The organism is Plantactinospora alkalitolerans (assembly GCF_015690345.1).
Taxonomy (GTDB): Bacteria; Actinomycetota; Actinomycetes; order Mycobacteriales; family Micromonosporaceae; genus Plantactinospora; species Plantactinospora alkalitolerans.
This window is the reverse complement of the sequence record NZ_JADPUN010000115.1, coordinates 1-43,402: the sequence shown is the minus strand read 5'-3', so window position 1 is coordinate 43,402 and position 43,402 is coordinate 1. Positions and strand designations below refer to the sequence as shown.

43 protein-coding genes are annotated in these 43,402 nt (G+C 70.3%); 22 read left to right on the top strand and 21 right to left on the bottom strand.

What is annotated here, in order from left to right; all coding sequences use genetic code 11:
* Together accD and I0C86_RS10385 are read right to left on the bottom strand one after the other, a co-directional pair.
* A partial coding sequence (accD, locus tag I0C86_RS10390) for an acetyl-CoA carboxylase, carboxyltransferase subunit beta (protein ID WP_196201007.1) occupies positions 1-840 on the bottom strand: 840 nt, incomplete at its 3' end.
* On the bottom strand, positions 837-1,181 hold the full coding sequence (locus I0C86_RS10385) for a TcmI family type II polyketide cyclase (protein WP_196201006.1): 345 nt from the start codon (positions 1,179-1,181) through the stop codon (positions 837-839). The genes I0C86_RS10385 and accD, both read right to left, overlap by 4 nt.
* 509 nt (positions 1,182-1,690) lie before the next feature.
* Here I0C86_RS10385 and I0C86_RS10380 point away from each other — a divergent pair.
* Positions 1,691-2,551: an AfsR/SARP family transcriptional regulator gene (locus I0C86_RS10380; RefSeq protein WP_407676292.1), complete on the top strand. Its 861-nt coding sequence runs from the start codon at positions 1,691-1,693 to the stop codon at positions 2,549-2,551.
* 138 nt (positions 2,552-2,689) lie between these two features.
* Here I0C86_RS10380 and I0C86_RS10375 read toward each other — a convergent pair whose 3' ends face one another.
* Positions 2,690-3,325, bottom strand: a complete 636-nt coding sequence (locus I0C86_RS10375) for a hypothetical protein (protein WP_196201005.1) — start codon at positions 3,323-3,325, stop codon at positions 2,690-2,692.
* A gap of 863 nt (positions 3,326-4,188) precedes the next feature.
* Between I0C86_RS10375 and I0C86_RS10370 the strand changes: the two genes are divergently transcribed.
* Both I0C86_RS10370 and I0C86_RS10365 read left to right on the top strand, forming a co-directional pair.
* Entirely contained in the window at positions 4,189-4,533 is a 345-nt protein-coding gene (locus I0C86_RS10370; RefSeq protein ID WP_196201004.1) for a TcmI family type II polyketide cyclase, read from the top strand.
* 17 nt (positions 4,534-4,550) lie between these two features.
* On the top strand, positions 4,551-5,900 hold the full coding sequence (locus tag I0C86_RS10365; RefSeq protein WP_196201003.1) for an FAD-dependent oxidoreductase: 1,350 nt from the start codon (positions 4,551-4,553) through the stop codon (positions 5,898-5,900).
* Between the two features lie 16 nt (positions 5,901-5,916).
* On the opposite strand, the gene I0C86_RS10360 is transcribed toward I0C86_RS10365, so the two are convergent.
* The gene (locus tag I0C86_RS10360; protein WP_196201002.1) at positions 5,917-6,804 is read right to left on the bottom strand and encodes an NAD(P)-dependent oxidoreductase; all 888 of its coding nucleotides are present in this window, start codon (positions 6,802-6,804) and stop codon (positions 5,917-5,919) included.
* Positions 6,805-6,868: 64 nt separating this feature from the next.
* Between I0C86_RS10360 and I0C86_RS10355 the strand changes: the two genes are divergently transcribed.
* Entirely contained in the window at positions 6,869-7,528 is a 660-nt protein-coding gene (locus I0C86_RS10355) for a TetR/AcrR family transcriptional regulator (RefSeq protein ID WP_196201001.1), read from the top strand.
* Between the two features lie 13 nt (positions 7,529-7,541).
* Here I0C86_RS10355 and I0C86_RS10350 read toward each other — a convergent pair whose 3' ends face one another.
* A complete protein-coding gene (locus I0C86_RS10350) occupies positions 7,542-8,579 on the bottom strand; it encodes a LacI family DNA-binding transcriptional regulator (RefSeq protein WP_196201000.1) in 1,038 nt (345 codons plus the stop codon).
* A gap of 507 nt (positions 8,580-9,086) precedes the next feature.
* On the opposite strand from I0C86_RS10350, the gene I0C86_RS10345 reads away from it, so the two are divergent.
* Genes I0C86_RS10345 through I0C86_RS10310 form a run of 8 tightly spaced genes read left to right on the top strand, consistent with a single transcriptional unit; the run spans position 9,087 to position 17,209 of the window.
* A complete protein-coding gene (locus I0C86_RS10345) occupies positions 9,087-10,025 on the top strand; it encodes a DUF6807 domain-containing protein (RefSeq protein ID WP_196200999.1) in 939 nt (312 codons plus the stop codon).
* Positions 10,022-10,819, top strand: coding sequence for a cupin domain-containing protein (locus tag I0C86_RS10340; RefSeq protein ID WP_323373573.1), 798 nt, complete (start codon positions 10,022-10,024; stop codon positions 10,817-10,819). The genes I0C86_RS10345 and I0C86_RS10340 overlap by 4 nt, the downstream gene beginning before the upstream one ends.
* 30 nt (positions 10,820-10,849) lie before the next feature.
* Positions 10,850-11,929, top strand: a complete 1,080-nt coding sequence (locus I0C86_RS44975; protein WP_196200998.1) for a Gfo/Idh/MocA family protein — start codon at positions 10,850-10,852, stop codon at positions 11,927-11,929.
* Entirely contained in the window at positions 11,923-12,996 is a 1,074-nt protein-coding gene (locus I0C86_RS10330; protein WP_196200997.1) for a DUF6807 domain-containing protein, read from the top strand. The genes I0C86_RS44975 and I0C86_RS10330 overlap by 7 nt, the downstream gene beginning before the upstream one ends.
* Positions 12,983-13,915 carry a sugar phosphate isomerase/epimerase family protein gene (locus I0C86_RS10325; protein ID WP_196200996.1) on the top strand — a complete coding sequence of 311 codons (933 nt, stop codon included), beginning with the start codon at positions 12,983-12,985 and terminating at the stop codon, positions 13,913-13,915. The genes I0C86_RS10330 and I0C86_RS10325 overlap by 14 nt, the downstream gene beginning before the upstream one ends.
* The gene (locus I0C86_RS10320; protein ID WP_323373572.1) at positions 13,912-14,874 is read left to right on the top strand and encodes an NAD(P)-dependent oxidoreductase; all 963 of its coding nucleotides are present in this window, start codon (positions 13,912-13,914) and stop codon (positions 14,872-14,874) included. The genes I0C86_RS10325 and I0C86_RS10320 overlap by 4 nt, the downstream gene beginning before the upstream one ends.
* Entirely contained in the window at positions 14,871-16,712 is a 1,842-nt protein-coding gene (locus I0C86_RS10315; RefSeq protein WP_196200995.1) for a dihydroxyacetone kinase family protein, read from the top strand. The genes I0C86_RS10320 and I0C86_RS10315 overlap by 4 nt, the downstream gene beginning before the upstream one ends.
* Positions 16,709-17,209 carry a ribose-5-phosphate isomerase gene (locus I0C86_RS10310; protein WP_196200994.1) on the top strand — a complete coding sequence of 167 codons (501 nt, stop codon included), beginning with the start codon at positions 16,709-16,711 and terminating at the stop codon, positions 17,207-17,209. The genes I0C86_RS10315 and I0C86_RS10310 overlap by 4 nt, the downstream gene beginning before the upstream one ends.
* Before the next feature lie 30 nt (positions 17,210-17,239).
* Here I0C86_RS10310 and I0C86_RS44970 read toward each other — a convergent pair whose 3' ends face one another.
* Entirely contained in the window at positions 17,240-18,370 is a 1,131-nt protein-coding gene (locus tag I0C86_RS44970) for a cellulose-binding domain-containing protein (protein ID WP_323373571.1), read from the bottom strand.
* Positions 18,371-18,683: 313 nt separating this feature from the next.
* On the opposite strand from I0C86_RS44970, the gene I0C86_RS10300 reads away from it, so the two are divergent.
* Both I0C86_RS10300 and I0C86_RS10295 read left to right on the top strand, forming a co-directional pair.
* Positions 18,684-19,619 (top strand): PaaX family transcriptional regulator, encoded by a 936-nt coding sequence (locus I0C86_RS10300; protein ID WP_196200993.1) that lies wholly within the window; start codon positions 18,684-18,686, stop codon positions 19,617-19,619.
* 178 nt (positions 19,620-19,797) lie between these two features.
* A complete protein-coding gene (locus I0C86_RS10295) occupies positions 19,798-21,195 on the top strand; it encodes an MFS transporter (RefSeq protein WP_196200992.1) in 1,398 nt (465 codons plus the stop codon).
* Positions 21,196-21,404: 209 nt separating this feature from the next.
* Here I0C86_RS10295 and I0C86_RS10290 read toward each other — a convergent pair whose 3' ends face one another.
* From I0C86_RS10290 to I0C86_RS10245, 10 genes are all read right to left on the bottom strand, one after another.
* Positions 21,405-21,836, bottom strand: a complete 432-nt coding sequence (locus tag I0C86_RS10290) for a VOC family protein (RefSeq protein WP_196200991.1) — start codon at positions 21,834-21,836, stop codon at positions 21,405-21,407.
* 64 nt (positions 21,837-21,900) lie between these two features.
* A complete protein-coding gene (locus I0C86_RS10285) occupies positions 21,901-22,803 on the bottom strand; it encodes a 5-oxoprolinase subunit C family protein (protein ID WP_196200990.1) in 903 nt (300 codons plus the stop codon).
* Positions 22,800-23,447, bottom strand: coding sequence for a 5-oxoprolinase subunit B family protein (locus I0C86_RS10280; protein ID WP_196201011.1), 648 nt, complete (start codon positions 23,445-23,447; stop codon positions 22,800-22,802). Before I0C86_RS10280 ends, I0C86_RS10285 begins: the two co-directional genes overlap by 4 nt.
* Positions 23,448-23,473: 26 nt before the next feature.
* Positions 23,474-24,175: an ABC transporter ATP-binding protein gene (locus I0C86_RS10275; protein WP_196200989.1), complete on the bottom strand. Its 702-nt coding sequence runs from the start codon at positions 24,173-24,175 to the stop codon at positions 23,474-23,476.
* On the bottom strand, positions 24,176-24,898 hold the full coding sequence (locus I0C86_RS10270; protein ID WP_196200988.1) for an ABC transporter ATP-binding protein: 723 nt from the start codon (positions 24,896-24,898) through the stop codon (positions 24,176-24,178).
* A complete protein-coding gene (locus tag I0C86_RS10265) occupies positions 24,895-25,980 on the bottom strand; it encodes a branched-chain amino acid ABC transporter permease (protein ID WP_196200987.1) in 1,086 nt (361 codons plus the stop codon). Before I0C86_RS10265 ends, I0C86_RS10270 begins: the two co-directional genes overlap by 4 nt.
* Positions 25,981-26,002: 22 nt before the next feature.
* Positions 26,003-26,863, bottom strand: a complete 861-nt coding sequence (locus tag I0C86_RS10260; RefSeq protein ID WP_196200986.1) for a branched-chain amino acid ABC transporter permease — start codon at positions 26,861-26,863, stop codon at positions 26,003-26,005.
* Between the two features lie 34 nt (positions 26,864-26,897).
* The gene (locus tag I0C86_RS10255) at positions 26,898-28,163 is read right to left on the bottom strand and encodes an ABC transporter substrate-binding protein (RefSeq protein ID WP_196200985.1); all 1,266 of its coding nucleotides are present in this window, start codon (positions 28,161-28,163) and stop codon (positions 26,898-26,900) included.
* 204 nt (positions 28,164-28,367) lie between these two features.
* Complete coding sequence (locus I0C86_RS10250) at positions 28,368-29,708, bottom strand: C15 family peptidase (RefSeq protein WP_196200984.1); 1,341 nt, start codon at positions 29,706-29,708, stop codon at positions 28,368-28,370.
* Positions 29,709-29,921: 213 nt separating this feature from the next.
* Positions 29,922-30,683 carry a LamB/YcsF family protein gene (locus tag I0C86_RS10245; protein WP_196200983.1) on the bottom strand — a complete coding sequence of 254 codons (762 nt, stop codon included), beginning with the start codon at positions 30,681-30,683 and terminating at the stop codon, positions 29,922-29,924.
* A 155-nt stretch (positions 30,684-30,838) separates the two neighbouring features.
* Between I0C86_RS10245 and I0C86_RS10240 the strand changes: the two genes are divergently transcribed.
* Positions 30,839-31,546, top strand: coding sequence for a GntR family transcriptional regulator (locus tag I0C86_RS10240; protein ID WP_323373570.1), 708 nt, complete (start codon positions 30,839-30,841; stop codon positions 31,544-31,546).
* 72 nt (positions 31,547-31,618) lie between these two features.
* Here I0C86_RS10240 and I0C86_RS10235 read toward each other — a convergent pair whose 3' ends face one another.
* Positions 31,619-32,821: a hypothetical protein gene (locus I0C86_RS10235; RefSeq protein WP_323373574.1), complete on the bottom strand. Its 1,203-nt coding sequence runs from the start codon at positions 32,819-32,821 to the stop codon at positions 31,619-31,621.
* A 357-nt stretch (positions 32,822-33,178) separates the two neighbouring features.
* Between I0C86_RS10235 and I0C86_RS10230 the strand changes: the two genes are divergently transcribed.
* Positions 33,179-33,895: a DUF6766 family protein gene (locus tag I0C86_RS10230; RefSeq protein WP_230393914.1), complete on the top strand. Its 717-nt coding sequence runs from the start codon at positions 33,179-33,181 to the stop codon at positions 33,893-33,895.
* Between the two features lie 26 nt (positions 33,896-33,921).
* Here the strand turns inward: I0C86_RS10230 and I0C86_RS10225 are convergent, their stop codons facing one another.
* Positions 33,922-35,103 (bottom strand): metallophosphoesterase, encoded by a 1,182-nt coding sequence (locus tag I0C86_RS10225; protein WP_196200980.1) that lies wholly within the window; start codon positions 35,101-35,103, stop codon positions 33,922-33,924.
* Positions 35,104-35,433: 330 nt separating this feature from the next.
* Here I0C86_RS10225 and I0C86_RS10220 point away from each other — a divergent pair, with 330 nt between their 5' ends.
* The gene (locus tag I0C86_RS10220) at positions 35,434-35,823 is read left to right on the top strand and encodes a DnaJ family domain-containing protein (protein ID WP_196200979.1); all 390 of its coding nucleotides are present in this window, start codon (positions 35,434-35,436) and stop codon (positions 35,821-35,823) included.
* Between the two features lie 129 nt (positions 35,824-35,952).
* On the opposite strand, the gene I0C86_RS10215 is transcribed toward I0C86_RS10220, so the two are convergent.
* The 3 genes from I0C86_RS10215 to I0C86_RS10205 form a co-directional block, all read right to left on the bottom strand.
* Positions 35,953-36,414 (bottom strand): SAM-dependent methyltransferase, encoded by a 462-nt coding sequence (locus I0C86_RS10215; protein ID WP_323373569.1) that lies wholly within the window; start codon positions 36,412-36,414, stop codon positions 35,953-35,955.
* A gap of 124 nt (positions 36,415-36,538) precedes the next feature.
* Positions 36,539-37,384, bottom strand: a complete 846-nt coding sequence (locus I0C86_RS10210) for an ABC transporter permease (RefSeq protein WP_196200978.1) — start codon at positions 37,382-37,384, stop codon at positions 36,539-36,541.
* Positions 37,381-38,388: an ATP-binding cassette domain-containing protein gene (locus I0C86_RS10205; protein WP_196200977.1), complete on the bottom strand. Its 1,008-nt coding sequence runs from the start codon at positions 38,386-38,388 to the stop codon at positions 37,381-37,383. Before I0C86_RS10205 ends, I0C86_RS10210 begins: the two co-directional genes overlap by 4 nt.
* Before the next feature lie 68 nt (positions 38,389-38,456).
* On the opposite strand from I0C86_RS10205, the gene I0C86_RS10200 reads away from it, so the two are divergent.
* The 5 genes from I0C86_RS10200 (at position 38,457) to I0C86_RS10180 (ending at position 43,349) form a co-directional block, all read left to right on the top strand.
* Positions 38,457-39,086, top strand: a complete 630-nt coding sequence (locus I0C86_RS10200) for a TetR/AcrR family transcriptional regulator (protein ID WP_196200976.1) — start codon at positions 38,457-38,459, stop codon at positions 39,084-39,086.
* A 10-nt stretch (positions 39,087-39,096) separates the two neighbouring features.
* Positions 39,097-39,597 (top strand): GNAT family N-acetyltransferase, encoded by a 501-nt coding sequence (locus tag I0C86_RS10195; RefSeq protein ID WP_196200975.1) that lies wholly within the window; start codon positions 39,097-39,099, stop codon positions 39,595-39,597.
* Positions 39,598-40,089: 492 nt separating this feature from the next.
* Positions 40,090-41,376 (top strand): ABC transporter substrate-binding protein, encoded by a 1,287-nt coding sequence (locus I0C86_RS10190; protein WP_196200974.1) that lies wholly within the window; start codon positions 40,090-40,092, stop codon positions 41,374-41,376.
* Positions 41,377-41,490: 114 nt separating this feature from the next.
* Positions 41,491-42,456 (top strand): carbohydrate ABC transporter permease, encoded by a 966-nt coding sequence (locus tag I0C86_RS10185; protein ID WP_196200973.1) that lies wholly within the window; start codon positions 41,491-41,493, stop codon positions 42,454-42,456.
* Between the two features lie 2 nt (positions 42,457-42,458).
* The gene (locus tag I0C86_RS10180; protein ID WP_196201008.1) at positions 42,459-43,349 is read left to right on the top strand and encodes a carbohydrate ABC transporter permease; all 891 of its coding nucleotides are present in this window, start codon (positions 42,459-42,461) and stop codon (positions 43,347-43,349) included.
* Positions 43,350-43,402: the final 53 nt, after the last annotated feature.

Sequence of the window (43,402 nt, the reverse complement as noted above, 5' to 3'; positions counted from 1 at the left end):
CTGGCGCACTGCGGCTGCTAGCAGCCAGCCCAGCCGGGCTCGCAGCACACTCCGCTCCACCACCATGTCGACCTGGCCGTGCCGGAGCAGGAAGTCCGTGGTCTGGAAGTCTTCCGGCAGCGTCTGCCGGATGGTCTGGCGGATCACCCGGGGACCGGCGAAGCCGAGCCGGGACCCACTCTCGGCCAGCACGATGTCGGTGCAGGTCGCGAACGAGGCGGCCACTCCGCCGTAGGTGGGATCGGTGACCAGGCTGACGGTGAGCAGCCCCGCCTCGCGCAGCGCGGCAATCGCCTGGCTGATGGTGGCCATCTGCATCAGCGCCAGTACGCCCTCCTGCATCCGCGCGCCGCCGGACGCGGTGACCAGGATCAGCGGAAGCCGGCCGGCCAGGGCGCACTCGGCGGCCCGGGTGATCAGTTCACCGGTCGCCGATCCGAGGCTGCCGCCGAGGAACCGGAAATCCATCACGGCGAGTACGAGCCGGTGGCCGCCGATGCTCGCCGTGCCGCAGAGCACCGCCTCGGCCAGTCCGGTCTCGGCCCGCGCGGCGGCGAGCCGCTGCGGGTACGGCATCGAGTCGACGAATCCGATCGGATCGACCTGCGCCGCCACGTCCGGTAGCTGGCTGAACGTTCCCCGGTCGACGAGTTGGCGAATCCGCTCCGGCGCCTCCAGCCGACGGTGGTCGCCACACTCGGGACACACGTCCAGGTTGCGACGCAGGCGTTTCCGGTACAGCAGGGTTCGGCATGACCGGCAGCGGGTCCAGGGCTGCTGGTCGAGATCGACGAAGGCACTCCGGCGGACGGCGGCTCCGGTCGCCGATCGCCCGGTCATCGCCGGCCCTCGGCAGGGTCGACCGAGGCGTCCCAGCGGTAGAAACAGCGCGCCATCGCGTCCGCCGGCACCCGCCAGGTCGGCAGGTACGGCGAGATGTGCGGTGCCAGGCGCTCGCTCACCCGGACGAACTCCGGATGCCGGCGCGCGCCCTCGACGGCGGCCGAGCCGGAGCTGTCGGTCTCGACAAGGTGGACATAGAGATCGTGCAGCCGGTAGAGCGAGCGGTGCCGTACGCCCACCAGTCGGGGTAGTTCGGTCCGGTCCGACTCGGCGAAGATCCGGGCCACCTGCTGCTCCGCGGCCGGAACAACCTTCGCGACGATCAGCGAGCGATCCATGGGGTGGCCTCCCTGGGCGATTCCCGCGCTCCGCGTACGGCGACACTCGGTTCCGGGCCGTGGACGGGTCTGCTCCCCCGACCACTCCCCCGACCGTCACCTCGTCCAATGACTGGTGACCACCCTGCCGAGGCGGTGTCAACGGAATGTCACCCGATCACGTACCACAGGACCCTGGTTTGGTGACGCTCCGGTGACGGTGCCCGGGCAGGATGCCCGATCCCGACCTCCGCACAGGCGCCCCGAGCGCCCCACCGAGGGTCGGAGAGAATCTCTTATACGCAGGTCAGAGCGGGTGCGGGCCTGACCGGACGGGTACGTCGGAATGTCGACCAGCCGATTGACCCAGCGTGACGGTGATTGATAACCTTCGTCACGCTTTGCGGCGTCAGCAGCCGGCTGACGGAGGCGGCGTCCGAAGCACCATCGGCGTACCGGAGCGCTGGACGGCCACCGTCGGAGGCAGAGCGGACTTCGGGACACGGGTTCCGGATGCAGGAGGGTGGGCCGTGACCTCGAAGGAGTGCGAGCCGCACGACCGGGCACACCGGCCGCCGGCCCAGCCGCCCGCCCAGACGATCCAACTGCTGCTCTTGGACGGGTTCAACCTGCTGCACGATGGTGCACCCATCGTCGTACCGCGTGGACTGCAACGGATCATCGCGCTGATCGGCCTGCGCCCCGGAGCGACCCGGGCGCACCTGGCCGGTCTGCTGTGGCCGGACACCGCGGAGGAGCGGGCGATGTCGTCCCTGCGTACGGCGCTGTGGCGGCTGCGGCAGGAGAGCAGTTGTCCGGTGTTGACCGTCGGTGACACCGTGCGGCTCGACCCGGTGGTTCTGCTGGACATCGACGATCTCGTCCGGGCCGCCGAACGGGTCCGGGACGGTGCGGACCCCCGCCGGGCCGCGAAGATCCTCACCACCGGCCGACACGACCTGCTACCCGGCTGGTACGACGAGTGGGTCCTGCCCGAACGCGAACGGCTGCGCCAGTTGCGGCTCCACATGCTGGAGGAGATCGCCCGCAGTCACCTGCGGGCCGGGCAACACGGCGAGGCTCTGCAGGCGGCCCTCGAGGCGGTACGGGCGGAGCCGCTCCGGGAGACACCGCACCGGCTGATCGTCGAGACCCACCTCGCCGAGGGCAACGCCTACGAGGCTCTACAGGCGTTCTACGTCTACCGCGACCTGCTGCTGCGGGAACTCCAACTGGAGCCGTCGGAGGCGATGTGCGGCCTGCTCAGTGACGTGCTCGCCCCGATTCCCCGGCCGACGATCACGCATTCGCCACGGCCGAAGCCGCAGCCCTCGCGTCCCGGGCCGTACGCCGAGCGGTCGGTCCTGCCGGCGATACCGGGCTCACGCTGATTCCTCCGGCAGGGGACTGATCCGGCCAGGACGGGACCGCCTCCGATGCTGCCGCGCCTGACGGCGGCAGCGAGCGCACCCTGGGAGTCGATCGCCTGACCCGGACGCGCTGGTGACCGGGACCGCGACGCATCCGGGTCAGGCGTTGTCGATCTTGGTCAGCGTGGTGACCTCGCCGTTGGTGGTGGTGACCGCGACCAGGCCACCCTGCTCCCCGGCAAGCCACCTGGTGAACTTGGACGCAGAGATGGAGTGACCGGCGCCGGCGCGCACCGAGACGATGCCGTCCCCGCCACCGACGTTCTTCCACGACGTCAGCTTCGGCGCGGACCGGACCGGGATCGTCACCCTCGTGTGGCTCTCGACGATCTGGAACGGGTCGCTGCACCTGATGTCGCTCGAGTCGATCTTGAACTGCTTGCAGTAGTCCGCACTGGCCATCGCGAGCACCGGCTGAGCCACCGCGGAGCGCGCGACCGGATCGTACGAGTAAAGCTCCACCATCGACTGGCCGGAGCCGGTCGTCGGATCGGTGAAGCGCGCCGGCTGACCCACCACCGGCGACCGGAGATCGACGTTCGCGAAGGCCACTGTGGCGTCCCCTTCGGTCGCGTCGTTGAGCGCCCCGAGCACGACCCGGCCCGCGACCAGCTGCGGGTCGGTGACCGGCATACTCAGAACGGGCGTGCCGTCGACCGTCACCTGGGCCGTGCCGTTGTGCACGGTGATGCCGGTCCGGTGCGTCTGCCCGACCTGGAACGCGCTCGAGGCCACCCGCTGCTCCGAGTTGAACCCGTTCCCCGAGCTCTCGTCGATCCCAGCCGGATCTCGTTCTCGCAGAACGAGGCTACGTAACCGCGCTGGTCGACCAGCCGGAACCAGATCACCGCGCAGGCGCCCTTGGTGACGATGCCGACGTCGACCGCGATCGTCTGGTCGCCGGCGAACGAGTCCTGTGGCCCCTTGCACTGATAGAGGGTGGACATGTGGGTTGTCGCCAGCATCCGCTGATGGAAAGTGCACCACCCGGCGGCGCTGTCGGCAGCCCGGTCGGCCTTCCACAGGCCGCACCGGTCGAGATGGTCGGACACCCCCGGCCCTTGGATCCCGGGCTTGCCCGAGACGGCCACCGTCGACTTGGGCGCGGCCGACGCCACGGGCCGCGACGCCGACGGCGACGGCGACGTACCGGGCACGAACGACGCCAGCGCCCCATCCAGTTGGTGGCGCGACAACGCGAGCCCGATGCCGGCACCTAGTCCCGATGCTCACGAGATCGCTTCCCATCAAACGAAGCAATCGCCCGTTGAGCGCCGTCCCGGCACCGTCGCCGAAGGAGCGCCACCGACGGTCCGACGCACTACTTTCGGCAACTCGTTTCATTGACCTGCGACCGTGGCCCGGGCAGGCCTCGGTCAAGGCGTCCGGTGCGCTCGGCGGGCTCCCATCGTGGCGACGGCGGCGTCACCGAGCCGTCAATCGGGGCCCCGGGTGCGTGCGCGCCGGGTGACGTCCCCTTGACGTCGGCAACGGCATGGTGGCCGGGCCCGGAACGTTCCGTCGTACCGCCGGCCGAGGACGAACCGGTCGCGTCTCGGCCAACCGGGCCGACCCGTACCAGCCAGTGGGGAGACGACATGAATCGTGTGCTGATCGTGGGCAGGATAGTTCCCGGAACCGAGGAGGAGATCGCGAAGATCTTCACCGAATCCGACGAGACGGACCTGCATACCGTCACGGGCGTACGACACCGCTCGCTCTACCAGCTCGGCGACCTCTGCCTGCATCTGATGGAGACGGAGGAGTTCTCGCCGGCCCGGCTGGAGCAGGCCAACCGGCATCCGCTGTTCGCCAGCGTCACCGAACGGCTGTCGACGTACATCTCGCCGTACTCACCGAACTGGCAGTCTCCCCGCGACGCCATGGCCAGGTGCTTCTACCAGTGGGACGGTCCCGGATCGGCGACCGGCAACCCGAGTTGACAGCGGAAGAGGGTCCGATGCAAGGCAGACCGTTACATGTCATCGTCATCGGTGCCGGCACCGGCGGCATGTGTCTGGCGCACGGCCTCCGGCGCGCCGGCATCAGCGTCGCGGTCTACGAGCGGTACCGGACCCGGAGCGACGGCCTCCTCGGCTACCGGGTCGGGATCAACCCGACCGGTTGCCGGGCCCTGCGGGAGTGCCTGCCGTCGGAGTTGTTCACCACCTTCCTCGCGACCTGCGCCCGCGCGCCCCGGTTCTTCAACGTACTGACCGAGCAACTGCACCGGACGGCGTCCTTCGCGCTGCGCCCCGAGGCGGACCCGACGAGCATCGACCAGTCGGTCTCCCGGATGACCCTGCGCCAGGTGCTGCTCACCGACATGGACGACGTGGTCCAGTTCGGCAAGACCTTCACCCACTACGAGCGGCACGACGACGGCACCGTCACCGCCCACTTCGCCGACGGCACCTCCGCGACCGGGGACCTGCTGGTCGCGGCCGACGGCACCCACTCGGCGGTACGTCGGCAGTATCTGCCGCACGCCGAGGTCAAGGATGCCGGAAGCATCAACATCGCCAGCAAGATCCCGCTCACCGAGTACACCCGGAGTCTGCTCCCCGACGACATCAGGGGCGGAATCTCGCTGATCTTCGGCAGCGGGGGCCTGATGGGCGTCCTGCACGTGATGGAGTTCAAGTGGGACCAGCGCGGCTCGGTCAAGCCCGGTGTCGGGGTGACCGACGCGAGTCTGATCGGAAGCTGGCCCGGACTGCTCTACGACAACACCCGGGACTGCATCAACCTGATCATCTGGAGCGCGGCGGACCGATTTCCCTCGGACGTGATGGAACTGCGGGGCGAGCGGCTCGCACAGGTCGCGCTCGACCTGACCCGGAACTGGCACCCCACGCTGCGCGAACTGCTCCGGCACAGCGATCCGGGCAGCGTCATCCCGATCAAGGTCGCCACCTCCGTGCCGGTCGAGCCGTGGAAGAGCAGCAACATCACGCTGCTCGGCGACGCGATCCACACCATGACCCCCGGTCGGGGGGTCGGGGCCAACACCGCGCTGCGGGACGCGGCGCTGCTCTGCCGGCACCTGGTCGCGGCGGTGGCCGACGAAAGACCGCTGGTGGAGGCGGTCGCGGACTACGAGACCGAGATGATCCGGTACGGCTTCGCCCGGGTCGCCGACTCGCTGCGTACCAACGGCACCAACGGCGACGACCCGATCTACAAGCCGATCATCGGCCGGTTCGCCATGCTGGCCGCCCGGGGCTACTTCAGCGTTACCAGCAGACTTCCGCCGCTGCGCCGGAAGTTCGTCGACCAGCTCTACGACTACCGGGGAGCGGAGAGCTGACGTACGGCCGGGTGGATCACTCGGCCGGCGCGGGCCGGACCGCGATGGCGAGTTCCTCGATCACGCCGGTCAGGCCCTCCGCGCCGTGGCCCCGGCCGATGCGGCGCCGCACCGCCTCGTGCAGGTGGACGAGCTGCGTGTGGTGCAGACCGGCGGCCGCCCGCAGCCGCGTCAACTGCTCCAGTACCGGAGCGTGCTCGACCAGGGTGGCCGGCCCCCGGGGATAGCGGCGTTCGCCGACCTCGCCGGCCGTCTCGGCCGCCGCCCGCGCGACATGATCCAACTGTCGGCCGGCGAACGTGGCGAAGGTGTCCAGGGCGGTATTGTCGGCGCCACCCACCAGCGCCAACGCGTTCAGGTAGGCCAGTTCGGCCTCGTACCAGAGGCCGAACAGCGCCAGATCGTACCGGCATGCCTGGCCGGCATCCGGCCCGAGATGGTGGCTGGTGCCGAGCTGTTCCAGGGTCCGGCGATGGGCGGCGAACGCCGGCTCGGAGCCGCTGTAGAAGAGGGTTGCCTCCGGGCTGCCGAGCTGTTCGGGACCGGCCTGGACGACACCGTCGAGGTAGTCGGCTCCGACCCGCCGCGCCCAGTCGGCCACCCGCCGTGCCCGGTCGGGAGCGCCGGTGGTCAGGTTGACGACTACCTTGCCCGCCGCGGCGTCCGCGACGATTTCCAGCACCTCCTCGACCGCGTCGTAGTCGGTCAGGCTGACCACGACCAACTCCCCGGCCGCCACGGCGTCGGCGGCCGTGCCGGCCAGGACCGCCCCCTCGGCCAGCAGGTCCCGGGCCTTGCCGGGGGTACGGTTCCAGACCGTCACCGGGTGGCCACGGCCGAGCAGGACGTGGACCAGTCCGGTGCCCATGGCGCCCAGGCCGAGAACGCTGATCGGAATGTCCATCGTCGACTCCCCTGGCCTAGTATCGTTCCGGTTCGACTCGTAACGTATCAGGTAGGCTTCCGTCGTGGAAGCCGCACAATCTCCCCCGCCGCCCCGTGGCGGCCGGCCACGCGATCCGCAGATCGACCGGGCGGTGCTGGACGCCACGTTGGCCGTGCTCGACGAGGTCGGCTACGTCCACCTCGCGTTCGAGGAGGTCGCCCGCCGCGCCGGCACCACCAAACCGGCGATCTACCGCCGCTGGCCCGGCCGTCCCCGGCTGGTCCTCGCGGCGCTGGCCGTACGGCTGGGCGCCGCGCGCACTCCGGACACCGGCTGCACGCTGTGCGACCTGCACGAGGGCCTCACCCTCTTCGTCGCGCTCTTCGACCGCATCCAGCCGGAGGTGCTCGGACCGTTGCTCGCCGACTGCGCGCCGGAGCCGGACCTACGCCAGCGATTCATGACCACCCTGTTCGATCCGCCCCGGGCTGCCGTGGCCCGGATGATCGACCGCGCGACCGCACGCGGGGACCTGCGTACCGACCTCGACCGCGATCTCGTCCTGGACATGCTCGGGTCACTGGTGCACTACCGGGCCCTGTTCGGCCACGCGGCGACCGGCGACGCCGACATCGACCGGGCGGTCGAGGCGCTGCTGCGCGGCGTCGCCACCGACTATCCGGCGTTGGTCGAGCACAGCCGCCGCATGACCGGCACCGCCCAGGCGCACGACGCCCACTGACGGGCGGAGATGGTCAGGCCAGCGCGGGCGTGCTGTCCCGGACGACCACCTCGCCGCGGACCCGGCGCAGTCGGGGCCGCTCGGCCCGGGGCTGCATCACGAGTTCCAGCGCCGCCACGCCGACCTCCTCCAGCGGAAGCCGGACGGTGGTGAGCGACGGTGTCACGTCCCGGAGGGTGACGATGTCGTCGAAGCCGGCCACCGCCATGCCACCGGGCAGCGGTACGCCGTGGTCGCGCAGCGCCGAGATGGCGCCGACCGCCATCACGTCGTTGACGGCGAAGACACAGGTGGCGTCGAGATCGCGGGCGAGAAGGTCGCGCATCGTGGCGTAACCGCCGTCCCGGGTGAAGTCGCCGTGCAGCACCCGCCCCTTCGGCAGGGTGATCCCGGCGCTGGTCAGCCCGGCCTGGAACCCGGCGAGTCGATCACGGGCGGTGAGCAGCGCACGGGGTCCGGCGAGTACGGCGAACCGCCGGTGCCCCAGTTCGACGAGCCTGCGCGCCAACATCCGGCCGCCCTCGCGGTTCTCCATCAGCACCGTGTCGAGCGGCAGGACGTTCTGGCTCACCAGCGCGACCCGCGCCCCGGCCTCCTCGATGATCCGCAGTTCGGCCCCGAGTCGGTCCCGCAGCCCACGGTCGGCGAACCGGCTGCCGGCCAGGATGACGGCCCGGGGGCGCTGGCTGCGCAGGGTGGTCAGGTAGTCGAGTTCGCGTTCGGCCCGCCCCGTCGTGCTGTACATCATCACGATGCTGCGGTGCTGTTCCGCGGCGCGCATCACGCCCGCCGCGATGGACGAGAAGAACGGGTCGGCGATGTCGTGCACCAGTAACCCCACCACATTGGTGTGCCCCCGGGCCATCGCCTGGGCCTGGGCGTTCGTGGAGTAGTTCAACGCGGCGGCGGCGGCGAGCACCCGGTCCGCGAGATCCGCCCGGACCTGCCGGGTGCCGCTTCCGTTCAGCACCCGGGAGGCGGTGGCCACCGACACGCCGGCCTCGTGGGCGACATCCATCAGCGTGATCGTCGCGGATGATCGCTTGGTCATGTTGGCGGCCCCCACGAGTTGATCGGTGGCGACGTACGAGCAGGCACCACGCCCGGCATCCGCACCTTAGTGCCCACCGGCGCCCCGTGGTGATCGCCAAGCCGATCAGGCGGGGCAAGCCGATCGGGCGGGTCGAGACCCGGTCTCCGGTACCGCTGGCTGGCCGCCGCTCCGGCGCGTCGGCGGCGGGCGGACCGGCAGACCGGCGGGCCCGTGACGGTCCCCCTGCGCACCGTGCTGACCTGCACCGAAAGTGTTTCAGCGGCTGCTGGATCTTGACGTCGGGAAGGGAAAGCGGTTAGCTCGGAAAGCGATTACCGTTCGCTTTTGCCCAGCCCGAGCAGACCATTGAAGACAGTCAGCCAGCTTTCCCGCCCATCCCATCCAATCGACCTACAACGATGTACGGCCGACTTCGGGACAATGCTGACCGTCGCCGGTGCGCCGACGGTCCCACGCCGCCCCCGCACCCGTCCACCCGAGCGAGCGAAAGGCACGACCGCTTCCATGACCTCCGCAAGCAGCACGACGGCCGGGCCGACCGGAAGGCTGACCGTCACCCACGAGCATGGACGTCAGATCGTCGTCAACGCCGCCGGAGTGGACATCGCCACCTACGTGTACGACCCGCCGGTACCGGACCACGAGTCACGCAAGCCCTACCTGCACCCGCTGCGTACGTTGAGCGGCGCGCTGGTCTCGGCGTACCGGCCGAACGACCACCGGTGGCACAAGGGCATCCAGATGACGATCTCCCACCTGTCGGGGCAGAACTTCTGGGGCGGGCACTCCTACGTACGCGACAGGGGCTACACCGCGCTGGACAACATCGGGCGGATGCGGCACGACGCCTTCGACCTGGTCGACGTCGCCGACACCGAACTGACCCTGCGGGAGTCGCTGACCTGGATCACCTCTACCGACGAGCACTGGGTCGCCGAGCACCGGGAGCTGCGGATACACGGCGTCGACACGGACCGGGGCAGCTGGATGCTCGACTTCGGCACCGAACTGCGCAACATCCGCGGCTCGGAGCTGCACCTCGGCAGTCCGACGACGCACGGCCGCCCGAACGCCGGGTACACCGGCTTCTTCTGGCGCGGGCCACGCGGCTGGACCGGCGGTCAGATTATCACCGCCGACGGCGGCGGTGGCCCGGAGAGCATGGGCCGGGAATCGCCGTGGCTGGCGTACACCGGGCAGCACGACGAGGTCGACGGCGGCGGCACCGTGCTGGTCCTCGCCGGCACCACCAGCGCCCCCGTCCCGCTGAAATGGTTCGTCCGCAACGACCCGTTTCCCGCCGTGAACCCGTCGCCCGCCTTCGACCAGGAGGTGGAACTCGCACCCGGGGAAACCTTCCGGCTGACCCACCGGGTGGTCTTCGCCGACCGCGCCTGGGACCGGGAGGAGATCGAGTCGTTCGTCGCGGAGCAGTCGCCGTGACCGACGACAGCGGGGCACCCGCCGACCCGACCGGGACGCCGCCGGTCCCCGAGCCCGCCGGGATGCCGCCCTTCCCCGGCGCGGTCGGCATCAGCGGGTTGCAGGTCTATCCGTGGCAGACCGACGACGGACTGCACGGCGGCTCGCCACACGTGCACCTCTGCTGCGCGGAGTGCTACGTCGTCGTCGCCGGCCGGGGCCGGTTACAGACGCTGACGCCGCAGGGGTTCGAGGAGTCGACGCTGACCCCGGGCGACGTGGTCTGGTTCACGCCCGGCACCATCCACCGGGCCGTGAACGACGACGGCGCGCTACAGGTCGTCGTGGTGATGCAGAACAGCGGACTGCCGGAGGCCGGCGACGCCGTACTCACCGTGCCACCGGCACACCTGGTGGATCTGCCGACGTACCGGCGGGCGGTCTCGCTGACCGGGCCGGGCGGCGCCGGGTCGCCGTCCGCCGACCGGGCCCGGGCCCGCCGGGACCTCGCGATCGAGGGGTTCACCGAACTCCGTCGCAGGTACGAGGCCGGAGACACCGCCGCGCTCGACGAGTTCTACACGGCGGCCACCGCCCTGGCGGGGCCGCAACTGGACGCCTGGCAGGCCCGCTGGGAATCCGGGCCGGTCGCCGTGAGCCGACAGACCGGGGAACAGATCGACGCCCTCCGGCGCGGCGACCACAGCCACCTGGCCGCCGCCGCCGTCTCCCGGATCGCCCGGCCCGACCGGACGACCCTGGGCATGTGCGGCTACCTCTCCCCGTACGACCCCCTCCGTGCCGGACGCGGATAGCGCCGCCCCGCAACCGTCGAAGGAGCCTCTGTGGAACCCATCCGTGCCGCGATCGTCGGAACCGGAAACATCGCGCGAATCCACGCCGATTCACTGCGCGGCCTGGGCGACGGCGTACGCCTGGTCGGTGCCGTCGACGTCGACGTCGACCGGCTGTCGGCGTTCTGCGACCGGTACGACGTACCGGCCCGGCACCCTGATCTGACCAGCCTCCTGGAGAAGGAACAGCCCGACCTGGTGCACATCTGCACCCCGCCCGGCACCCACCACGACCTGGCACTGGCCTGCCTGGAGGCGGGCAGCAACGTACTGGTCGAGAAGCCGCCGGCGCTGAGCCTGGCCGAGTTCGACAACCTGATCGAGGCCGAGCGGAAGCACGGGGCGGCGCTGGCCACCGTCTTCCAGCACCGGTTCGGCACCGGCGCGATACGGCTGCGCGCCATGCTCGACTCCGGGGTACTGGGTCGACCGCTGCTGGCGATCTGTCACACCACCTGGTTCCGGAACCAGGCCTACTTCGACGTCGAGTGGCGGGGCCGCTGGGACACCGAGGGCGGCGGGCCGACCATGGGACACGGTATCCACCAGATGGACCTGCTCTGCGCGATCCTCGGCGACTGGACCGAGGTCTCCGCCGTCGCCCGGCAGCAGGCCCGGCGGATGGACACCGAGGATCTGAGCATGGCCCACGTCAGCTTCGCGGGCGGCGCGGCGGCCAGCGTGGTGAACAGCATGCTGTCGATCCGCGAGGAGAGCTACCTGCGCTTCGACTTCGAACGGGCCACGGTGGAGCTGACCCACCTGTACGGCTACGGCGACGACGACTGGCGGATCACCCCCGCGCCGGAGTTCGCCGACGAGGTGATGGGGGCCTGGCACAGCGGCGCCTCCGGGGTACGCAGTGCACACCGCGCGCAGTTCGCCGAGGTGCTGCGGAGCCTCCGGACGGGTACGCCGGCACCGGTGACCTCCACCGAGAGCCGGCGGACGATGCAGCTCGTCGCCGGGGTGTACGCCTCGGCGTTCACCCGCAGCGCCGTCCGGCCGGACGAACTCTCCACCGATTCACCGTTCTACCGGAAGATGGAAGGCAACGGACCCCGATGGTGAACCTCTCAGCCCCGGCTGTCGCCGTACCGGCGCCCGCCACCGCGCCCGCCGAGCTGCCCTCCGCGCTTCCCGGGCGGGCGGACTCCGGGGCGACGACGACACGGCCCAGCAGCGGACTGACCGTCACGCACGACGTCGGCCGCTCGGTCCGGGTCGGTTGGCACGGCACGGAACTGTTCGACTACGTCTACACGCCGGAGGAGCCCCGGGCCGAGTCCCCGAGGCCCTACCTGCACCCGATGCGGACCCTCGCCGGCAACGTGGTCAGCCTGTACCGCCCGCACAACCACCTGTGGCACAAGGGGCTCTGCTTCGGCGTCTCCAACTTCGGGCCGTACAACTTCTGGGGCGGGTCGACGTACGTACGGGGTCAGGGCTACCGGTCGCTGGACAATCTCGGGCTCGTCGCGCACGTCGACTTCCCGGCGCTGCGCCGCGACGCCGACGCCGTACGCCTGGTCGAACGGCTCCGCTGGGTCGGTCCGGACGGCAGCCCGGTCGTCTCCGAGCGGCGTCGGCTGGCCGTGGCCGTGTGGGCCAACCTGAGCACCTGGCGACTCCAGTTCGAGACCGTGCTCCGCAACGACACCGACGAGGTGATCACGGTCGGCAGCCCGACCACCCAGGGTCGGGAGAACGCCGGCTACGGCGGACTGTTCTGGCACGGCCCCCGCTCGTTCATCGGCGGACAGGTGTTGACCGAGGACGGCCCGGGTGCCGACGAACTCATGGGCTGGCGCGGGCCGTGGATGGGTTTCGTGGGCCGGCACGACGGCCTCGGACCGCCCGCCGCGCTGACCTCCACCCTGGTCTTCCGGGACGACCCGGCGAACGTCGGCGGCCGGACCCGCTGGTTCGTCCGCACCGAGCCGTACGCCTGCCTCGGCCCGGCCCCGTTCTTCGACCGGGAGTACGCCTTCGCGCCCCGCACCGAGCTGCGCCTACGCTACGACGTTCTCGTCGCGGACGGCGAGCGGGACGTGGCCGGATGTGCCCGGCTGGCCGAACGGGCCGGCATGACCGACCTGTTGACTGACGAACCGAGGAGGCACCATGCCGACGGCTGACTCCGGCTGGCCGCTGGCGGCGGCCATGCTGCCGTTTCCGGCCGAACTCCGGCCCGGCGTGCCGGTGCAGGACGCCCCGGCGCAGACCTGGCGGGACATTCTCGCCGAGGTGGCGGCCGAGGGCTTCACCGAGGTCGACCTGACGGACTCGTGGGTCCGGGCCGGTGACCTCTCCCCCGCCCGGCTGACCGAACTGGGCGAGGCGGTCCGCGCGGCCGGGCTGCGGGCCGAGGCGATCTCGGTGATCCGGCGCAGCGTCATCGACCCGGTGACGGGGGTGGAGAACCTCGACTACAGCCACCGGTCGATCGACGCGGCGGCGGCGCTCGGCTGCTCGGTGCTGAGCGTCGGCCTGCACCGTCCGCTGACCGCCCGGCAGCGCGAGGTGCTGTGGTTCTGGACCGTGGACGGGCCACGCGACGCGGACGATCCGGAAACCCGCCAGCTGGCCGCGTCCCGGCTACGCGAACTGGGCCGGCACGCCGCCGAGGTCGGCGTCGCCCTCTCCCTGGAGATGTACGAGGACACCCTGCTCGGCACCGCCGACTCCGCCGTCCGGCTGATCGAGGAGATCGGGCATCCGAACGTCGGACTCAACCCCGACCTCGGCAACCTGGTCCGGTTGCACCGGCCGATCGAGCCGATCGAGGTGATGCTCGACAAGTGCCTGCCGTTGACGAACTACTGGCACGTCAAGAACTATCACCGGTTCGAGGATGGTACGACCGGCGCGGTGCTCAGCACGCCGACCTCGATGGAACTGGGCGTCATCAACTACCGCCGGGCGGTCCGCTCCGCCGTCGCGTACGGCTTCAGCGGGGCGTTCTGCCTGGAACAGTACGGCGGGGACGGGCTCGGCGTGATGTCCACGAACCGCCGCTACCTCGCGTCGATCCTGCCCCCGAAGGAGGCACCGTGACCCGGCACGGACCACCGAACGAACCGACCCCGCCGACCGTCGCCGTCCTCGGTCTGGGCGCGATGGGGCTGCCGATGGCGCTCCGGCTCAGCACCGAACTGCCGGTGTGGGCCTTCGACATCTCCGCCGAGCGGCGCGAACTCGCCGTCTCCGGCGGCGCGGTCGGGGCGGGAAGTCCGGCGCTGGCGTGCCGGACGGCCGACGTCGTGGTGCTCGCCGTCCGCGACGAGGCCCAGCTCCGGGCCGCGCTGTTCGGCGACGACGGCGCCATCGACACCCTGCGGCCGGGTGCCGTGGTCGTGCTGACCAGCACCGTCGGCCCGGAGGCGGCGAAGACGGTCGCGGCGGCACTGGCCGAACGGCAGATCGACCTGGTCGACGCGCCGGTGAGCGGCGGACCGGTCCGGGCCGGCACCGGCGACCTGCTGATCATGGTCGGCGCGACGGACCGGGCGCTCGCGCGCGGCCGCCGGGTGCTCGACCTGCTGGCCTCCAGCGTGCACGTCGTCGGCCCGCACCCGGGCGACGGCCAGACCATGAAGACGGTGAACCAACTGCTCTGCGGCATCCACACCGCCGCCGCGGCCGAGGCGTTGGCGCTGGCCCGCGCGCTCGGCCTCGATCTCGACACCGTGGTCGAGGTACTCGGCTCGGGCGCGGCGGCCTCGTTCATGCTGGCGGATCGAGGCCCACGGATGGCACGGGCGTACACTGGGGACGTCGAGTTGCGGTCCCGGTTGGACGTGATCAGCAAGGACATGCACATCGTCGGCCGGGTCGCCTCGGCGGCGGGAGTGCCGACACCGGTCGCGGCCGCCGCCACCCAGCTCTACACCCTGGCAATGCGCCAGGGCATGGCGGCCGAGGACGATTCGAAGGTCGTCACGCTGCTGGCGCCGGAGGACGGGACAGCCGGGTCGGAACGCTCCGACCCGCCGACCGGAGGAGCTGGCCGATGACCCGCCTGTACGACGATCCCGCCTCGTTCACCGAGGACATGCTCGCCGGCTTCCTCGACCTGCACCGCCGCTACGTCCGGGGCGTCGACGGCGGCGTGGTCCGGGCCGGGGCCACCCGCGCCGGAAAGGTCGCGGTGGTGGTCGGCGGCGGATCCGGACACTATCCGGCGTTCTGCGGCGTGGTCGGGCCCGGCTTCGCCGACGGCGCCGTGGTGGGCAACATCTTCACCTCCCCCTCGGCGCAGCAGGCGTACGAGGTGGCCCGGGCCGCCGACAACGGCGGCGGGGTGCTCTTCCTCTTCGGCAACTACGCCGGGGACGTGATGAACTTCGGGCTGGCCCAGCAGCGGCTGCGGGCGGAGGGTATCGACACCCGGACCGTGCTGGTCACCGACGACATCGCCAGCGCCGTTCCGGCCGAGGCGGACAAGCGCCGAGGCATCGCCGGTGACTTCGTGGTCTTCAAGACCGCCGCCGCGGCGGCCGAAGCCGGCTACCCGTTGGCCGAGGTCGAACGGGTCGCCCAGGCCACCAACGCGCTGACCCGGTCGCTCGGCGTCGCGTTCGCCGGCTGCACCCTGCCCGGCCAGGATCATCCGCTGTTCACCGTGCCGGCCGGCACCATGGGGCTCGGGCTGGGCATCCACGGCGAGCCCGGGGTCTCCTCCGACGACCTGCCGACCGCCTCGGAACTCGCCCGGGTGCTGGCCCGTGGCGTCCTCGCCGAGCGGCCGGAGGGCGCCGGCCACCGCGTCGCCGCCATCCTCAACGGTCTGGGGGCCACGAAGTACGAGGAGCTGTTCGTCGTCTGGAAGACGGTCGCCGAGGAACTCTCCCGGGCCGGGCTCGAGGTGGTCGACCCCGAGGTCGGCGAGCTGGTCACCAGCCTGGACATGGCCGGCTGCTCGCTGACCCTCTGCTGGCTGGACGAGGAGTTGGAGGGCTTCTGGTGCGCGCCGGCCGACACTCCGGCGTACCGGAAGAACCCGCACCGGGCCGCGCCCATCGCCGACGGGACGGATCGGGCCGCGACCGGCTCCGACTCCGACAGCAGCGGGCAGGTGGTCGCCGGCTCCGCGAACGGCGGGCAGGTGGTCGCCGACACCGCGAACGACGGCGCCGGGACGGCGCGGAGCAGTTCGGAGTCCCGGGCGTACGGCCGGTCCGTCGCCGAGGTGTTCGCGGAGGTCGCCGAGGCGATCGCGGCCGCCGAGGACGAGCTGGGTCGGCTGGACGCGGTGGCCGGTGACGGTGACCACGGGCGTGGCATGCTGCGTGGCGTGCGGGCCGCCGCCGAGGCCGCCAGGGGTACGGTCGACGGTGGAGGCGGCGTCGCGTCGGTGCTCGGCGCGGCCGGAGACGCCTGGGCGGCCCGGGCCGGCGGCACCTCCGGAGTGCTGTGGGGTGCGGCCCTCCGCTCGGCCGGCGAGCAACTGGGCGACGAGCGCAGCCCGCTCGGTACGGCCGAGGTCCGGGCCGCGGTCTGGGCCGCGATCGAGACCGTGCAGGGACTGGGTGGTGCCGAGCCCGGCGACAAGACGCTGCTCGACGCCCTGATGCCGTTCCACGACGCCCTCGACACCGCCGCCGGGTCCGGCACGCCGCTCGGGGCGGCCTGGCAGCAGGCGGCCGAGGTGGCCGACCGGGCGGCGGACGCCACCGCCGGACTGCGGCCCAGGATCGGCCGGGCCCGTCCGCTGGCCGAGCGGAGCGTCGGTACCCCGGACCCCGGCGCCGTGTCGCTGGCGCTCTGCCTCCGCACCGTGGCGACGGCATTCGAGCGGCACGCAGCGAACAGACCGGAGGTGTCCACGGTGGACGGGAGGTCAGGGAGATGAGCCCCGAACGGCTGCGCGTCGTCGTCGGCTGCGACGACGCGGGCCTGCACTACAAGGAGGTACTCCGCGCCGATCTGGAGGCGGACGACCGGGTCGCCTCGGTCGAGGACGTCGGCGTGGGCCGGGACGACACGACGGCGTACCCGCACGTGGCGGTGGCCGCCGCCCGGCTGGTCGCGCAGGGCCGGGCGGACCGGGCGCTGCTGATCTGCGGCACCGGCCTCGGCATGGCGATCGCGGCCAACAAGGTGCCGGGCATCCGGGCGGTGACCGCCCACGACGGCTTCTCCGTGGAACGCGCCGTGCTCAGCAACGACGCCCAGGTGCTGGCGATGGGGCAGCGGGTGATCGGGCTGGAGCTGGCCCGGCGCCTGGCCCGGGAGTGGCTGGGCTACCGCTTCGACGCGTCGTCGGCGTCCGCCGCCAAGGTCGCCGCGATCACCTCGTACGAGACGGCGGCGCCGGCCGACGACGGCACCGGGGTCGGCTGCGACTGACGGCAAGCGGCAGCCGGCCCGGTTCCGTACTCAGCCCCAGTACGCCTGGGCCTGCCTGCCGAGCGACGACTGTCCGGCCGAGTTGGCGTGGCAGCCGTCCGACACCTCGTTGCTCCGTAGCCGGAACGTCCCAGGGTAGGTCACGTTCTGCGTCGTGTCGGCGGCCGCCTGCCGGGCGAGGCTGTCGGTCAACTGTGGACCGTTGGCCCCGGCCAGGAAGCAGCTCTGGCCGGCATCGTAGAGCGGCTGACCGGAGATGTAGATCGTCGCTCCGGGGGCAGCGTGCTGACGGGCGTTGGCGATGAGTCGCCTGACCTCGTCGTAGGTCGCTCCGTTCTGGGAGAAGATGCAGATCTGCACCCACACCGCCGTCGGCCTTCCGTACCGGCTCGCCTGCTGGTCGAACAGCCGCCACGAGCTGGAATTGGTGTCCGTCCACGACTGCACGACCATGCCGCCGGTCCCGTACGGGCCCCAGATGCGCCGGCCGCCGATCGCGACATACCCCTGCGCGACGTTCTCCGCCATCGAGCAGCCGATGAAGCCCATCGAGTTCGCCGGCTGGGGGCCGCCGGTCGGACCCGTGGTCGGACTCGGCGGCGTCGGGGTGGGGCCGGACGTGGGCGTTCCCGTCGGTCCCGGTTGGCTCGTACCGTTGCAGGTCACACCGTTGAGCGCGAAGCTGGACGGTGCCGGGTTGCTGCTGTTGTTCCACGAGCCGTTGAATCCGAAGGTCGTACTGGTGTTGGTGCCGAGGTTGCCGTTCCAGCCCACGTTGCGGGCGCTGACCTGTGACCCGCTCTGGGTGACCGTGGCATTCCATGCCTGGGTCACCTGCTGGCCGGCACCGAACGACCAGGTCAACATCCAGTTGGTGATCGGATCACCCAGGTTGGTCAGGCTGATGTTGGCGCCGAAGCCACCCTGCCACTGGGAACTCACCGCATAGTTCACCCGGCAACCGGCGGCTGCCGCGTGCGCGGTCGCCGAGACGACGCTGCCGGTGGCGGCTAACGCCACCGGCACGGCGACCGCGACGAGCACGCGGAGCCGGGGGCGGCGCATCGCCCCGCCCCCACACCTCCGCAGCGGGGTTGAGATCACGGCCAACGCCGTGGTGACCGCGGCACCGGCCGCGGCCATGCGGGTACGAAGAGCCATGCTCGTCCTCCCAACGATCCTGCACACGTCACATCGACGCCTGTCGCTGCAATCATGTGACAGACTCATGTCGTCAGTCAACTTATTAGTCTAATCCCAATCACCGACCGAACAGAGCCGACCGCCTGAACAGGTACGAAGCCCACGACACTGTCGAAGATGCATAGCATCACCGTCGGGAGAACGTCACACGTCGATTCAGTAACGAGTTCCGCCTCAATGCCTCGTCGCCTGGAGGTCCACCGAGGGCAATACAATCCCCGGATGCATCCTGATCCTGGTCACCCCTGGACGGCCGACCACCGATCCGGGCATGGCTGAACCACCAGACAGCCGCCTCCCGCCCGGCCCCTTCGGCAACGCGTCCCGGGAGAGGTTCGTCCTGTCCCGGCGGTACGCGGCCGGCACCGGCGGGGTCCGAGGACTGCTGATCACCGTCCTCGGCGACTACGCCCGCCCGGCCAGGCAACCCGCGCCGACGTCGGCGTTCATCGACGCGCTGGGCCGGCTCGGCGTCGCGGAGGCGGCCTGCCGACAGGCCCTGGTGCGCGCCTCGGCGGACGGTTGGCTCATCCCCAGCCGCGCCGGACGGTACACGTGGTGGCGACTCAGCCCGGCGTTCGAGCAGTTCCTCGACATGGGTGCCAGCCGAATCCTCGGTTTCACCGCCACCCAACCGGACTGGGACCGCCGGTGGCTGCTCCTGCTCGTCCGGATACCGGAGAGCAACCGGACCGGGCGGCACGTGCTACAGACCCGGCTGGGCTGGGCAGGCTTCGGCAGGCCCGCACCCGGAGTCTGGATCAGCACCCACACCGGCCGGGTCAAGGAGGCCGAGTTCGTCCTCCAGGAAGCCGGGGTGACCGAACACGCACAGATCTTCCTCTCCGAATATCTCGCGGGCACCGACCTGCCGAGCCTGGTCCGCCAGGCATGGGACCTCGACGAGATCGAGCGGGCCTACGAGGCGTTCGTCGCCGAGTTCACGCGACAACCCACCGACGATCCGATCGCCCGCTTCACCCGGCTCGTACACGCCTGGCGTCGCCTACCGCTGATCGATCCCGGGCTGCCCGGGGAACTGCTCCCCGATCGGTGGATCGGTGCCCGCGCCGCCCGGCTCTTCCATCGCCAACACTCCAGGTGGGAGCCGGCCGCGACCCGGGAATGGGGACGGATCAGCCGGGTCGCGGGGCCGTCGCCGAACGTGGCGGTGACCGACCTGACCGAGGGCGCCGCCGGTACCTGAACCGCGTAGGGGCCCGCGCGGCGGCGTTTCAGCACACCTCGGGCGGCCTGCTAACCTGATCACCGTAAGGTGCAGCGAGTTACGCCCTGAGGCGTATCCGTGTCGGGACTTCCGGCCAGCACGGCGTCATCCCCAGCGATGGCGTCTGATCTCTAGCTCTTAGAGAGAGTGCTGCGTCATGCCCGAAATCAGCACCCCCATCCGTTCCGCCCTCCGATGGTGGATCTTCGCCGTCATCCTGGTCGCGGACATCCTCGATCTGCTCAGCACCACGGTCACCAACATCGCCGCCCCGTCCGTCGTACGGGACCTGCACGCTCCGGTCTCGCTGACGCCCTGGCTCGGCTCGACGTACGCCCTCGCGCTCGGCTCGATCCTGGTGGTCGGCGGCCGAATCGGCGACCGGTACGGCTACCGCCGGTCGTTCCTCCTCGGCATCGCCGGATTCGGCGCCGCATCGCTGCTCTGCGCGCTCGCCTGGGATTCCGCATCGATCATCGGAGCTCGTCTCCTGCAGGGCGCGTTCGGTGCCCTGCTGATCCCGCAGGGCTTCAGCATCCTGCTCCGCGCCTTTCCGCGTACCGAACTCGGTCGCGTGTTCGGACTCTTCGGCCCGCTCATGGCGGTGGGCTCGATCAGCGGGCCGGTCGTCGCCGGGCTGCTGATCGAGGCGGACCCGCTCGGCCTCGGCTGGCGCGGTGTCTTCGCCGCCAACCTCCTACTCGCGCTCGTCGTGCTCCTGATCGCGGCCAGGGTGCTGCCGGCGGACCGCGGGCGGCGGGCGGTCGCGATCGATCCGCTGGCGACGCTGTTGCTGATGCTCGGCGTGCTCGGGATGCTCGGCGGGCTGATCCAGAGCGCCGACGGCGGCTGGACTCCGCTGCCGGTGTTCGCGATCGTCGCCGGCCTCGCCCTGCTGGCCCTCTTCTCCCGGCACCAGCTCCGTGGCGGGAACCCGCTACTGGCGCCCGCGCTGTTCCGTAACCGGGGCTTCGTCGCCGGCCTCCTGGTCTCGTCGCTCTTCTTCGCGGCCGTCGCGGGCCTGCTCTACGTCACGTCGCTCTACCTGCAATCGGGGCTGCGGCTCGCGCCGCTGCGGACCTCGGAGATCATGTTGCCGCTCTCCGTCGGCATCATCATCGCCTCGTTCTCGGCCCGCGGCGCCATCGTCCGGCTCGGTCGTCGCCTGGTCACGGTCGGGCTCGCGCTGACCGGTACCGGTGTGCTCGGCTACCTCGCCATCGTCGGTGCCAAGGCACCAGCCTGGCTCTTCACCGTGCCCCTGTTCCTCTGCGGACTGGGCATGGGCTGCTGCTTCGGCTCGCTCTTCGCGGTCACGCTCGGCGACGTCGACGAGGAGCAGACCGGCAGCGCCAGCGGAACCCTCAACGCCGTACAACAGATCGTCAACGCCGTCGGCTCGGCCGTCGTCTCGACGCTCTTCCTCACCGTCGGCGCCGTCCACGGCGCGCGTTCCGGCCTGCTTCTCACGCTGCTCGGAGTGCTCGGCGTGATCGTGCTGTGCGGACTGTGCCTGCCGCTGCTGCCGCGCGCCGCAGCGGCCGACCACCACTGATCCCAGGGCAGGTCCGGAGTCGGCCCTGGCCATGTGTACGGATGGAGGTCGACACCGACCCGCCCCCTGGTGATCACCTCGAAGGAGGTCACCGAATCAGGTAACCCCGGGTGCGTCCCGGCCGGTCAGGATTGGCCGGGACGCACCCGGGCCCCGATCTCGGCGATCCGTCCGTCCATCCGGCGAGGCGTCGGCGGCGCCGGACGGCTTCACCTGGCGAAGATCTGCGACTCGTCACGGAAGGCCTTGAACTCCAGGGCGTTGCCGGCCGGGTCGCGGAAGAACATCGTCCACTGCTCCCCCGGCTCCCCGGCGAACCGGAGATAGGGCTCGATCACGAACTCCCCGCCGCCGGATCGGAGCCGGTCGGCCAGGGCGTGGAAGTCGTCGACGGAGAGGATGAGCCCGAAGTGCGGCACCGGTACGTCGTGCCCGTCGACCGGGTTGTTGCCCGCGTCCGCCTGCCGCGCCGCCGGTACGACGTGGGTCACCATCTGGTGGCCGTAGAAGTTCCAGTCCACCCAGGCGTCCGACGACCGGCCCTCGGCGAGCCCGAGCACGCCTCCGTAGAAGGCGCGGGCCCGCTCCAGGTCGTCGACCGGGATCGCGAGGTGGAAGCCGGGCCGGATGGTTCCGTTCATCGAGTGCTCCTTTCGCGGCACGTCCACCCGGACGTGCCCCACCAATGTAAGGAAGGGCCCTCGCTTATCGTTTTCTGTATAAGAAGGGCCCCCTCCGCACACCCTCGACGATCCGGAACCGGATCGGGGTGCCGGGTGCGGCCTGGGCGGCCAGTGGGAGGTCGTCCGGGTGCACCACGCCGATCACCGGGTACCCGCCCATCGTCGGATGGTCGGCCAGGAAGATGACCGGGGTGCCGGCGGCGGGCACCTGCACCGCTCCGAGCACCACCCCCTCGCTGCGCAGTTCCCCGCCGATCCGCCGGGGCAGCGCGGGTCCCTCCAGGCGCATCCCCACCCGGTTGCTCAGGGTGGACACCCGGTATCCGGGCCCGGCGAGAATCCCCGGCGCGTCGTCGGTGAACCAGTCGGCGCGCGGGCCGAGCACGACCCGCAGGGTCGTCTCCTCGGTCAGCGTCCCGGTCGGGGCGACGTCGACCGGAGCCGGCGGCCCGGCAACCTCGCCCAGCGGCAGCCGGTCACCGACCGCGAGCGGGGCCGGTCCGAGTCCGGAGAGCAGGTCGGTCGACCTGCTACCGAGCACCGGCGCAACCGCGATACCGCCGGAGAAGGCGAGGTAGCTGCGGAGGCCACGCTTCGCGGTGGCCACGTCGACGCGCGCGCCCGCCGGCACCGACACCGGCGCCGACCAGCCCGCCGGGCGGCCGTCGACGGTCACCGGTGCCCACGCCCCGGTGACCGCGACGGTGGCGGCCTGACCGACCCGCAGCGAGACTCCGGTGATCGTCGTCTCGATCGTCGCCGCGTCCGCGGGATTGCCGACCAGCCGGTTCGCCAGCAGGTGCGCCGGAAGGTCGAGCGCTCCCGACCGCGGTACGCCGAGGTGGGCGTGCCCGGGGCGGCCGAGGTCCTGCACGGTGCTGAGCGCGCCGGACCGGACCACCTCGACGAATCGTCCGGTGCTCATCCGCTGACGTCCCGATCGGCGTCCTCGGGAGCGTCGACGTCCCGGAACCGGACCCGGGTGCCGGGGGTGAGCAGGGCGACCGGGTTCCGGCCCGGATCGAAGAGCACCAGGTCGGTACGGCCGAGCAGCTGCCAGCCGCCCGGCGAGTCCCGTGGGTAGATCCCGGCGTAGCCACCGGCCAGCGCGACCGACCCGGCCGGCACCCTGGTCCGGGGCACCGCCCGCCGGGGCAGGTGGTAGCGCTCGGGCAGTCCGGTGAGGTAACCGAAGCCGGGCGCGAAGCCGCAGAACGCGACCCGGTACTCCGGGGCGCTGTGGATCCGTCCGACGTCCTCCTCGCGAACCTGCCATCTCCGGGCGACCTCCGCGAGGTCGGCACCGTCGTACCGGACCGGCACCTCGACCAGCGGGCCGTCCGGCAGGCGGGCCGACGTCGGCCGCCAGGTGGCGAGTTGCGCCGCCAGGCCCGCCGGATCGTCGAGCCCGTCGACCAGCACGGTGCGTTCGCCGGGTACGACGTCCTCGACGCCGGGCAGTTCACCGCGTTCCCGCCGCCGGTCGAGTTCGGCGACCAGCGCGTGGGCGTACGCCGGCTCCGGCACCTCGACCAGCAGCGCACGCAGGCCCACCGGGATGATCCGCACCGCCGCCCATCCCTCGTCGACGCGGCTCACAGCCCGAGGTACGAGCGCCGTACCTCGTCGGAGGAGGCGAGTTCGTCGGCCGGGCCGGACATCACCACCTCGCCGGTCTGGAGCACGTACGCCCGGTCGGCCAGCTCCAGCGCGGCCCGCAGGTTCTGCTCTACCAGCAGGATGGTGGTGCCGGCCCGGCGGATCTCGGCCAGCACCTCGAAAATCATCCTGGTGAACTTGGGTGAGATGCCGAGCGACGGTTCGTCGAGCATCAGCAGCTTCGGTCGACTCATCAGCGCCCTGCCCAGCGCCACCATCTGCTGCTCACCCCCGGAGAGGGTGCCGGCACGCTGACCGGACCGCTCGGCGAGGATCGGGAAGAGTTCGTACACCCGGGACAGGTCCGCCTCCCGCTCCGCCGAGGTCCGGTGATAGCCGCCGAGCAGCAGGTTCTGCAGGACGGTCTGGTGCCCGAACAGCCGCCGCCCCTCCGGCACCAGCACCGCACCCCGGCGGGCGATCCGGTACGCCGGCAGCCTGCCGACCTCCTCGTCGAGGAAGGTCACCGTGCCGCGTACCGGTCGGTGCAGCCCGGATACGGCCGCCAGCAGCGTGCTCTTGCCGGCCCCGTTCGCGCCGACCAGCGCCACCAGCTCGCCGGGTTCGACCCGCAGGTCCACGCCGCGCAGCGCGACGACCCCGGCGTAGTCCACATGGAGATCGCTCACGGTCAACATCTACAGGGCCTTTCCGAGGTACGCCTCGACCACGGCCGGGTCGTGCGCGACCTGCTCCGGCGCGCCCTCACTGATCTTCTGCCCGTAGTGCAGTACGACCAGCCGGTGGCAGAGCGGCATGATGACCTCCATTACGTGTTCCACCATCAGGATGGTGACGCCGCCACGGTTGATGGTGCGGACGATCTCCACCGCCTCGCGCGCCTCGGTGGGCGTCAGTCCGGAGAGCACCTCGTCGAGCAGCAGCAACTTCGGGTCGGTGGCGAGCGCCCGTCCCATCTCCAGCCGCTTCTTCCAGGCCGCGGTGAGCGACGCGGCCGGCGAGTCCAGTACCGGTACCAGTCCGGCCAGTTCGGCGACCTCCCGGGCCCGCCGCCGGGCGTCCCGCAACCGGGAATGCCGGACGAAGGACGCCGTGGTCAGGTTGTCCAGCACGCTCATCGAGCCGAAGACCCGCATCAGTTGGAAGGTGCGGCCGACCCCGGCCCGGGCGGCGGCGTGCGGTGGCCAGCCGGTGACGTCCCGGCCGTCGAAGTGCAACCGGCCGGCGGTGGGACGCTGCGCGCCGGCCACCATGGCGAAGAGCGTGCTCTTGCCGGCGCCGTTCGGTCCGATCAGCCCCATGATGGCGCCCTGCTCGACGGAGAAGCTGACGTCCCGGTTGGCCCACAGCCCACCGAACCGGCAGGACAGGTTGTCGACCTTCAACAACGTCGCGCTCATGCCTTCACCTCAGCAGACTCGACCGGCTCAGGGTCGGTTTCGGTCCGGGACGCCCGGCCCAGTCGGCGGGCGACCGGCGCCCACAACCGTTGCAGGATGGCCAGCAGGCCGCCCGGCTCGGTGATCGACACCAGGACGATCAGCGCACCGTAGAGCAGCAGGTCCACCGATCGGCCGCTGCCGGAGAACTCCTGCCGGGTGAGGTCCTGGACGAAGACCAGCACCCAGGCACCGAGCAGCGGCCCCCAGAACCGGCCGACCCCGCCGAGCACGGCCATCAGGGTGAACGACACCGAGAGGTCCAGTCCGAGCCCCGAGGGCGGGTCGACGAAGAGGACGTACATCACGTAGAAGCCGCCGGCCAGCGCGGTGATCGCCCCGGACAGGGCGGCGGCGGCCAGCTTGTACCGGTGCACGTCGATCCCGACCGCCGCCGCGGCGACCTGGTCGTCGCGGATGGCCCGGACGTAGTTTCCGGCCCGGCCCCGCAGGAACAGCCAGACGGCGAGCGCGGCGACGCAGAAGAAGCCGAGCGCCACGTAGTAGTACGGCCGCTTGTCCAGCAGCGAGAACTGCAGGTTGGCCAGGGACGGCTCGACCACCGGCAACTCCCAGCCGTTCGCCTGCCCGAGGCCGGGCAGGTTGGTGACCAGGATGAAGACGATCTCGGCGACGGCGATGGTCGCGATCGAGTAGTAGTGGTGCCGCAGCCGGAAGCACGGCCAGCCGACGGCGGCGGCGAACAACGCGGCCAGCGGCAGCGAGAGGGCGATCGCCAGCCACGGCGACCAGCCGTCGCGGACCAGCAGCGCGGTGGTGTAGGCGCCGGTGCCGAAGTACAGCGCGTGCCCGAAGGAGACCTGTCCGGCGTAGCCGCCGAGCAGGTTCCATCCGGTGGCCGCGATGCCGAAGGTCAACGCCAGGATGCCGATGTTGTGCGCCGCCGAGTCGGCGAAGACCAGTGGGTACGCGGCCAGCGCTGCCACGATCACCACAGCGGTGGTCCAGGACGGCAGCCGTCGTACCGGAAATGCTCGGAGCCGGGCCGGCGACGGCCGGTGCAGTACGGTCGGCGCGCTCATCGTCCTGCCTCTCGTGATTGGCTCATCTGGTCCCCAGCAGTCCCTGCGGTCGTACCAGGACGACCACCAGATACAGCGCCAGCGCCGCCGCGAGGGTGTAGCTCGGGGCGTACAGCCCGACGACTCCCTGGGCGACTCCGACCAGCAGTCCGGCCAGGGCGGCCCCGGTGATGCTGCCGAACCCGCCGAACGCGACCACCACGAAGGCCATCAGGACGAAGCTGACCCCGGCGGTCGGCGACGCGGAGTACGAGTTCATCAGCAGCGCTCCGGCGACCCCGGTGGCCAGGCCGGCGACGACCCAGCACAGGGCGTACATCTTCCGGGGGTCGATTCCCATCAGTGACGCCGCCGCCGGGTCCTCGCCGGCGGCGCGTACGGCGCCGCCGAGCCGGGTCCGGTTCATGAAGTACGCCACCGCGCCGGTGGCCAGCAGCGCACCGACCGCCATGATGACCTGCGGTCCGCCGATGATCACCGGCCCGATCTCCCAGCGCAGTCCGGCGGCCCAGGGCCGGGGAATGGTGCGGGTGTTCGGTGTCCAGAGGAACTGGGCCAGGCCACGGAGGAACACCTGTAGTCCGAAGGTGACGATCACCTGTGCCAGCGGTGACCTGCCGAGCACCCGACCGACCGCGCCGACGTACATCAGCAGGCCGGTCAGGGCGATCGACACCCCGGCGAGCGGGATCGACCACAGCGGGTCGAGGCCAAGCACCGACCAGGCGAAGAACGAGGTGTACATGCCGAGCATGACCATCTCGCCGTGCGCGAAGTTGATCACGTCCATGACGCCGTAGATGAGGGTCAGGCCGACCGCCACCAGCGCGAAGACCGCGCCGATCAGCAGGCCGTTGACGACCGACTGAAGAAGGTCGCTCATGCGCCCTCCCCGCTCCGCTCGTCGCCGCGCCCACTCACCGCTGCGCCTTGTTCATCGGCCAGACCGGCGGTACGGAGGCGAGGTCGGCCGGGAAGACCACCCGGTACTTTCCCTCGATCATCTGCTCGACGACTCCGGCGGCGCCGGTGTTCTGGCCCTTGTCGTCGAACTTGATGCCGGTCCACGGCATGATCGTCTTCTCGCCGGGGATGTCCAGCCCCCGCAGCGCGTCCCGGATCGCGGCCGGCTTGGTCGAGCCGGCGGTGTCGATCGCCTGGGCCAGGGCCAGCACGGCGGTGAAGGCCCGCGCCGAGTTCTCGGTCATCGGAGCGCCGTACCGCTGCTGGAACAGGTCGGCCACGGTCTTCGCGGCCGGCCGCTTCGCGGCGATCTCGCTGGACCAGGCCGCCCGACTCGACGCGCCGTTGGCCAGCGGACCCAGCCCGGTGGCGAACGCCGGGTCGGCGAAGCCGCTGCCGTAGGCGAGCAGCGCGGGCGGATAGTAGTCGAGCTGGTCGAGCGTCTTCATCAGCTTGATCGCCGCGTCGGTGTAGGCGAGCACGAACAGTACGTCCGGGTTCTTGCTCCGCACCTGTGCCACCTGGGAGCCCAGGTCGGCCGCCGTCGGGTCGAACGCGACGTTGACCGTGACCGGCAGGCCGGCCTCGGCGGCGACCTTCTCGGTCACTCCGGCGCCGTCGTTGCCGAACTGGTCGTTGCTGTGGAAGATGCCGACCGTCCGGATCTGGTCGCCGCCGGCCTGCCGGGCCTTGAGGTAGTCGAACATCGACCGGGCGAAGGTCTCGTCGGTCGGTCCGGTCCGGAAGAACCACTCCAGGCCCCGCTCGGTGAGCGCGACCGACGACGAGGCCTCGTTCACGAACGGAACCCCGAGCCGTTCGGCCCGCTGGCTCGCCGTCAGGGTCACACCGGACTGGTACGAGCCGATCACGGCGGCGACCTTCTCGGTGGTGACCAGCCGGTCAACCTCGCCGGCACCGATCTCGGGCTTGCCCTGGGTGTCGCCGGTGATCAGCTTCACCGGCGCGTCGCCCAGCCCCGGCAGCCCCTTACCCGGCCCGAGCGGCAGGTCCAGCCCGGGATGCTCGTTGTTGATGACGTCCACGGCGAGTTCGGCGCCGTGCAGCACGTCCGTCCCCTGGGTGGCGTTCGGCCCACTCAACGGCCACAGCCCGGCGAGCTTGACCTCGTCGGTCGAACCGGCGTCGTCTCCTCCGCCACAGCCGGCGAGCCCGGCGGCGAGAACAACGGCGACCGTGATGCTTGTGATCTTGCGCATGATCAGGCCTTTCTGCTGGCGGCCAGCCCGCACCGGAGCTGGGAAGAAATGCAAGGAAGGGCCCCTTCTTATCGCTTTCTGTATAGGAAGGGGCCCTTCCCATCACGTGGCCCGCCGGGGCCCGGGTCTGCCGTCACCCGGGGCCGGTCGGACGTGTTCCGCGCGGCGGGGCTGGTTCGGACGTGTTCCGCGCGGCGGAGCCGGTCAGGAGACGGCGGCGCCGGCTGCCTTCACCAGAGCGACCGTCTGCTCGATGGTCTGCGCGCGGTCGGCGGCGAACGGAGCGTCGATGATCGCCAGCGGGTCCTGCGGGTACACCAGCGACGAGATGTGCAGGTGCCCCCCGGGTACGTCGGTCGCGCCGAGGGCGAGCCGCAGCCGGTTCGAGCGGTACATGCTCTCGTTGGACAGGTAGTTGCCGCCGCCACCCGCCTGCGCCTGCGCGTCGGCGGACGGGCCGTTGTCGTGGCAGGAGACCTTGGCCGGGTCGGGCCGGGTGTTACCGGTCCACTCGCAGATCCGCGGGTTGAGCGCGGTCGGCCACGGGGTCGTTCCGGCGTCGATCATCTGCTGGAACGGCAGGGTGGTCTCGATGAACTCGGGGTTGGTCGACGGTTGCGGCCAGTTCGTCACCGGCGGAACGAGTTCGGGGGTGCCCTCGTTGTTGTTGTCCGCGCTGCCGCCGCGCCACGCACCGGCCCACTGCTCGATGGCCATCCGAGCCCGGCCGCCCTGGCTGATCGTCATGATCAGGTCGGCGCGCTCCCTGCTGTTCCGGGTCAGGTGCGGTCCGAAGGCGTCCTCGACGTAGCCGAGATCGAACCCGCTCCAGGTCACCGGCAGCATTACCGCCTGGATCTGGACCGTACGGGCGCCGACCTGGTACTCCTGACCGTCGAGTTGCAGGGCGGAGGCGCCGGACGGGTTGGAGCGCCGGATCTCGCCGTTGAGCTGGTACGGGTCGAAGCCGCTGACCAGCACCCTGGTCACCGTCCGGCTCGATGAGAAGTCCGTCGAGGCGATGCCCCGGGAGGCGTACTCGAAGGTCTTCAGCAGGGAGGCGCGGGCGGCGGCGGTCACCGGAAACCGGGGGGTCCACTGCCGCAGGTCGCGGGTGCCGGTCAGCCGCGACCAGTAGAGCGGCCGGTCGTCGTAGCGTTCGATGCTGCCCATCCAGCGCTTGCCCTGGGCCCGTTCGACGGCGGTGCGCCACAGTTCGGCGCCTCGGGTCTGGAGCAGCTTGTCGGCCTCCCTGACCGACCGGACCCCGCACAGGTCGGCGGTGAGCCGCGCGACGAACGGGGCGAAGCCGCCGACCTCGACCAGCCGGCTCGGCACCTGGACGCCGCCCGGCAGCGCGGGCGTGTCGATGCGGGTCTCCTCGTACGTCGTCGCGACGGTCCGGTCGTAGCACTGCCCCGCCGGTCCGGCGTGCCCGGCCGGGCTCGTGGCCTGGGCACCGGTGGCGCCGGGCAGCAGCACCAGGGAGGCACCGATGGCGGTGGCGGCGAGCATCCTGGCTCGGCCACGTACACTCTCAGTCAACTTCTGCACATGCAAGGTGATCTTCGACCTTCCTCGATAGCTGCGCCGGTTCCGACCGTCCGGGCCCAACCAGGGGGATGGAGCCGGCGCTTCACTGGGGGTTGGTGCTGTCCGCCCGCGGCATCGGGCGGTGGCAATGAAGGTGCGGGAGCCGGTGACCGTCGGCCGGGTGCGTCGCTGCTCCGGTCGACGGGAACCGATCCGGGGTGATCGCTAGGTGAACGTGCCGAGCTGTACGCCCGCGTCCTGCAGGGCGGTACGCACCTGGCGGGCCAGCTCCACCGCGCCGGGCGTGTCTCCGTGTACGCAGAGCGACCGGGCCCGGACCCCGACCGCGCCACCGTCGACGGCGGTCACCTGGCCGGTCGTCGCCATCTTGACGCAGCGTCTCGCCACCACCGCCGGATCGGTGATCACCGCGCCCGGACTGCCGCGTTTCGCCAGGCTGCCGTCGGACTGGTAACCACGGTCGGCGAAGGCTTCCCGCACGGTCTTGAGGCCCACCTCGTCGGCCTGACGCAGCAGTTGCGAGCCGGGCAGGCCGAGCACCGGCAGACTCGGGTCGTACGCGGCGACGGCGGCCACGACGGCGCCGGCCTGCGCCTGGTCGGTCACGGTCCGGTTGTAGAGCGCGCCGTGCGGCTTGACGTACCGGACCCGACCGCCCTCGCTCCGGGCGATCCCGTCGAGCGCGGCCAGTTGGTAGAGCACGTCGTCGGCGAGCCGGTCGGGTTCGATGTCCATCGCCCGGCGGCCGAAGCCGGCCAGGTCCCGGTAACCCACGTGGGCGCCGATCGACACGTCCCGGCTGATCGCCTCGGCGCAGACCCGTCGCATGATCGTCGGATCTCCACCGTGGAACCCGCACGCGACGTTGGCGCTGGTCACGATCGAGAGCAGGGCCTTGTCGTCGCCCAGTTGCCAGACTCCGAAGCCTTCGCCGAGGTCACTGTTCAGATCGAGGATGACCGACATTGCGCCTCCCGGGGGGGAAGAGTGCGGTGGAGCGCCGTGAGTTCAGGCTCGCAGACTGTTGAACAATCCGTCAATGGTCATGTTGACTTGTAATCTCGTCAAAGCATGGACCTTCTCTCGATTGTGGGCCCGGACGAATGAAGGACAATGATCGCGTGACGTGGCTGGCGAAGCTGCAGGATGACCGAGCGTTGATCAGTCGGGCGAGCACGGCGCAACGGGTGGCGGAGGTCCTGCGTGCACGGATCACCGAGGGTGCCCTGCTGCCGGGCACCCGACTCTCCGAGGAGATGATCGGCGCCGCGCTCGGCGTCTCCCGCAACACGCTGCGGGAGTCGTTCCGGCTGCTGATGCACGAGCGGCTCGTCGTGCACGAACTCAACCGGGGCGTCTTCGTCCGGGTGCTCGGCGTCGAGGACGTCATCGACATCTACCGGGTACGGCGGGTACTGGAGTGCGCGGCCGTGGCCAACGCCCGGAACAGCTCCCCCGGTGCGATGGAGGCGATCGAGGCGGCGCTGACCGAGGGTGAACGGGCCGCGGCAGAGCAGCGGTGGTTCGACGTCGGGACCGCCAACATGCAGTTCCACCAGGCCATCGCCGGTCTTGCCGCCAGCCCCCGGGTCGAGGAGATCATGCGGCAGACCCTGGCCGAGATCCGCCTCGCCTTCCACGTGATGGACGCGCCGCAGACCTTCCACCAGCCCTACCTCGAACGGCACCGCGAGCTGCTGGAGCTGATCCGGGCCGGGAACGTCGAACGGGCCACGGCGGTGCTCGACGCCTACCTGCGCACCGCCGAACGGCAGCTCGTCGACGCGTACGCCGAGCGGATGCTGGACAGCGCGCCGGCGTCCCGGTAGCCGACCGGGGACCGGTAGCCCGCCGGGGAACCGGTCAGACCACCGGCAGCCGGTCAGACCGCCGGGGACCGGTCAGACCGTGTGCAGTGCGTACACGCCGGCGTCCGTACCGGCGCCCGCTGGTCCGGCCAGCGGGGACCACGCGGTACCGTCCCATCCGGCCACCTGGTTCACCACCACGCCGCCCGCCCGGCCGAAGAAGCCACCGGCGATCAGACGGCCGCCATGGACGGCCAGGGACACCACGATGTCCTCGGTGCCGGTACCCGACGGCCCGGCCAGCGCCGACCAGGCGCTGCCGCTCCACCGTGCCACGTAGTTCGCCGGTGCCCCACCCGCCTCGGTGAAGGTGCCGCCGACGACAAGCGATCCGCCATAGACGGTCAACGCCCGACCCTCCGCGTCCAGCCCCGCGCCAAGGGGCGACCAGGCGCTGCCGTCCCACTCGGCGACGTAGTTGGCGGCGGACCCGCCGGCCTGGGTGAACCCGCCGGTCGCCACCAGCGACCCGTCGAAGACGGTCAGCGCCAGCACGTCACCGTTGAAGCCGGTGCCCAGGGTCGACCAGGCGCTGCCGGTCCAGCGCGCGATCCCGTTCGCGGCGGTCCCGCCGGCCTGCGTGAATCCGCCCCCGACTATCAACGCGCCGCCGTGGACGGCCAGGTCCCAGACGGAGGGTACGTTCACCCCGGTGCCACCGGACCCGGTCAGCGGAAACCATTCGCTGCCGTCCCATCGCGCGATGTGGTTGACGGTCACGCCGCCGGCCCGGAGGAACTGTCCAGCCACGATCAGGTCACCGTCGAACACCGCCAGCGCGTCGACGAAGTCGAGGGGCGTCGTCATCACGCCGGTACCGGACGAGCCGGTCAACGGGAACCAGGCGGTGCCGTCCCACCGGGCGATGCCGTTCACCCGCACCCCACCGGCGGTCAGGAAACTACCTGCGGCGATCAGGTCCCCGTCGTACACCGTGAGGGCGGTGACCGAGCCGTCCGGCCCGGCGGTCGACGAACCACCGGGTCTCGACCAGGCCGAGCCGTTCCAGGTCGCCAGGTGGTCGACCGCGACCCCGCCAGCCCTGGTGAACGTTCCGCCGGCATACAGGCCGGGAGCGGCGGCAGCCTCGGTCCGGCTCCCGCTGCCGACCGGAACCGCGGCACTCCCCTGCCCCGCGGATGCTGCCGGCTGCGGCGCGAGGCTCCACCCGCACAGCGTCGCCAGCACGAAGATGGCGGCGCGTCGACGCAGGGTGGATCCGCCGGGACCGAACATGGTCACATTCCCTCCGCCAGGTCCGCCCATCTCGGTCGGATCCTGCCAGGAAACATATATCAGTATCTATATATCGGCAATGCGGCCGAGGCCGGACAAGCCCCGGACATCCGGGTCATACCCTCCGGGCAACCGGTCGGGCGGACAGCACCCGTTCCCCTCCGGATCGGCCAGTACGGCGAACCGCTCGTTCCCCGGCCGCCCCACGTCGGCATGTCGGGCACCGAGCCCGACCACCGGACCGCATCCGCTCTGACCAGGTTTTCCGCAGATCCAGACAGGGAACGGAGAGTAGCCGGGGAACGGGACTCCTTGAGTCGGGGACAGCGAAACCTCCTGTTGAAAGGAGACCTCCGGATGGGGCGTCAACTCGTTGAGGAAGAGACATCAGCGGACGGCGGGAAGACCGCGACCGAGCATCACTGGCTGCGGGACAACGCGCTGGCGGTGTCGATGTTCGGAGCCTTCCTGGTCTTCCTCGTCCTACAGAGCATCTTCGGCTGGCACGCCCACAACGAGGAGCTGGCCCAGTTCGGCGCCGCACCACAGGGATACCTCAGCTATCTCGGCACCGGCCACTTCGCGGAGGCGGTGTTCGAGAACTGGGAGTCGGAGTTCCTCCAGATGGGCGGCTACGTACTGCTGACCGCGTACCTGGTGCAACGCGGATCGTCGGAGTCCAAGCCCGAGCCGGACACGGACCGGCCGGAGGATTACGCCCGCAACGCGAAGCGCGACTCGCCCTGGCCGGTACGGGTTGGCGGCGTGGCGCTCGTGCTCTACCGCAACAGCCTGTCCATCGCCCTGTTCCTGATCTTCGGCGCCTCCTTCGTCCTGCACCTCCTGGGCGGGACCGCCGAGCACAACGAACAACAGGCGCTGGAGAGCGGCGCCGCTCCGATCAGCGCCTGGCAGTTCCTGGGCACCAGCGACTTCTGGTTCCAGTCCATGCAGAACTGGCAGAGTGAGTTCCTCGCCGTCGGCGCCCTGGTCGTGCTCAGCGTGTTCCTCCGCCAGCACGGCTCACCCGAGTCGAAGCCGGTCACCACGCCGCACCACGAGACGGGATCCTGACCTCCTGACGGCGCCTCCTCCGGCGGTCAGCCCGCACGCAGGGTGAGCACGGTGATCTCGCTCGGCGCGAAGATCCGCAACGGTGGACCCCAGAAACCGGTCCCCCGGCTCGTGTACAACTGGGTCCGGTCGCCGTGCCGGGTGAGGCCGTGCACCGTTGGTTGGTCGAGGCGTACCAGGAAGTTGAACGGCCAGATCTGACCGCCGTGGGTGTGCCCGGAGATCTGCAGGTCGATGCCGTGCGCGACCGCCGCGCCGATCTGCTTCGGCTGGTGTGCGAGCAGCATTACCGGAAGGTCGGGGTCGGCACCGCTGAGCGCGGCGGCATGGTCGGCGTGGTGGCCGGGACGTCCCGAGGCTCCGGCGGTCGCGTCGTCGACACCGGCGACGACGAGCCGGGCACCGTTCCGCTCCACGACGACGTGCCGGTTGTGCAGCGGTTCCCAGCCGAGGTGACGCATGTGGTCGAGCCAGCCCTGGGCCTCGCCGAAATACTCGTGGTTTCCGGTGACGTAGGTTCGGGCGAGTCGGGCCCGGACCTCACCGAGCGGTGCGGCCTGGTCCCGCCGTTGCGCGACGGTCCCGTCGGCGATGTCACCGGTGTGGCACACGATGTCGGGATCGAGTTCGTTGACGGCCGCGACGACCCGGGACGACCACCCAGCCCGGTCGATCGGACCGTAGTGGGTGTCGGTGAGCAGGACGACCCGAACGCCGTCCAGGCCCGCACCGAGCCGACGGACGCGCACGTCCACCCGCCGGACCCGGGGCACCCGCATCGCCTCCGCGTACCCCCAGAGCAGCAGCCCGACGGTGACGACGGCGACCGTCGCGGCGGTGATCCGGGACCGGGCCGGGTCAGCGACGCCGCCGACGGCCAGTCCGAGCCGCAGCAGGTTGCCGAGCAGAGACCAGACGAAGAGCACCCAGACCACCCCGAGCAGGGTGTCGCCGGTCCGGGCCGCCCAGTCCTGGTGCCGGCCGCCGTGCCCGAGGTACATCAGCACGGGGAACGCCACGAGCGCCGCGACGAAGACGATCGTGCCGGTGGCGGTCACGGAAGTCGGCCAGTGCGCGCCCGCGACGACCAGCGTCCACCACGGCACCCCGAACAGCAGCGCCAAGATCGCGGTAATCGTCAGGGTGAACAGGACTGGCCGCAGGGATCGTCTCGCCGGTGCCGCCCGCACCGTTCCGGTGGCTGACACAGCTCCGACTCCTCAGATTGCCGGGGGCCTCGTCCGGGCCGTACGGGCACTCCCGTCGGTCCGGTTCGTGCAGCATGACACGCCGGATCCGCGATCGACCACCTTGCTGAGCGCGGGCACAGGATCGACGGCCGCCGTCGGGGCTCGCGCTGGTCGGACCCGGGTGTGCCGGCGCACACGTGCGGCCAATGCCCGAATCCCGCACCTAGAATTGGGTCCCCCGCGCGTCGCGGGACCGACGAGCCTGCCCGAGCCGCGCAAGCCCGCGAGCTGGTCATCCCGTCAGCGGGCGGCGAAGCTACGGGCGGTGCGGCCGAGGGAGGACATCCGATGCCTGACCGGTACGAATCCCGCGTCGAGCGCCAGATCCGGGAGGCGCAGGAGCGGGGCGAGTTCGACAACCTGCCCGGCGCCGGCCGCCCCCTGCCCGGGCACGGTGGCACGGACGACGAGAACTGGTGGATCAGGGAGTGGGTACGCCGGGAGAACCTCACCGGACTCGTGCCGACCTCGCTGAAGATCCGCAAGGAGGCCGAGGAACTGACGGAGCGGTTGGCGAGGGAGTCGTCCGAGCAGTCTGTACGCGCCGTCGTCACCGAACTCAACCAGCGGATCCGGCAGGCCCGTCGGGGACTGGTCGACGGACCGCCGGTGGTCCTGCGCACCTTCGACGTCGACGAGGTCGTCGAGACCTGGCGGCGGCGGAGGCGTTCGGGCTGACCGGGGGGCACCGACGCGGCGGAGCGCGGCGCGGGGCTACCGCAGCACGGGCCATGGCAGCACGGGCCATGGCAGCACGGGCCATGGCAGCACGGGCCATGGCAGCCCGGAGCTACAGCAGCACGGAGGCTACGGCAGGAAGTAGTCGGCCATGAGCCGACCGACCCAGTCGGGCTGTCGGAGACCGGTGGGCTGGAATTCGGCCATGGTGGGTTTGAGGTCGACGACCGGCGTGCCCGTTATCGCGTCGAGTCCCCGCACCCCGAGTTCCCGGCCCTTGACCGATGTGATCGCGCAGCTGGTCATGCCGATGCGGTTGGGACGGCGTGGTCCCCGGTCGGCGAACACCCCCACTTCTGGCAGGTCTGCCCGGCCGCGTGGTCGCCGCGGCCGGTAGTCCGGCCGTTCCGTGGTCCGGTCGAAGACGAAGAAGACGTCGACGTGGGAGAACTCGGCCAGCCCGAGCAGGCAGTCGTCACCGAACCGCTCGTCCACCACGATGGTGCTGGTCACCTCTCCCCAGTGGTCGGTCAGGGCACTGTCCGTACGGTCGTTGCGTACGGTGCCGATTGAACTGACAACAAAATCCACGATGTGCTCCCTAACGTCTGGCGCCGGCTGTACCACGCACAGTTGCCGAAGCCGAAGCCGAGGCCGGCACCTGGCCTGCCGCCGACCCGGGTGGAAGGATCATTGTCGACGCCTCTGGTCCAGATCAGGTCTGGTTGCGGTACAGCCGCATGGTCAACGGTGCGAAGACCGCCACGAGCAGGCCCGAGGCGAGAAGTACGGCAGCGATCCGACTCGCCTGGGCCGTGCCGTTCATCAGCCCCCGTACCGCCTCCACGAGTTGGCTGACCGGATTGAACCTGACGAACGTCCGCAGCCAACCGGGCATCGTCTGCGGATCGACGAAGACGTTGCTCGCGAAGGTGAGCGGAAACTGGACGAGGAAGCTCACGGCGCTGATCGCGCTCGGCGTGCGCAGGACGAGCCCGAGCGTCGCCCAGACCCAGGACAGGCCGAAGGCGAACACCAGGACGAGCCCGACCGCGAGTAGCACGCCGATCACACCGCCCGCCGGCCGGAAGCCCATGACCAGCCCGAGGGCGACGACCAGTCCGGCGGCCAGCAGATTACGGCCGGCATCGCTGATCAACCCGCCCACCAGGAGGGCTGGCCGCCAGATCGGCATCGATCGGAAGCGGTCGGCGATGCCCCTGGTCACGTCGTTCTTCAGGTTCACGCCCGCGTACACGGTGATGAGCAGCACCGCGAAGACCATCGTGCCCGGAAGGAGGAACTGGAGGTACTCGTGGGTCGAGCCGGCCATGGCGCCGCCGAACAGGTACGTGAACATGACGGTGAACAGGATTGGAATCATGATCGCGTCCGCAAGCTGTTCCGGGACATGCTTGATCTTCAGTAGGGCACGCCAGGCGAGCGTCAGTGACGCCGACAGCGGGCCCGTCCGAGGTGGTCGTGGCCGGGTCGCCAGGGCGTCGCGGAGGGCGCGATCGGGCAGGCCCGCCGAACCATGCGGAACTGGTGTGGTGGTCATGCTGTCTTCTCCTGATGGGTGTCGGCGTGGGCGTCGGTGTGGGCGTCGGTGTCGGTGTCGGTTTCCGCGCGGTGCCCGGTGAGGGCGAGGAAGACCTCGTCGAGGCTGGGATGAGCGAGCGCGAAGGCGGTGAGGTCGATACCGGCGCGGGCCAGACCGGCGAGCGCGACCGAGGCACGCCCGGGATCGTCGGCCCGGGCCGACAGGGCGGTTTCGTCGGATCCGGTCTGGACCGGGGTGCCGAGGGCCTCGGCCAGTAGCCGCCCGGCCTCGGACCGGCGGGCCGGGTCGCGTACGTGGACCTGGACGGTTCCGGCACCCACCGACGTCTTGAGCTGGCTGGGGGTGCCCTCCGCGATGATCCGGCCACGGTCGATGACGGCGAGCCGGTCGGCGAGCTGGTCGGCCTCGTCGAGGTACTGGGTGGTGAGCAGCACGGTGGTGCCTTCCCGGGCGAGCGCGCGGACGATGGCCCAGACCTGGTTGCGGCTGCGTGGGTCCAGACCCGTGGTGGGTTCGTCCAGGAACAGCAGGTCAGGGCTGATGATGATGCTCGCGGCGACGTCGAGCCGCCGACGCATGCCTCCCGAGTACGTCTTGACGGTCCGGCCGCCCGCCTCGGCCAGGCCGAAGCCGTCCAGCAGTTCGTCGGCCCGGTTTCTGGCCCCCGCCCTGGTGAAGCCGAGTAACCGGGCGAGGATCGTGAGGTTCTCGAATCCGGTCAGTTCCTCGTCCATCGAGGCGAACTGACCGGTCAGGCTTATCCGCTCGCGTACCCGGTCGGCTTCCCGGACGACGTCGTGGCCGAGCACCCGTGCGGTTCCGGCGTCCGGCGGAGACAGGGTGGCCAGGACCCGGATGCTGGTGGTCTTGCCTGCCCCGTTCGGACCCAGGAAGCCGAACACGCCCTCGGCGGGCACGACCAGGTCGACACCGTCCAGAGCGCGGTTCCCGCCGAAGGTCTTGACCAGACCGCTGGCTTCGATCGCGGGCGCGGAGTTCATGGACATCTGACTAGAGCCTTTCTCTAGAGTTCATCACTAGTGACCATCTCTAGAGGTACGCTATAGCCATGACGGATGTCAAGCGAGTGAACAAGCGGACCCAGAAGGCCGCCGAGACGCGCCGACGCATCCTGGAGGCCGCCCGCGACCTGTTCGTCGAGCACGGATACGGGGCGACGAACCTGCAGGACGTCGCCGCCGCAGCGGGTGTGGCGGTACAGACGATCTACTTCGTCTTCGGCAACAAGCGGACGCTGCTGAAGGAACTCGTCGATGTGACCATCGCCGGGGACGACGAACCGGTCGCGACGATGAACCGCCCCTGGTTCCGGGACGCCCTGGCGACCGACACCGCCGTCACCCACCTGGCGGCACACATTCGAGGAACCCGGGAGATCCTGGAACGGGTCGCACGGATCACGAAGATGGTCGCCACGGCCGCCACGACGGACGCCGAGGTCGCGCAGCTCTGGCCAGCGGGCGGTGATCCCCGGTTCGAGGTGCACGCCGTCGCCGCGAAGAGCATGGTCACCAAGCCGGGAGCACGCGCGGAAGTCTCCGCGGAACACGCCGCCGACCTCCTGTACGCCCTGCTGAGCACCGAGCTCTACCTGCTGTTCGTACACGAGCGGGGCTGGTCCCCCGAGCGGTGGGAACAGTGGACCTACGACACCCTGCTTCCACAGCTCTGTTCCTAGGATCGGGACGATGCAGCAGACAGGGCCAGCGGTTCGGCTGGCGAACGCGACCGACATCCCGTCCCTGGTGGAGTTCCGCCTGACCAACGCCGAGGCGCACGTCGCCCTCGATCCGGCCGTCTACCGCGTTCCGCCGCGGGACGTGGTGGCCCGACACTTTGCCGCCGTACTCGCCGAGGGGGCCGGACGGGACGACGCCGTACTCGTCGCCGAGACGTCCGACGGGCGACTGGTCGGCATGGTCGAGGTGCTGCGCCACCCCGATCCGCCGGAGCATCAGATCCTGCGCGCCGAGCCGTCCGCGGCGGTACACACGGTCGTCCTGGCCGATGCCCGGGGCCTCGGGACCGGATCAGCACTACTGGAGGCGGCGCGGCGGTGGGCGACGGATCGCGGGATCCGGTACCTGTCCGCCGGCATCCACCACCGGAACAGCGGCGCCGTGCGCTTCTACCGCAGGCACGGCTTCGCCGATGCGGGCCTCTCGCTCGGCAGACGCCTCGTCGGGTAACACCCGCCCGCTTCACAGTTCGCGGGCCCCGCTGACAATTCGACGACTGCGCGGGCGTCCATTCCCGGATCGGATCGACCTCCAATATGCCGGCGTCGCCCATCACCTCGCCGACTTGTCGTCGTCGAAGTACAACAAAGACGTACTGCCCTTTGTCGTTGTCTTCCGGTATCCACATGGGCCTCTCCGCCCCCGTCGGCCAGGACCCTGTGGCGACGCTGCCTGAACCGGTTCACGCAGGGTGACCCCGGAGGTGGATCGCCAGCGGCATCGCCTGGGTCGAGGCATCTAGCAGGCCAAACGGCACCTTCTGCCTGAACCGGTTCATGCACTTAACGGTTCAGTTCTCGCACGCTGTTGTCACCTCGTTGACACGGCTGTAACCCGCGTGTACGTTCCCCTGCAAGTCGCGACGCCTATCCCACCCCCCAAGGGCGCGCCTCTACATATCGTGTTGTGTCCAATGTGGACCCCGAAAGGTGGGACGCGCATATGAGAAGGTACGGAATCGCCGGCACCGCACTCGCACTTCTGCTGGCCCTGGCGGGCTGTGGCGGGGGTGACGAAGAGGGCGGCTCCGACGGCGCCATCTCCGGCGAGATCACGGTACTCACCCAGCGCACCGACATCGTCAATACCGTGCTACAGGAGTACAAGAAGAAGTTCGAAACGAAGTATCCGGGCACGACGGTCAAGTTCGAGGCGATCACCGACTACGAGGGCGAAGTCCGGATCCGGATGAACACCAAGGAGTACGGCGACGTCCTCCTCATCCCGAACTCCGTCACCGACGACCTGCTGTCGACCTTCTTCGAACCACTGGGGACGATCGACGAACTCAAGGACAGGTACCGGTTCGTCCGCAACGAGAAGGTCCTCGACGGCAAGGTCTACGGTCTCGCCATCACCGGCAACGCGCAGGGCTTCGTCTACAACAAGAAGGTGTGGCAGCAGGCGGGCATCACCGCGCCGCCGAGGACGCCGGCCGAGTTCCTGGCGGCGCTGACCGCGATCAGGGACAGGACCGACGCGATCCCGCTGTACACCAACTACAAGGACGCCTGGCCACTCTCCCAGTGGGAGGGTCTCCGGGGTGTGGTGAGCGGCGATCCCGACGCGGCGATCAAGCTGGCCAGGGATGACGCGCCGTGGGCTCCCGGCAGGGAGCACCACGTCGTGGACTCGCTGCTGTTCGACATCGTGCAACAGGGTCTGACCGAGCCGGACCCGACGACCACCAACTGGGAACAGTCCAAGGGCATGATCGGCACCGGCAAGGTCGCCACGATGATGCTCGGCTCCTGGGCCATCGTGCAGATGCAGGGCGCGGCCACCGACAAGGCCGACATCGGATACCTGCCCTTCCCCTCTCAGGTCAACGGCAAGTTCCACACGGTGATCGCGGGCGACTACAAGAACGCCATCAACATCAACTCTAGGAACAAGGCGACGGCCCGGGCCTGGATCGACTGGTTCACGAACGAGTCGAACTACGCCGTGGACCAGGGCGGCATCTCCCCGGTGATCAGCCAGGCGATGCCGACCACCCTGGCGGACCTGACCGCCGCGAACACCGAGTTCATCGAGCTCAGTCCCCCGCCCAAGGGCGAGGAAGGGCTGGCCGACAGGATCGGCAACCAGGCCGAGATCGCCCTCGGCGACGGCAAGTACCGGCAACGGATCGTGGATGCCGCGCGTGGGGCGAAGAAGGAGACCAGGGACGAGATCTTCGCCGACCTGAACAGAAAGTGGTCGGACGCCAAATCCAAGGTCAAATAGTCGGTCGAACCCGGGCAACGGACCTCGGGCGTGTGGGTGGTGGCTGCCGCCCGCACGCCCACCGGCCGACACGACGACGTACGGCCGGGCCTACCGGAAGGTTTGGGTTTCCAGATGGCAACTCCGACGAACACCGCGAGTCGCTTCTCCGGGCTGTCCGGGAAAATCCCCCAGCGGCGCCTCGGACCCACCGGCCGACGTCGGCAGGGGCCGCCCCGGCGAAAGCCCCGCACCCCGTACCTCTTCCTGATCGTGCCCGTGGCGCTGCTGGTGGTCTTCACCTACATCCCGGTCCTGGGCATGTTCGGCTACAGCGTCACCTCCTGGAACGGGCTGAGCCCGACCAGGGAATTCATCGGCGCCGACAACTACGTCGAGATCGCGACCCGCCCCGAACTCTTCGGCGTGCTCCGGGTCAGCCTCTACTACGTCGGCGCGTCGGTCGTCCAGATCGTGCTGGCGCTCTACTTCGCCACGGTGCTGAGCTTCAACGTCAGGTTCAGGAACCTCTTCAAGGGAATCATCTTCTTCCCGTACCTGATCAACGGTGTCGCGATCGCGATGGTCTTCCTGTACTTCTTCGAGCCCGGCGGCACCCTCGACTCGACCCTGAGCGCTCTCGGCCTCGGCGACCTGTCCCGGCAGTGGCTCGGCGATCCGGGCACCATCAACTACTCCCTCGCCGGCACGTCCATCTGGCGCTACTTGGGACTCAACTTCGTCCTCTTCCTCGGCGCGATCCAGTCGATTCCGGCGCAGATGTACGAGGCGGCCGAGATCGACGGCGCGAACCGGTGGCACCAGTTCCGCTTCCTCATCCTGCCCGGCATCAGGCCGATCGTCGGGCTGTCGTTCATCCTGGCGATCGGCGGCTCGCTGTCGGTCTTCGAGATCCCGTACATCATGACCGGCGGCGCCAACGGCAGCGAGACGTTCGTGACCCAGACCGTCCACCTGGCGTTCAAGGCCTACAAGGTGGGACTGGCCTCGGCGATGGCCGTCGTGCTGCTCCTGATCATTCTGCTGATCACCTGGGTACAGCGCCGGATCGTGCCCGACGAGAGAGTGGAACTGTCGTGAGCATGACCGACCTCGGCGGCTCCGAGGCACCCGCCACGCGACGCGCCCGGTCGACCCGGTCGCGGTCCGTCGGCGCCCGGATCGCCGTCATCCTCAAGTACGTCTCGCTGGTCCTCGCCTCGGTCGTCGTACTGCTGCCGCTGGTGGCCCTGCTGATGGCCTCGCTGAAGACCAACGACGAGTACGTCAACGGCGAGCCGTTCGACGCGCCCGGCAACTGGTTCAACGTCGACAACTACGTCACCGCCTTCAACGAGGGCGGCATGCTGCGGGCGTTCGTCAACACCTCGATCATCCTCGTCGTCTCCCTCGCCGGCACCGTTCTCATCGGTTCGATGGCGGCGTACGCCCTCGACCGGTTCCAGTTCCGGTTCCGCAAGACGATCATCCTGCTGTTCCTGCTGGCCACGCTGGTGCCCGGGGTCACGACCCAGGTGGCCACGTTCCAGGTGGTCAACAATCTCGGCCTGTTCAACACCCGCTGGTCGGCGATCGCGCTGTTCCTCGGCACGGACATCATCTCGATCTACATCTTCCAGCAGTTCCTCCGGAGCATCCCGCGCGAGTTGGACGAGTCCGCCGCGATCGAGGGTGCCAACTCCCTCACCATCTACTTCAGGATCATCCTGCCCCTGCTGAAGCCGGCGATCGCCACCGTCGTGATCATCAAGGGGATCACCATCTACAACGAGTTCTTCATCCCGTTCCTCTACATGCCCGACCGGGACCTCGGCGTCATCTCGACCTCGCTGTTCCGGTTCAAGGGACCCTTCGGGGCCCGGTGGGAGGTCATCTCGGCCGGGGTGATCCTGGTCATCGTCCCCACACTGATCGTCTTCCTGCTGCTCCAGCGCTTCATCTACAACGGCTTCACCAGCGGGGCGACGAAGTAGGAGACGACGGGCCGCCGGTCACGGCAGGACCTCCACCGGCGCCCGCACCGTGT

Bases quoted from the DNA above. Each gene is read 5' to 3' on its own strand.
- I0C86_RS10385 (WP_196201006.1), bottom strand. From the start codon at position 1,181: ATGGATCGCTCGCTGATCGTCGCGAAGGTTGTTCCGGCCGCGGAGCAG.
- I0C86_RS10370 (WP_196201004.1), top strand. From the start codon at position 4,189: ATGAATCGTGTGCTGATCGTGGGCAGGATAGTTCCCGGAACCGAGGAG.
- I0C86_RS10365 (WP_196201003.1), top strand. From the start codon at position 4,551: ATGCAAGGCAGACCGTTACATGTCATCGTCATCGGTGCCGGCACCGGC.
- I0C86_RS10360 (WP_196201002.1), bottom strand. From the start codon at position 6,804: ATGGACATTCCGATCAGCGTTCTCGGCCTGGGCGCCATGGGCACCGGA.
- I0C86_RS10350 (WP_196201000.1), bottom strand. From the start codon at position 8,579: ATGACCAAGCGATCATCCGCGACGATCACGCTGATGGATGTCGCCCAC.
- I0C86_RS10345 (WP_196200999.1), top strand. From the start codon at position 9,087: ATGACCTCCGCAAGCAGCACGACGGCCGGGCCGACCGGAAGGCTGACC.
- I0C86_RS10330 (WP_196200997.1), top strand. From the start codon at position 11,923: ATGGTGAACCTCTCAGCCCCGGCTGTCGCCGTACCGGCGCCCGCCACC.
- I0C86_RS10325 (WP_196200996.1), top strand. From the start codon at position 12,983: ATGCCGACGGCTGACTCCGGCTGGCCGCTGGCGGCGGCCATGCTGCCG.
- I0C86_RS10315 (WP_196200995.1), top strand. From the start codon at position 14,871: ATGACCCGCCTGTACGACGATCCCGCCTCGTTCACCGAGGACATGCTC.
- I0C86_RS10310 (WP_196200994.1), top strand. From the start codon at position 16,709: ATGAGCCCCGAACGGCTGCGCGTCGTCGTCGGCTGCGACGACGCGGGC.
- I0C86_RS44970 (WP_323373571.1), bottom strand. From the start codon at position 18,370: ATGGCTCTTCGTACCCGCATGGCCGCGGCCGGTGCCGCGGTCACCACG.
- I0C86_RS10300 (WP_196200993.1), top strand. From the start codon at position 18,684: ATGGCTGAACCACCAGACAGCCGCCTCCCGCCCGGCCCCTTCGGCAAC.
- I0C86_RS10295 (WP_196200992.1), top strand. From the start codon at position 19,798: ATGCCCGAAATCAGCACCCCCATCCGTTCCGCCCTCCGATGGTGGATC.
- I0C86_RS10290 (WP_196200991.1), bottom strand. From the start codon at position 21,836: ATGAACGGAACCATCCGGCCCGGCTTCCACCTCGCGATCCCGGTCGAC.
- I0C86_RS10285 (WP_196200990.1), bottom strand. From the start codon at position 22,803: ATGAGCACCGGACGATTCGTCGAGGTGGTCCGGTCCGGCGCGCTCAGC.
- I0C86_RS10275 (WP_196200989.1), bottom strand. From the start codon at position 24,175: ATGTTGACCGTGAGCGATCTCCATGTGGACTACGCCGGGGTCGTCGCG.
- I0C86_RS10270 (WP_196200988.1), bottom strand. From the start codon at position 24,898: ATGAGCGCGACGTTGTTGAAGGTCGACAACCTGTCCTGCCGGTTCGGT.
- I0C86_RS10265 (WP_196200987.1), bottom strand. From the start codon at position 25,980: ATGAGCGCGCCGACCGTACTGCACCGGCCGTCGCCGGCCCGGCTCCGA.
- I0C86_RS10260 (WP_196200986.1), bottom strand. From the start codon at position 26,863: ATGAGCGACCTTCTTCAGTCGGTCGTCAACGGCCTGCTGATCGGCGCG.
- I0C86_RS10255 (WP_196200985.1), bottom strand. From the start codon at position 28,163: ATGCGCAAGATCACAAGCATCACGGTCGCCGTTGTTCTCGCCGCCGGG.
- I0C86_RS10245 (WP_196200983.1), bottom strand. From the start codon at position 30,683: ATGTCGGTCATCCTCGATCTGAACAGTGACCTCGGCGAAGGCTTCGGA.
- I0C86_RS10235 (WP_323373574.1), bottom strand. From the start codon at position 32,821: ATGTTCGGTCCCGGCGGATCCACCCTGCGTCGACGCGCCGCCATCTTC.
- I0C86_RS10230 (WP_230393914.1), top strand. From the start codon at position 33,179: ATGGGGCGTCAACTCGTTGAGGAAGAGACATCAGCGGACGGCGGGAAG.
- I0C86_RS10220 (WP_196200979.1), top strand. From the start codon at position 35,434: ATGCCTGACCGGTACGAATCCCGCGTCGAGCGCCAGATCCGGGAGGCG.
- I0C86_RS10210 (WP_196200978.1), bottom strand. From the start codon at position 37,384: ATGACCACCACACCAGTTCCGCATGGTTCGGCGGGCCTGCCCGATCGC.
- I0C86_RS10205 (WP_196200977.1), bottom strand. From the start codon at position 38,388: ATGAACTCCGCGCCCGCGATCGAAGCCAGCGGTCTGGTCAAGACCTTC.
- I0C86_RS10200 (WP_196200976.1), top strand. From the start codon at position 38,457: ATGACGGATGTCAAGCGAGTGAACAAGCGGACCCAGAAGGCCGCCGAG.
- I0C86_RS10195 (WP_196200975.1), top strand. From the start codon at position 39,097: ATGCAGCAGACAGGGCCAGCGGTTCGGCTGGCGAACGCGACCGACATC.
- I0C86_RS10190 (WP_196200974.1), top strand. From the start codon at position 40,090: ATGAGAAGGTACGGAATCGCCGGCACCGCACTCGCACTTCTGCTGGCC.
- I0C86_RS10185 (WP_196200973.1), top strand. From the start codon at position 41,491: ATGGCAACTCCGACGAACACCGCGAGTCGCTTCTCCGGGCTGTCCGGG.
- I0C86_RS10180 (WP_196201008.1), top strand. From the start codon at position 42,459: ATGACCGACCTCGGCGGCTCCGAGGCACCCGCCACGCGACGCGCCCGG.